Below are 57671 nucleotides of genomic sequence, written 5' to 3' on the forward strand. Positions count from 1 at the left end.
AGAATGTGTTCTAGTGCCTTGGAAAAGGGAAGTAAAATTGCATAACTCGACTTGTCTATTCCAACTCGATAGAATTGGCGGTATTCATTAGCTAAGCGTTTTGTAATTTTCAACTTGGTTTCCATCTCCGTATCTCCTTCAGCCCAGATGTGTGCATAACTCCAATAACGGTTGATTTCGTTTTTAGTTGGTTTTCTCTTGTCTTTAGAGCTACTACGGCGTAACCCCTCCTTTGCTAGTGAAAAAACATTTAAGACACTGGCTACTATCTGCTGAATAGTGTCATTCAATTTCCTCCAGCGTTCATCTGGCGGATTTGTACCTCCTAGCCCGCTGTGTTTATTTGCAAAATCTGTGTCATTCAATTTCCTCCAGCATGCATCTGGCGGATTACTGCGACTATCCAAATGTAAACAATAGGCAACCATCAAACGATTCAAGTTATCTGCTAGATTTTGAACACGCCCCCCAATCCAATCCTGAAGATGCAAGGAAGTGGGAAAGCCCAATGCGTACCAAAAATTTGCCGGGCCGTCAATTTTGACAGATTCTTTGAAGTCTTTATCACTATCATAAAGCGGAATCTGGCTACTTGTGGCAACCACTTTCACCCCCAATAACAAGGGTAATGCTAGAGCTAAAAAAGCCGGTTCAATCCAAGCTTCAGTTACAGTTTTACCTCTAGTTGTGGTGTAGTGCATTGCCATAAAAGGCAAGTCTTCACGGGAGTATTTGGATGGAGCAGAGTTACCCGCATCGCCGTCATCATTAGTTAACCAGGAGAACGAGCGCAATGCTTGGGCATCCATGCCATGTTCCAGCCAGTATTTGCGGACATCCCAAAAATTGATACGTTTGAGTTCATTCATCATTAATCTGATAGCGGCGGCAACCTGCGGCGAGTAAACGTATGCTGGAAAGATGTAAAGAAAAACGGGCTGTTGATCCTCTAATTTACCTGCGGGTACAGACCAAAATATCTGTCTAAGCAACATTTCCAGTGCCCATATTTTGGAAATTCCTCGTTTGATCTGCGTTCCACCAAGGGGATTTTTATTACTATATTGTTGAGGCTTAAATAGGACAACTGAATCCATCTGATCTTCCGAAGCAAATTCACCTGAACTAAGCGAACAAATAGGGTGTTTAGCTTTGCTAGTCTTTGCGGAAATATAGCCTACCAGTTCACGTTGAAAAGATGATTCCGGTTGCTCCCACCCCTGCACTTCCAGGTATTGCGTCAGATAATCATAAAAAACTTCCCGGGTTGGGCTGTAATGTTCTGGTAACAATTTATTTTCTTCTGCCCAGGTAGCTAGTTGCTCGGCAATTTCTTGTAGTTTTTTATCAAGTTGCTCTAAATCAAGCGTGCTGTGACGAGCAATATAATAAGCGGCTACATAATACCAACCATAGTTCACCCCACCGGATTGAAACTGTGTTTGTTCAGGGGTGATTGCGTCTTGAACGCCGAGTTTTTCCAGCATCCAAGCAATAAATTCAGGTCTATCTGCAAAAAATTCTTTTTGCGCTAAAATAATAAACTCTGCAGTGCGATCCGCTCTTAAGTCTGCACTACTAGACAAAAATTCCCGCTCTATTTCGCTAGGTTCTAACCTTTCCAACCGCTTGGGAGTTGCCGGTGATTTGGCATTGGCAACATAGGATTTAACTACGCTAGGTAAATTCCGAATCAATTGAGCAGGTGAAAAGAGTTCCAGGGTTTGGGGAGCCACCTTCAGTCCCTTGCCATCCCGTTTGAAGCCTACTTGTCCATTCTCCATATTTGAGGCTAATAGCTTGCTAACCTGCTCCCAGAGGAATTCTTGAAGTTCTGAGCGATCAGGTACGCCAGTATCCTGGGGAGCAAGATAAACCACCCCCTGAGCAAAGAAAAGGAGGGGTTGCCAATCCAGTTCTCTGGCAAAGTGCATGACGGCATTATGAATCCCGCTGGTCAAAATACCTGTACAGTCGCGCAAACGGTGATAGGTCAACTTGCGGTGGATGCCCAGATGACGCAGATGATCACGCAGACGATTGCCCGCCGTTTTCGTCTCAATGTCTGATGGGTCACTGAGATGGACCGCAACATCGCCAAAAGCAAGGAGCCAGCGTAGCGGTGAGTCTAGGCGACGAGTATCTGGAATTTTGAAAGTGCCCCAATTCGCTTTGAACGGATTGATTCCCACTTTTCCCTGGGTGTTTTGAGCGAGGTAGCCAATCTCTGTCAAATACTCCCGCCACTCTGCCCAAAATGCGTCAAAATTCAGTCGTTCTCCTAAGGTTTGGCACAATTCTAAAATTTTAGGAATTTCAGAAGCATCAGGTACTTGTTGCTGTTCTCCATTGCACCACTTGTTGTAGTCATGTAGGGTTAATCCTAAACAAAGCAAACGTTTTTCTGCATCAGTGAGGATCAATTCAGGACTTAAAAATGGCAACAAGTTCCAAGCGGTTAATAAGGCATTGAGAACATGAACCAGCAGACTTTGGTCAGAGTATTCTGCATAGCGTTTCGCTTTTTCCATTGCAAATTCACTACCTCGCTGTAGGAGCAGATGGTACTGAGCCTCTTCGGAACCGCCAAGGGCTGGAATTAAGCCAAATTCCTGTTCCATTGCAGGTAAAACTGTTGCAAGATAAGCCCGCAGGATCGGATCGGTTTCCTCTGAGAGCGTCCGTAATAGCAGGGTTTGTAGTAAAGTCATGATCAAAACCTCCTAAAAGATCAATGATTGTGGTTGTAAACGGCAGAATTGAGCTAATCGCCCTTTCAAAGCTTCAAGCAGTAAAGCATCTTGATTAAACGCAACGGCATAGCTCTGTTTATTGGAAGCATCGGTAAGATAATACAGACCAAAAACGGGACTGAGTTTGAGAGTGTTCCTTACTTCCCAATGCGACTGGCGTATGCTCAATGGAACCAGAAATGCCAGGTGTTTGTGTTTAGAGAGGCACTTGCCCACCTCCGGCTGGGGATGACCGACCAGGCTTAAACGGCTCAGTAAAGTCAATTCACAACACTTCAAATCATTCGTATTCCAATTACAGTGCAAACGAACATCAAAGCGATCCTCCACCCACTTCTGTATGCGTAAATAAACCTGAATATAGTTTTCAGGGAAGGCTTCTTCTCCCAGTCCCGCATTGGTTACAGCCTCCAAAAAATCCTGCCTCGTTGTGATTTCAACTTGAGCGTAGGGTAATAATCTGAGCAGGTCATAGGTATAAAAACGATTCCCATCCCATACCGCCGCTTGTAAGGTTGAACCCCCCCGAAATCGGAGTAATTCTTTTTGTACCTCTTTGCCAATATCACTATTGCCTAATTCCCGCCAATTTCCCAACCAGAGTTTCAGTTTAGAACCATAAACCTGTTGCAGATCGGTGACCATACGTTCACGAATCGGTTGCATCACTTTTTGATTACCTTCACCCATTTTCCAAAGCATTCCCTGTGCCTGGATTGCCCCCCAACGGCTACGGTATTCCTGAAACTCCTGTGGGGCATCAAATGCGTTTGTAATCGCTTCCTGCAATTGACTGCGTTCAATCTCTTGGTCTGGTTCTAGGTATTCCTTCAACCGTGCCATGAACCAAGGAGTGCGTCCCGAAATTAAGATGAAAGCATAATAGATTGAGAAGCCTGGATGTCGTCCTAGCCTACCTAACCGTTGAATAATAGTTGCCGCATCACTACTTTCAAAGATCAGCAAATTAATTTTGAAATCAACGCCAACATCTACTGCTGAAGTACCAATAACCAGAACCGGTTGATGGGCATTTTGCAACTCTGAGTGAGTCTGCTCTCGCTCCCGTCGGTCAATTCGTCCGCTGATTTCTCGCACAAGAATATCTGGCAACAATTTAGCCAGTAATTGAGTTGCCCGTCCCGCTTGCGCCACTGAGTTTAGAATCACCAGCCCTCTACCCTGTTTTTCTGCCTCTAATATGGCTCGGATAGTGCTGGCTTTATTCTCCAACCACGTCAACGTATCCGCATCTTTCAAATCAACAAATTCCAGTTGAATAGGCTGTAAAACTTGACGATAGCCGGGTGTAGGTTCACTGGTGTAGCTACCAGCAATTTCGACAGTTCGCAACCCCGACTGCTTGAGTAATTGGATAAAGTCTGGTTTGGGAGTGGCTGAAGTAAACAGGAATCGTCTAGGACGCTGATCCGAGTGAACACGCCGAATCAAGGTCATACTGTTTAGTACGGCGGCTTCCTGATGGGGACCAAAAATATGAAACTCATCGAATACCCAGAGATCGGGAAACTCCGCCAGAACTAGTGGCAAAAGATCATTACTATAGGCTGGGTCACGGTACTGGAAGTGGGTAATTAAATGAAAAATATCAGGGTTAGTTAATATGATTTTCTTGTGCTCGATAGCTAGTAATAACTCTTGAAATTTATTACTTTTTTCTGCTTCTTGAATACGCCGGTCTAATTCCGCACCAAACAAGCAATCAATACGCTCATCCGCATTCAGCCCAAACATCAAGTGCCAACCCCGCTGGCTACGGCTCTGGTCTTCCACCAGTTCGATTGTTGGGTACAGCCCCATGATTCTGAAAACAACATCCAACAAACTAGCAATAAAAGCCGCTAGTGACTTACCATCACCTGTGGCAGCGGTATTGAAAATGACATCAGTATTTCCTCTAACCACCTCGGCCCAAGTCTTAGCCTGGTGGACAGAAAGAGGACAGGTGTACCCTGAAGGAGTCTGGAGACTGGGAGCCTTCTGCCGAACCTGACAAACATTCTGACACCCCAACGGACATTGACCTACCCCTGGGTTAAGCTCGGAATACAAAGGCTTTACAGAGATTTTCATGTTGTCCCTGCCAAGTTAGACAATGATATATTAGACCACCAGAGAAAATATATGTCATCAAAAAATGATAACAACTATAATCAAGTCGGTTTTGCACTAGAAATCCTGAGGTTGCTGGCCGAGAAGCCGCACAGCCGGGATGAGCTGGGTAGGCAACTTACGGAGTTCCTTGCCAAACACGGGAAACCCGTAGGGGATATTGACCAAAAAATCGTGCGTACCATTAAAAAACTCAGGGAATGTGGCTTTGAAATTGATAGTGCTCCCAATCGTCCTTATAAGCTGTCGTCCTCCTCATTTCCGGTCATTCTTTCAGCGGAACAAAGGCAGTCCCTTGCCTTAGCAGCCTATTTGCTATCAGAAATTGGGTTTTCTACCCAGGCAAGCCACGTACTAAAAATTGGCAAGTTAACAGATCAGGATTGGCCGCAGTACATACAGACTAGATTTAGTCCCCCAGCGGACTACAGTGCAGAGAGTATTCAGAAGGTCATCTCTGCATTAGAGGAACGTTTTCGTCAGAAACGGCGATATACCATTCGCTATCGTAATACTAAGGGAGATGAACAAATTTTTGACTGCGACTGCTCGGAATTACGGTTACATGATGGCGTGTTATACCTATTTGCTTGGGTTCCAGATAGCCCATTCAAAATCTTCCCAAAATCCCCGAATGTAGAGCAAAACTATACCTTTCGTGTTGACCGCATCATATCGGTAGGAGCACCATCTTTGACCCCCTGGAAAGAGAAAAACTTGCCAACGTTTGAAGTACGCTATCGGATGATTAAACAATTGAGCGATTACCAGCCACGCAGGTCTAACGAAAGGGTGCTACAGCGCGATCCTGATGGCAGATTTGTGGAGATTGTGGCGACCGAGGATAGTATTTTCTGGTGCCGTCAACGCTTTTTGCAATATGGTGCCAATGTTCTCCTATTAGAACCTAACTGGCTAGTTGACCAAATAATAGCAGAACTCCTCGATGCTACTAGAGAATATCACTTAGGACGCTTTTCGCCCTAAAGTAAAGGCATAAAACCATGTACCTTAGGACGAAAACCTTGTTAACCTAACCCCTGGTAACTTTAGAAATCGGCTTCACCGCTAGGTATCTTAAATGCCGCTGGACACATTAATCTAATCCTACAAAAAGCACACTCCTTGGCACTAGGTTTAGGTTCTGGGGGGGAAGTGGTAGTTGCAATTTTCGTGATATTTGTTACTGCCTCCCTCCAGGATTGATGATTAACTTGATCCGGCGGAATTGAAATGCGCTGAATTTCTGTATCCCCATTAAAATAAATCAGTTCACCCTGTGGTATCGACTTAATTTCATGCAAACCCACCTTCGGTGCACAGGACATGTATAGTCATTTCACAAGAAAGTGCAACACTTTTTAGGTATTTGCAATTGCTCTATCCCCTTCTAAGACAGGGTTTGTAGGTAAAGGCGAATGTTGCAAACTTATTTGAAATTACTATATATCTCTAATTGGGCTTGATCCTTAAGTTGGCTTTCCTCCGAAAGTTGCCCCGTTTTGACCTCTATAATTTTTGATTCTTGGCTGGAAAGCGCAACTAAATCGGGGGTTCCAGAGAGACTTGCCCCAATGGTGGTATTGATCCAAAACTGATTCGCATCTTCCACAAAAACCTCATATCCCTTGGATCGATATTCCTGTTCAACCTTAGCAACCGCTTTCCTATGAATTACATTGTACTGAAGTAATTCAGGGGAGCTTTCGCTAGGAACCTTAAAGTTCGCAAGGGTATATAGTGCCAGCCCACAAGTACTATTTCCAGAAAGGTACTTTGCCAGCCAACTCGTGTGAAAGAAGGGTTTATTGCGCTTCGGTAAATCAAAACAAAAAAGCGTGTTCATATTTATCTCCAAAAAGCTATGCTCTGATTGTAGCATATGTATATTACTCCTAGATTTTAGAATGTAGTCAATTTTTGATTATAATTTGGTTTTAGACTAGACCAACAGTCATGACATAAGGGGCAGATCGCAACTTACCCTTTACGGAAACTCCCTTGGTGTATCACTTATGGCAAGTTGACCATCACGCCTGAGCAAGGTCGTTCAGTAAGCAAGGCCAAGTTCTGTTAGGGGATGGGAAGCCGAATTGGGCGGCACTCAGCTCAGTGTCAAAGGGGAGCCTATCCTGGCAATAGGCTTGTCCGTGGCGAAGGCACAAAGTAACCCTAACTGAGGCCAGAACATGAGTTGCACAGGAGACACTGCCCCCTTTTAAGTATTTATGGGATACAGTTGAACCTCGTTTGCCGTAGGTCAATCATACTGAGGCTTTAGAATAATCAAGGCTTTTTGTATCCTTGTTGCTGGTGAAGGGGTGCTGGGGTCTGTGGGTAGCAGAGCCGATCGGTGCAAAAATTTACACAACATAACAAATCACTGCACCCGACCGTATGCTAAGTTATTCATATCATCCAAAGCCAGTGACCGCGGGTGAGTTCAGACGTTATCTCTACAAGAATGGGCAACAGTCTTCATCAATGCTATAGTTGTTAAAAAATTTGTATCCCCCCATGGCTCCCTTGGAAAACCTTCAGCAAACTTCAGTGGTACTTAATCGCTACCTAGTAAGACCTCTAGAGGAAAAAGATTTAACAATTCATGAGTATCAATGTCATTTCGCTCAACTCCCGCAACAAGGCGATGAACAAAGAGCAGTTTCCAGTATTTGTTACAAGCTAGGAGTCACTGCTGTTAGATTAGGCAGTCGAATCATCACTAGAGAAGAAGTCAGTCCCGCAAAAATGAGAAGTGATGATTGGGAGTTATTTAAGACAGCTACTAGAAAACTAGATTGTAGTAATACCTGCGAAAGAAAAGCCCTAGAAACCTTTGAGCGTAGAGTTTTAGAGCAAGGACTAAAAAAGTACTTTAACAAAACTGAGATTGAAAGAGCCTTGGAAGGTGGACTGATTTGGTGGATAACAGGTCATGAGGGGGCGGAGAAATGTGGAGATGCTTGGGAAGTACACAGAGGGAGAAGAATAGATGTCGTTATCGATTCAGATGGCAACCTCTACCTAGAAATCGATATACATCATCGCTTCTATACACCTTGGACACTGCATCAATGGCTAGAAGAGTATCCCGATGTACCTATCAGTTATGTTAGGAACACATATAAAGATAAAAACAATAATTACATTAGTTGGCAGTACGAAGGAATCTCTGACCAATTACCACAAAAAGTCGTGTTAGAAGGATTGGGTATTAGTCTAGCGGATTACCATCGTCAAAATGGGGCTACTAATGCAGAAATCAATAATTCTCTTGTTGTGCTTGTTAAAAGAGCTAATGACTGGAAAGCAAAGCCTGTAGCGCATTTGTCTCAAAGGCTATCACCAAGCTTAACAATGGAGATGCTGGCAAACATTGCTGATGCTGAAAGCGGAGAAGAAAGTCAACAAATCAAAGAAGTTTTTGAGTTCATCAGAAAAAGTTTAGATGTTCGCATAAAGAACTCCACAAAGACAGCACATACAATCCTTGAGAAGATTTATAGAATTTCTGGCGAAGCTGAAGCTATAAGGGTAGATGGATATATTTTGCCAACAGCTAAATTACTGGCATCTAATGATCAGCAAGTAGATAAGGTTGCTAAAGTCCGATATAAGGGATGTGCCAGAGTAGGTGAAACAAAGTTTGGCTGTCTTAATCTTTACAATGAAAAGCACCAATATCCTGAAGAAGTGCGTAAATGTTTGTTGGAAATCGCAAACAATAGCAACACGACGATAGAAATAGACTCCTATCGTACACAACAAGATATTCCTGAGAGTGAACTAGACCAACAAATGTTCTGGCAAAACTGGTCTGATGAAGACATTAAAACAGTTTTAGTGGTAATGCCATGGTCACCCAATGAGCGCAAACAAAAAATTCGGGTGCAAGCACTTCAAGCAGGAATAGCTACTCAGTTTATTGTGCCAATGCCAAAGGCAGACTCTTATAAAGCTCTGAATGTTGTTTTAGGAATTTTGTGTAAAGCTGGTTGGCAACCCATACGCCTAGAGCCTTTGGATCATCCTGAATGTGCTGATCTAATTATTGGTTTTGATACAGGAACCAATCGAGAGCTTTACTATGGCACTTCTGCATTTGCGGTTCTTGCGGACGGGCAAAGCTTAGGATGGGAGTTGCCTGATGTTCAACGAGGAGAAACCTTTTCTGGAAAAGCGATTTGGCAAACGGTATCAAAGTTAGTTCTTAAATTTCATCACAGTTGCAAGCGTTACCCCAAAAAACTACTTTTGATGAGAGATGGATTAGTTCAGGAAGGAGAATTTCAGCAAACGATAGAAGAGCTTGCAAAGAAAAATATAGCTGTTGATGTTGTTGGAGTACGCAAAAGCGGTGCTGGAAGAATGGGAAAAGAGGATATTCATGCAAATGGGGAAGTGGTATACCGTGATGCCAAAATTGGTACTGTCATTTTTACTCCAAAAGAAAAGTCATTCACTTTAGTAACGAGTCAACCAATCAACCAGAATATTGGCAGTGTAAGACCCCTTCGGGTAGTTCATGAGTACGGCAATACATCTCTGGAAATGATTGCTTTGCAAACTTATCATCTATCTCAGTTGCACCCTGCTAGCGGGTTTCGCTCTTGTCGATTACCTTGGGTATTGCATCTTGCAGACAGAAGTAGTAAAGAGTTTCAACGCATAGGGCAAATTAGTATTTTGCAAAATATCAGTCGTGAAAAATTGATTGCTGTCTGACAATTGCAAGCAGTAGAGATAACAAATCACTGCACCCGTCCATATGTTAGACTATTCATATCATCCAAAACCTCTGGTGGCGGGTGAGTTCAGCCGTTATCTCTGCTAACTTTAGATTAAGTCACTTTGGGCTAAGGTTACTAACATGGCTATGACTAATTACACTGACTGGAATACAGCGATTGCCCACTACTTCACCCAAAATGTACCCAAAGGCACAAAAATCTACTTGAGTTTAGATGATGACACTTTGGTGAAAATCGGCAGTAACTTTGCAGAAGAATGCACAGCCAGCTCGTGGGTCGAGAATTTTTGCAGTGTTGTTAGGCGAAAGGTAGTCCAAGATAAAAGAGTAGAACTGGGTGCTATCTCGGGGTTCGATAGCTCAGGTTATCCACGAGGAGTGGCATTTTTAGGGATTATGGTCTTGGCGGCGAACCGAATGGAAGAAGATGAAGAAGTGAGCCAAACAAATTATTTCACAAGGTTACGCCAGATACTAGATTTACCCGAAGATGGACAATCCAGACCACGCGGATTGAGAACAGTTGATGGAAGCGCTCCAGAAGTTGAATTATGGACAACATGGAATCGCTGGCTAATTAAACAAGGCTACATCCCAACCGCCCAAGAAGGCGCTAGCGCACCAACAAAATATACCAAATATTCAATATCACAGTCTTTACTTCGTAATGCAGATAAAGATCGACTTAGAAAAGTCTTCTCTGAAAATCAATGGCAAACAAGATGGGATGAGCAGACATTATTTACCAAAGTGGCTAATGAATACTCAAGGTTTCCGCAACATCTTAGAAATTTGATAGACGATCGCTCACGCTATGAACCACTTGCTCAGGCAATCCATGAAACCTATGAAGAATGGTTAGAAGAGGGATCATCAATCTCCTTATCTGGTCAATCAAGACATAGGGAGTGGAGCCGCCAACTTTACGCAGGAATATACCGCACAGAGGATTTTCTGGGAAACATTGAATATTACCTATATCCAAAACAACAAAGAGGGCGATCGCTAAGCTCGTTAGCAGTTCAGTGCAAGGGCAACTCATACCCTTTACGAGAAGACAGAGCAGGATGGTATCTGCCAGTTGGAGAATCATTGTCTGCACAAGAAATATCCGAAGGTGGAATATACCAGATAAATCCCAGTACTCAAATCGAGAAACTTATTTTACCTAAGCGAGACTTTTGGATATTAGTACCCGATCCAGACAAACCAGAATCAAGTGTATATGCCAGCTGGAGCAGTCCCAAACTTGGGGAGCAATTCATTATCCTTTTTAGAGAATCTTTATTCACGGATTTACAGAGATTGAGAGATGAGAATTTAATTGAGTGGGAGGGCAATCGTGAGAATAAGTGCCAAGTTTTTGGTGATAAATCCAGCTGGTACGAGATATATCAGTGTCAAGTATTATCGCAGGCATGGGATGGAGTATTTTTGCAATCTCAAGAGTTAAAAGATGCTCTGCAACCGACCACAAAATTATCAATTAGCCTGTCAGGAGGTCTTAGAGTACCAAGTAGTAATGCTTGGATATTTGATCACCCACCTCAAGTAACAGCTTTTGCCTTTCATCCTTCAGTTCAGATAGAAGTTAGCGATATTCATGGTAAGTCTATTATTTATCAAGATTCCTGTTCTAGTAACACTCCAATGAGTTTCAAGTTTCCTTCGGTAGGGGAATTTATGATTAGGACTAATTGTCTGGGAGAAACCAGCCAAAGGCTAATTAAGCTGATTAACTGGGATGATGTCGATATAACTTTACAAAATCAATTGGAGGCATAAAATGCAAGGCAGAAGAACACGAAGAAATGTAGAAGGTAGATCAAGAATAAAGCGATGGTATAAAGGTTTTTCTTACAGAGGCAATCCAAGAGAATTAGTTGAGCAGATTTCTAAGCAGATACAACAGTTTGTATTAGCAGAATTTTTACCTCTATTACGCATTGAAAAAGGAGCAAAGTCAAATAAAGTCTTCTATTTTTTTATTGCAATAGAGAGTGAACAAATAGGTGTAATTCCTCCCCAAGTAGAAAATATATTTAGACTACGATTTTTCAGGACACCAGCAGTAAAGGGGTGTACCCATTTCACTTTCGAGCAAATAAAGTCTATGGTTGGTAATGCACACGATGTAACTGATTACACTAATCCAATTCCTTACAGGGCACAACTTAGAACTATTTCTGAAAGTTCACTGACTTTATCCGACAGTAATCAAACCCAACCTATAGATCGAGACAGAATAAATAGCCTATCCCAAACCCATGAGCATTTTCTGTACTGGTTGTCTTCTTTGGGGAGTGGCACATGGGAGTCATTCAAGAAAACTTGTGAAATACTTGGGTTGGAGGAGCCAAGGCGCATCATTAGAAGGCTCAAACTGTTGGGACACATTACTACCTCTGATAATGGTTCTAAATGGCAAGTTGCTCCTCCTTCATTACAGAAAATTGAATCTGAAAATGATGATCGCACTTTTATTTTGCATGGTCAACGTAGTGTAAAGTTCTTAGATACTCTTAGAACTTTTGGTTTGCTGGAAACTTGTAATCAACCTAGAGGAGAAGCCCCGCCCCGCATTCGTTTTAGATTACCCAGTCAAATTAGTTATGAAACATTAACTCAAAAAATGCAAGAGAAGGCATACCCTATAACCTTTACTCCCGTCAGAAATATTCCAGATATTGCTACTTGGTACAACAATTTATCAGTAGTTCAAGGTCTTCTTCCCTACAACTTCAGGCTGAAGAGATTTAATGGACAGGATTTTATTGATTGTACTTTCCAGAAAGAAACAGGCTTTTATGAATTTTATCGTCAAGATGAAAATAAGCATCCACAATACACTTTTTTTTATGACCAAGATAGAGATCAGTGGGTGCAGGGCGATTGGTATGGATTAAGATTTTGGGCAATTTACCAAATGAAACAAGAAAATCTATGTGTGTCTTACAGTGAATCGGCAAAAATGTTATTAATCCCATTTTCACAAAGATGGCCTGAAGCCTATGAAACCCATCTTGTTATGTCGTCAGGGTTACTACCAAGTTATGAAAACGGTAAACTTATCTATCAAGGAGTATCTGAAGAACTTGCCACTACCATTTGTCAGAAGTTAAGTATCTCAGAACCCATAACTTTCAAAGGAGGATTATCATGCACGATCTAGTTGGCACTTACCAGAGGCTTGACCACATTTATCAACTCTACATCAAGAGTGCTTTCCCCTTACGCTATCCTGCACTAGCAGAAGAACGCGATCGCCGATTGCAATTCCTTCGTGATCCCCATAATCCAGTTCTCAGTATTCCGCCATTAGTAGAGCCTGTGCCGATTTATCCTTCCTCTGGGAGGAACCTGTCTGAGGCTACGAGAAATTTACCAACCGATTATCAAGATTTAGCCCAACTGGGACAAGCTCTATTTGATGATAGTATTCAGCTTTATCAACATCAATGGCAAAGTTTACAAGAAGCGATCGTCAATCAAAAAGATATTGTCGTTACGACAGGCACAGGTTCGGGTAAAACAGAATGTTTTCTGTTGCCTCTTCTAGCTCAGTTAGCCAAAGACTCTAAAAATTGGACAGTTCCCAATTCTCAATCTGCAACTCAACGCTGGTGGGATGAGACAGCAAATCCCAATAAAAACTGGGTTGCTCAAAGAAGCCACGAAACTCGTCCTGCCGCTGTGCGGGCTTTGATTCTCTATCCCCTAAATGCCCTAGTAGAAGACCAATTACGCCGATTACGCAAAGTTTTAGATAGCCCCACTGTTCATCAATGGCTTGATCAAAATAGGAATGGAAATCGCATTACCTTTGGGCGCTATACAGGTCTTACTCCCATTGCTGGCAAGAAAACTAGACTCAATTCTAAGGGTGAGCTAGTAGCTAACTCAGTCAAGCTCAATGAGTTACAGACTATCATGCAAGAAATGGAGCAGGAATATCGCAACCTTCAGGATGGCATTTCAAATAATTCCGACTTGTTAAGTGAAATACCAGACTTACCATTTTACTTTCCGAGATTAGACGGTGCTGAAATGCGATCGCGCTGGGATATGCAAGATCATCCGCCTGATATTTTAATTACCAACTACTCAATGCTCAATATCATGATGATGCGAAGTATTGAAAATAATATATTTGACTCTACAAAGAAATGGTTGGAAAGTGATCCAGAGAATAAATTCTTTCTTATCATTGACGAACTTCATGCCTATCGAGGTACACCAGGGACAGAAGTTGCCTACATTCTTAGATTGCTATATCACCGTCTCGGCTTAACGGCTGATTCTCCCCAATTAAGAATTTTGACCACTACAGCCAGTTTAGAGGAAGGACAAACGGGAAATCAGTTTCTGAGACAGTTTTTTGGGCGGGGGGACTTTAGCTTTATTACAGGAGCGCAAACATCACCTAGGGCTGGGGCAAGATTGACTATCAATCAACACCGCAATGCCTTTGCCGAATTTGCCCGCTCAGTTCAGCCTGACCCTTTTCATCCCATGCAGCCCCCTGATCGTGAATTATCTCGCCCATTCATGACTACTTTAGCTGAGAGTTTAGGGCTTGTGAACGAGGAATCTAATCCGTCCAGACAACTTGGGGATGCTTTGGAGGACATAGAAGCGTCAGATGCGCTTAGAGATGCCTGTCAAGCGGTTAATGGTAGTGTTCGAGCTACCGATGTAAGAGATTTGGATGACCAACTTTTTCCTAATGCAAGAGAACCTGAGCAACTGATTTCTGATTCCATGCGGGGATTTTTATTAGCTTTGGGAATGAGTACGTTGGCTAATGGGAGGTCTCCCCAACCCGTGAGAGGTCATTTATTCTTTCACAACCTGCAAAATCTCTGGGCTTGTACTAATCCTAACTGTACCGACCCTGCTGTGGATCAAGAGTTGCGAAATAGTCAAACAAATAAACCAACCGTAGGTGCAGTGCATAGTAGTCACAGCTTATCTTGTTCTTGTGGTTCTCGTGTTTTGGATTTGATTGTTTGCGAAGTCTGTGGAGAAGTCTTTGTAGGTGGATATAAAGCGACGAGAAAGGTAGGCAATACAACTGTAGAAATCCTAACTCCTGACCAACCCGACTTAGAGGGAATACCCGATAGAGTAATCCTGAGCCAAAAGTTCGAGAACTACCGCATTTTTTGGCCCCTACCTCATGATGCTCAACCTTGGGAAACCCAGCCTCAAGATATGGAATGGACTCACAATGGTATTAGGCGAAGATGGATTAAATCCAAGCTGAATTATGTAACTGGAATGCTTAACCAAACTAACACACAGCCAAACGGGCATGAAGTGGCAGGTTGGCTATATCAAGTAGTAGGAAATAACTCAGATGGAGCATCAGCATTTCCTAGTAAATGTCCCCGATGTGATGCAGACTACGGCAGACGAGAAATATTTCCAACTCCATTGCGTACCCACCGCACAGGTTTTCAGAAGGCGTGTCAGGTAATTGCTGGGGGCTTACTCAGAGAGATGCCTACACCTGACCCTGATAAAATTCGTTCTCCCCGTAAATTGGTTATCTTTTCTGATAGTCGGCAAGACGCGGCGAAACTGGCGGCGGGTATGGAGCGAGACCACTACCGAGATATGGTGCGATTACTACTAATTCAATCTTTTAAGGACTACTGGGGAGATTTATTAGCATTTGTGCGGCAAACTTGCACAACCCAAGATGCCATTGATAGATTAAGAAGTCTCAATCTACGACTGGTTACTGATATTAATTCATCTATTTCTCCAAATGAGATGGAGCGGCGTAATCAATTCGCTAATTCCTATCCTGCACTCACCACAGAAGCACTTTTGTGGACTATGAACCAGCCTTCTGCCAATGAATCTGCTAGAGATGAGTGGCTGAGAATGCTTCAAGGCTACCCAAATCGAGTACCACTTTTAGATTTAAGACGCAAACTGCGAGATTCTTTACTGCAGTATGGGATTTGTCCAGGTGGCACAGATTTCAGTGCTCTTAACTATTCAGTAGGGCAAAATAGTGGAAGAGAATGGCATTCTTGGTTTGAGTGTTACAACTGGGGAGCCTCAGTAGTTCCAGTATCTCCCATCACTCCTGAGCAAACTAATCACCTCGATCGTTTAGAGGCAAAATTAGCCGATGAAATGATGTATGCCATATTTATCCATGTGGCTAGGGTGTTAGAAAATATTGGTCAAGGGTGGGTTAGCTATTCGCCCATCGGTAATCCCTCTGATGTTCTGATTCAAGTGGTAGATGCTGTCATTCGCCAAATAGGTATCCGCCGACTTCATAAATTCTCCAGTTATTTCCACATAGGCAATAGGCAAAACTTACCAAGCTATTCTGAAAGGTATATCAACCGTATCGCTAATGTTTCTGCAGATGATGTTATAGAACAACTTATTGGTTCTAAGGCGGGTATAGCCAGTAGTAGTAGTATCGCTCTTGACCCCGATAAACTTTATCTTGCCCCTCCTCCTGCGTTGAATAACAACGGCTCTCACCTCGGTTATCGTTGCCCTCAATGTAATGCTTTTTACCTGCATCCTGCGGGTGGTATTTGTCCTGAATGCAATAGTGGTAGGAGTGAAAATGCGCCAATTATAAGACTTGAATCCAGTCAGAGCAGATCGGATTTTGATTATTATACATATCTCTCCGAGCAATCGGGTCAACCTTTTCGGATGAATGCGGCGGAGCTGACAGGACAAACGGATAAAGATGATCGTCCAAAACGCCAACGCTGGTTTCAGGATGTATTCATCAATCAAGAAATCCCCAAAGTACAAGGTATCGATCTTTTAAGTGTTACGACCACAATGGAGGCTGGGGTCGATATTGGCGCATTATTGGCGGTGATGATGTCCAATATGCCCCCCCGCAGGTTTAACTATCAACAACGAGTAGGACGGGCAGGACGGCGTGGTGCAGGGGTGTCTCTGGCGGTTACTTTCTGTAGAGGTAGAAGTCATGATGATTTCTATTTTCAGCGTCCTGAGAGCATTACAGGTGATGCACCTCCTCCGCCATATGTGGATATGCGTAGTGAAGAGATTTTTAGGCGGGTGTTGATCAAAGAGGTTTTGCGACAGGCATTTGCAGAAACTGGGATAAGTAGCTCTTTGGAACTAACCGATAATGTGCATGGTGAGTTTGGCAACGTTGCAGATTGGAATAGTTACAGGAATCAGGTTGATACTTGGTTACGGGACACTTCCAATGAGTCAAAAATAATATCTATTTTGGATGCACTGAAAATCGAAGCCAGTTTAAGTATAGAAGATTCCCGATTTCTAATTTATCTTCGCAATAATCTCATTGTGGATATAGATTGTATCGTGGCGGATACTACCTACACTCAAGATACTTTGAGCGAGAGATTGGCTAATGCAGGATATTTACCAATGTTTGGCTTTCCAACCAGAGTGCGTTTGCTTTACACCAAGTGGTCATCAACTCAAGGAGCGATTGATCGTGATTTAGATGTGGCGATCGCTCAGTTTGCACCAGGTTCACAAACTGTAAGAGATAGGGCAGTGCATACTGCTTGTGGGGTAGTAGATTTAGTTCCTGCCAATAACGGGAATCACACCCTTTCTCGACCTGGATTTTCACCTGCTTTACCAGAGTCTAACCAAGTACTAGGCTTGTGCGGTAATTGCCAAGCCGTAGTTTATCCCTTTCAACCTGAGCAACCTATACTTGGCAGTGAATCTCAACCTACTGAATGTCCTGTATGTCATCAGCAAACCATGAGGCGTGTAGATGCCAGAGAACCAAAGGGATTTTTTACGGATTTGAAACCAGATGATTATGATGGTCAGTTTGAGTGGCAACCTCGTTCTACCCGTCCCACTATCAGTATCAATTCTCCTGCTGGGCATCCAATCTCAGTTTTGAATGCAAATGTTTCGTCCGTGAGCGATCATATTATTTCTATCAATGATAATGGCGGTAGAGGAGGGTTTAACTTTCAAAATGCCATAGTGGATCGTAATCTTAGATCAGGGGCTTATGTAGTTGCAGATTCTATTGATGGAAGTAATTCTCGTGTTACTGGATCAGGACAGACATTTAAGATTGCCCTCTTATCACGCCGTAAAACCGACATTCTCTTGATAAACATTGCCCAATGGAGCGAGGGTGTATTTGCCGACCCGATGACGGTGGAGGGGAGAGCGGCTTGGTATTCCTTTGCTTTTTGGTTAAGGATTACTGCATCCGCCTATTTAGATGTTGACCCGCAGGAATTGCAAGCAGGATTTCGTACACTGGCTCAAAACGGTAGGGTTGTTGGCGAAGGTTTTCTGTGCGACAGTCTGGAAAATGGAGCAGGTTATTGTAATTTTTTGGCTAATCCTGATCAGTTTGAAGCGGTTATGACCCAAGCAGATATTGATAATGATCAGACTATTGCCCACCGTTGGCTAAATCCCCAAGCTCATGGAAGAAACTGCGATACCTCTTGTAATGACTGTTTGCGGGATTATCGTAATCTTGCCTATCATGGTCTCCTAGACTGGCGCTTAGCTTTAGATATGGCTCGCTTGGTCAAAGACCCATCCGCTACAATTGACCTTCACTCTAATTGGGGAAATTTCCCTAATCCTTGGCAAAGTCTAGTAACTGGTGCGATTTCTGGAGTTTTTCAGCGACTTGGTTATGGCGCTCCCGTTCAGTTTGGCAGTTTGACTGGTTTTGTCAAAACTTCTAGGAATAATAATGAACATAGAGTTATTAGAATTATGCGCCACCCACTTTGGCAAAATAGTCATCCAGAGTGGCAAAGGGCAGTAGAGATCACTAGAGAGCAATATCCAAATTACACGATTGAAGTGGCTAATCCATTGATTGCGTTGAGGCGACCAGGAGACTATGTTTAGATGAACGCTGGTCAATCAGTTAATATAATCAGAGATAACAAATCACTGCACCCGACTTGGAGTTATACTTTCAGCATTACCAAAAACTACTAGTGGCGGGTGAATTCAACCGTTAAGCAGAAAAGACCAACGAAATGTGGAAGATGATCCTACTCGTAATCCTCAGGTTGTTGGTAATCATTACCGTTGCACTCCTATACGGCATTAGCCGCTGGCAATCTTCCACGAGAGAAATGCATGAAAAGCTGGAGGCAGCACGCCTCCCCATCGAACCCAGAGTATACGACTCTACTGAATTGAACGGATTGCCCGCGCCCGTCCAGCGTTACTTTCGCGCCGTACTCAAGGACGGACAACCTATGGTCTTGGCCGTCAGCGTGGAGCACACTGGCACTTTCAACATGAGCGAAACCGGAGAACAATGGAGGTCATTTACCTCGACTCAGCGAGTCATCACCCGTCGGCCGGGCTTTGACTGGGAAGCTCGCGTCGCGATGATGCCGGGTCTGACGGTGCGCGTGCATGATGCCTATATTGCCGGTGAAGGGATTCTTCATGCGTCGTTATTCGGACTGGTGTCCTTGGTGAATCTGCGCGGGACGCCTGAGGTTGCGCAGGGTGAATTGATGCGCTTCTTTGCCGAAACTGCTTGGTATCCGACGGCACTGTTGCCAAGCCAGGGTGTGCAATGGGAACCAGTGAACGATGCCTCAGCCAAGGCAACTCTGAAGGATGGCGAAACTACACTGACGATGCTGTTCCGCTTCAATGAAGACGGCTTAATTGCATCGATGCGTGCCGAGGCGCGCGGACGCACCGTAGCAGGTGCGGTGATTCCGACACCGTGGGAAGGCCGATGGAGCAACTACAAACTGCGTGACGGGATGCTCATTCCCCTTGAAGGCGAGGTGGCATGGATTCTTCCCGAAGGTCCGAAACCCTACTGGCGTGGGGGCATCACAAGACTCAGTTATGAGTTCACACAATGACTAAACCAAGCTGTATCCCTGCCTAGCAACCGGTTGCAACGGACGACGTTACGCCGCCGCACAACTTCACCGTTAGCCCGCTAGTCCTTGGTTGGGGTAGTAGTTTGAACCTTATCTGTAAGTCCTTTAGGGCACCTCTATCAATGCAAAATTAGCGGTTCCCTCGCCCTTGGTTCTGGGTAATATGGGTATGCCAACGATGCAATTTATGGCTACGCTACGCAGGCTATGGGTAGGCTCAAATAAATAGAGATGCCCTTAATTGCTTCAATAAACCGTTTACATCCTGCTTCTTTCCCAATATTGACTCTGTCTTCTGTCTGTAAAAAAGCCAGTATCTTCTGCCATTTATTTTCATCTAAAACCACAACACTCATTTTTTGCCCTCCATAAATAATTCTCTCTATTTTACATAAGATCAACACAACCTAGTAAAGTGAAACTCTCATTTTTTGTTATTATACAATAATTACAAATAACACAATATAGCAATCCTACTTGATTAGTGAACAGAGATTTCCCAGAACTAAGGACGGGAGCGGTGCCCCTGCGACCCCTGTTCCGTTCTCATTTAGAACTGCTATAGATCGCCAACGAAGTCAGTGCCGTTAACTCTCTGGGCAAATTAAAAGTGGGCAATTCCCAAAAAACTTTATCTCATGGGCATTGGAGCAATCCATCATCCCACGTTGCGTTCCCGCTGGCTCCTTGTTGGTTCCCTTGAATGCAACACAACGCATCCCCCTAAAATCCCTGTGACTCTTTTTGAGCATTACAAAGATAGCACTACGCCATTTATTATTTATTTTTTATAGAAATGTCCTGCAATTGCGATATGATGCTTATGATTTTATGAGGCGGATATGATTAACTGTAAAAACTGTGGAGCCGTGGTCGCCCGTCGAGATGAAACCTGTTCCTATTGTGGGACTCCCAATCATGCCTATATCCCCATTTCCGCCGACCAGGATGCACTGATGGCAGGAGCGATGGGGGCGTGGCAAAATGGTAATTATGGGGCGGCTATAAAACTTTATCGCCAGATTATTAACGATGACCCTGAACTATTTTTAGCCTATTTTTATCTCGCCCATTGTCTCAACACCACCGGACAATCGGGGGAAGCCATTGCCGTCATGACACAGGCGAGCCAACTCCGTCCTGGTAACGCTTCCATTTATTACAACATCGCCCTCATGCAACAAGCGCGGGGGCAATATTCAGAAGCCATGACTAACTTACAAAAAGCCCTGAAATTAACTGACACGGACCCGCAACTCACGGATCGGCAGGATTTTCAGAGACGGGTGCAAAAAGCAATGGGACAGGTGGGATGATCCTTAAAGAACCAATGATCAGAGCGAGGGCATCCCTGTACTCTCGTTCCAAGTAACTTTTTTATTCACAGTTATTCCCCGTAGGCGACAATTTTACCCCGGAAAACAATGTAATTGTAAATGTTATAACCCAAAACAATCGGAATCAAAAACCCCACAAACGTCAACATAAACACCAAGGAACTAGGAGCCGCCGCCGCTTGATAGATCGTTACACTGGGGGGAATAATGTTAGGAAAAATCAGAAATCCTAACCCAATAAACGACAGGGAAAAGATTAAAAACGTATAGATAATCGGAGCATTTTCCTGCCGCAGTTTCAGGCTTCGTAATAAAGCCACAATCAACGTCAAACCCAGCACCGGAATCGCCGCAAAAACATACACCAAAGGCGGGCTAAACAGTAAATCCCGGGCATGGTCCCAGAGAATTGGCGTGGTGACAGTAATAAAAACTGCCCCAGCTAAAGTCGTCCACGTCGCAATCGTTGCCGTGCGGTAATGGGTCTTCTGCAATTCCCCCGTCGTTTTCAAAATTAAATAGGTAGAACCAATTAACACATAACCCTGAATTAAGGTTAATGCCACCACCACCGAATGCCAGGTCAACCAATCCCAAATACCCCCCGCAAAGTGACCCAATTCATCCACCTTAATCCCTTCAAAAACCGTCCCCAAAGCAAATCCCTGCCCCAGAGCGGCCAAAAAACTCCCAGCACCAAACGTGAGATTCCAAATGGTTTTGTTCTCCGCATTTTCCCGGAATTCAAACGAAACCGCCCGCAAAATCAATCCCACCACCATCAACACTAGGGGTAAATAAAGGGCATTCAAAATCGTAGCGTAGGCTAATGGAAACGCCCCAAATAAAGAACCGCCCATCAGCACCAACCAGGTTTCATTTGCGTCCCACACATTCCCTAAACTGGTCATCAAAATACTGCGACGTTCTTCCCCCCCAGCAGTCAAAGAGAGAATCCCTACCCCTAGGTCAAATCCATCCAGCAAGACATACAAAAACAGGAAAAGGCCGAGGATAAAAAACCAGACTTGGGGCAGAAAATGTTGCAGGGGTTCTAACGGTTGCATACAAACTCCTTCGTGCAGGTAATAGGCAGATCAAATACTAGGATTGGCTCGCTTCCACAGGCCGCTGATCCGGGATATGCTGAGCCGGTTCCGTAACCAGGGTGGGTTGTACCACAGTGCGGGGCGCAGGCAGGGTTAAATTGGGACCTTTCGCAATAATTTTCCTACCAAAGTATAGGGTAACCACAAAGAAAACGGCATACATCACCATCAACCCCGATAGGGAGAATAAAATCACTCCTGGGGGTAAATTCGATGCGGATTCCACCGTGCGTAATTCCCCATAAACAATCCAGGGTTGGCGACCCACACATCGCACGATCCAACCGCATTCTACAGCGATATAACCCAAGGGCCCCGCAAACACCCAGGACAGGAGTAACCACTTGTGTTGTTCGATCATTTCTGGAGTTAATTTACCCCGCCACCATTGGAAAACTGTAATGCCCATCAAGGCGGCAAAAAACATCCCAATAGCGATCATAATTCGGAAGGAATAATACACCATCCCCACCATTTTCGGGCGGTCATTGGGTGCCCATTCCTTCAAACCTTGAATAGGGCTATCAAGGGTGGGTTTTAGCTCCAGTAAGTAACTTAGAACCCCGGGAACTTTTAACTCCCAGGTATTTTTTTCTAACTGATTATTAGGCAAGGCCAACACACTCCAATCCGCTGGAGTATTCGCCGGAACCGTTTCCCATAGGGCTTCCATCGCCGCCAACTTTGTCGGTTGGTAATGATAGACCTGCTCCGCACTCAAATGCCCCAGGAAAATTTGCAGGGGAGCGACAGCAATCAAAGCCACCAAGGCTACTTTGAATGAGCGGCCAAAAAATTCTGTCTCCCGTTTTTTGAGCAGATACCAAGCACTGATGCCCCCAATCACAAACAATGCGGTTTCCAGAGTCGCTAAAAACATATGCAGGAAACTGTTGAGCATGAAGGGATTGGCAATGGCTTGGAAGTAATCTTGTACGATGAATTTCCCATTGGCAAAAATGCCACCCGCAGGGGTTTGTAACCAAGAATTTGCTGTCAAAATCCAAAAGGTAGATAGATTGGCACCAATGGCGACCAAAATCGTAGATATAAAATGAATTAAGGGCGGCACCCGCTCCCACCCAAAAACCATAATCCCTAAAAAACTGGCTTCCAACATAAAAGCCATTGTGCCCTCAAATCCTAGCAGGGTTCCTAAAAAATCGCCCACGGATTCGGAAAAGGGTGCCCAATTCAAGCCAAATTGAAAGGCCATCGGTAAGCCACTCGCTACCCCGATCCCAAAATTCAACACATATAGTTTTGTCCAGAAACGAGCATGATGGTAGTAAGTGATATTCCGGGTTTTTAACCAGAGGGCTTCCATAATCACTAGATAAATGGCCATGCCCGTGGTCAAAACCGGCCAAAGCATATGAAAAATGGCAGTTAGGGCAAATTGTAAACGGGAAAGGGTCACCGTATCCGATAGGACATTCAGCATAAATGCTCAGGTGTTCAAGGAACATCCCTGTTATACCAAGTAGATCGTGGGGACATGGGGCAAATTGCAGATTTTCTTTAGGATGTTTGGGAAATAGTTAAGAATTGCTACCCTTCACCCTGGTGTGGTGGTAAGGGATAGGAATAATAATTATGAACAATAATTTGAGGCAAAAATATGTCTGAGAATTAGGGCAAATGTATTTTGGGAATCAATTTTTCGGAGAATTGTGAGTAGGAATACTATCTAAGTGCCCGTTTGATAAACTTCACTGGGTACTCATAATATAGAGGTGCCCTAGAATCTGCTAAGGTAAATTAAAACTATTGGGAGGGCAACGTTTTGAAACTGTTGTGGCTGGTGATGGCAGTGGGGGTCGTCGGATGTACCACGGTTAATAATAGTGCTAACAATAATGCTTCTGAAATTGAAGTGGACTTCACCTGTACGGGCGGTGAGTCCCTAGCGGTACGTTTTTTCCCGAACCAAGAGAAGGCCATGCTGATCCGCAACGGGGAAACTATCGAACTCCAACAGGAACGGGCGGCTTCGGGATTTCGGTACAGCAATAGTAATAAAAGTACTACCATTAGCGGCAAAGGCAAAGACCTCACGGTCACGATTGGGCGCATGACTCCCCTGGAATGTCAAGCCAAGAGTTAAAGACAGCCCCCGGCTCATGGTACATTAGCACTGCTGTTGGGAACTCGCCGATGACTGCGGAAATTATTGCGATTGGTACGGAATTGCTACTCGGAGAAATTACCAATACCAATGCCCAGTTTTTGGCGCAGGAATTGGCCATTTTGGGCATCAGCCATCACTTCCAGACGGTGGTGGGGGACAATATCGAGCGCATCCATCAGGTGTTGGACCAGGCGACCCGGCGTTCCCAATTGATTCTCTGTACGGGTGGGTTGGGGCCGACCCCGGATGACCTGACGACTGAGGCGATTGCCCGTTATTTCCAAACGCCCTTGGTGGAACACCCGGAGATTTTTGCCGACATTCAGGCTAAGTATGCCCACCGGGGGTTACCCACGCCGGAAAATAACCGCAAACAAGCCCTTTTGCCCCAGGGTGCTACGGTTCTTCCCAACCCTAGGGGTACCGCACCGGGGATGATTTGGTCGCCCCGCCCCAACCTGACCTTCCTGACTTTTCCGGGGGTGCCGAGCGAGTTGCAGGCCATGTGGCGGGAAACGGCGGTGCCCTATCTGCGGGCGCAAGGGTGGGTGACGGGGGTGATTGTCAGCCGGAATCTGCGGTTTTGGGGGATTTCCGAGGCGGCGTTGGCGCAAAAGGTGCAGGAGTTTTTTGCCCTGACCAATCCCACGGTGGCTCCCTATGCGGGCAAGGGGGAAACCCGCCTGCGGGTCACGGCTCGGGCGACGGATCGGGAAGCGGCACTGGCGTTGATTGCTCCAGTGGAAGCGCAATTGCGAGCCAGGACGGGGGCGGATTGCTACGGGGCGGATGAGGATTCCCTGGCCAGGGTGGTGGGGCAGGGGTTGCAACGGCGGGGGGAAACCCTGGGGGTGGCCGAATCCTGTACGGGGGGGTTGCTGGGGGCGATGATCACGGCGGTGCCGGGCAGTTCTCGCTATTTCCAGGGCGGGGTGGTGAGCTATGCCAATGCGGTTAAGGAAAAGTTATTGGGTGTGCCAGGGGAATTGTTAGCCAGCCAGGGGGCGGTGAGTGCGGCGGTGGCCCAGGCGATGGCGGTAGGGGTGCGGGAACGGTTGGGGAGTACCTGGGGCGTGAGCATTACGGGGATCGCCGGGCCGGGCGGGGGGAGTGAGGCCAAACCCGTGGGGCTGGTGTACGTGGGGTTAGCCGGGGCAGAGGGGACGGTGACGGCTTGGGAACATCGGTTTAGCCCGGAGCGGGGCCGGGAATGGATTCGCCATTTGAGTGCCTGTCAAGCCCTAGACCACCTGCGCCGCCGCCTGTTGGACGCTGGCTAAAAACCGTTGCACTTGGGTCGGGTGGCCCCCCCAATGGCAGTGAATATAGGAGCCATGCACCTGCGCCTGGGCATAGAGGGGCTGGGGTTCGCCGCCCACCACCTGGGAATAGTGAAATTCATGGCCGGTGAGGGTGTGCCCTTTTTGAACAAAACAGGTATCCTGGGTCGCTACAACTTGCCGATAGCCCAGGGTCAACCGTTGGGTCATGCGGGTCACCAGCGGCAATGCCCCTACCAGGGGCCAAGGGGTGCCATCGGCGGTAATTAAGGTTTCGCCCAAAACCATCAACCCGCCACATTCCGCATAGACCGGCAACCCCCGGCTGATCCGCTGGCGCACGTTCTGTAAAATTTCTTGCCGTTCACTCAAGTGGGCCGCCCACAATTCCGGGTAGCCGCCCCCCAGGATCACCCCCCCCACTTCCGGTGGCAAAGGCCCATCCCGCAGAGGACTCCAGAAGTACAATTCCACCCCGGCGCACCGCAGGAGAGCCAAGTGGTCATCGTAATAAAAACAAAACGCCTCATCCCAGGCGACGGCAATGGTAAGGGGTTGGGGCACCCGCAGGGGCAACCAGGGGGGAACCGGCTGACCCTGAGACTGCACCTGTAATAACGGCCGCAGGACATCCCAGGCAAAACTGCTCTGCCCCAGGGTAGTTAATCCTTGCCGCCATGGGTGCAAATCCCCCCGTTCCGCCGGTGGTATTAAGCCCAGATGCCGTTCCGGGTAGTGCAACTCCGCCTGCCGCCGACATTCCCCCACCACCGGGATGTCCAGTCCAGCCAACGCCGCCCGCAGGAGTTCGCTGTGCCGGTCACCCGCCACCCGATTCAAAATCACCCCCACCACCCGCACCTGGGGGTCAAACCGGGCATACCCATGCACCAAGGCCGCCACCGAACCCGCCAACCGCCCGCAATCCACCACCAACACCACCGGCAACCCCAACAGCTTCGCCACCTCTGCCGTACTATTGGGGCCGTCAAACAACCCCATCACCCCTTCCACCAGGGCGTAGGCCATCCCATGCGTGTAGTAGGCATAACAGTCCCGCACATATGCCGGCGACGTGAGTACCGTATCCAAATTGGGACAGGGCCGCCCCGTCACCCAGCGATGCCACTGCGGGTCAAGGTAATCCGGCCCCACCTTGAAGGATTGCACCCGTTCCCCCCAGTCCACCAGCGTCGCCAGTAAGGCTAAGGTAATAGTCGTTTTGCCAGCCCCACTCCGTTCCCCCGCCAAAATCAGCCCCATGCCTAATCCACCAACACCCTGGGCGGGAGTAACCAGAGCAACTGCCCTGCCCCCACCGGGTCGCCCTGATCCGGCAATTCCACCAGGATGACCCCGGCTTTTTTCAGCGCCAATTTTTCCCGCACCGCTCCCCAGACCAGCCGTTCCGCCCAGTGGCTCAAATCCGGTTGGTGCCCGACCAATGCCACCGCGCCCCCCCCTTGGGTTTGCCATTCCTGCCACCAGGTCAGCCAATCCTGCCAATTTCCCCCCGGTTGGAGCGACTCATGGATCACCGGCGTGGGGCCCAACCCCTGTTCATGGCAAATCACCGCCGTTTGGCTCGCCCGCAGATAGGGACTGGTCAACAACGCCTGCACCTGCACCCCCAACGCCACCAACCTCTGCGCCACCAGGCGGGTTTTTTTGTACCCCTCCTTGGTCAATAGCCGTTGACTATCCGGTTGCTCCGGCTGGGGGTCGTGCGCCAAACCATGACGGATCAAATACAGTTTCATCGCTCCATAGGGCGGACAGATTGGGACTTGGGACAGATAGACAGGTTAAATTAAAGTTACGTCATCCTATGATATAGTGTCCCTAGGGTCTGTAGAATAATTGCAGACAATTTAGGAGCAAACGCAATGGCAGTGCGGGTATTGATTCCCACCCCCCTCCAGAAATTGACCCAGGAGCGGGACATGGTGGAATGCGAAGCGGATTCCGTATCCCAACTGGTCGAGTCCCTTGAGCAGCAATGGCCCGGCATGAAAAATCGTCTCTGTGACGAATCCGGGCAAATTCGCCGCTTTGTGAATGTTTTTGTCAATAGCGAAGATATTCGTTTTCTCCAGGGGCGGGATACCCCCTTGCGGGACGGCGATGAAGTCAGCATTGTCCCCGCCATTGCCGGAGGTTAACCATGGCCGACCCTACCCCAGCACCGGAAACTGCCCCCAAGCCTGCGGCGGAGAAAAAAGCCCCCCCAGCCAAGGCTCCCCCGATTGAAGCCAAGCCCCTCCCCGCCTTTATCGAGGAACATTTTTTCCCGGCTCTGCGCCAAGCCCTGGCGAATATCAATATCTCTGACGTGAGTTTGGTGTGGGTGCCGGAACTCAATCAGGTGCGGGGTTCCTGGGCAGGAGGGCAACACGAATTTATCATCACCTTTACCCAGGGGGATTTGAAGGGCTTAAAAACCTTCGCCTACAGCAGTTACGGCGCCCCCCCCAGCACCCTCGAATCCTTCATGATTGACGAGCGGAAAATTACCCTCGAACTCCTTGTTTTCTACACGGTGCAACGGCTCACGGCTCAAAAGATTTTAGTCTTGAATTAAGGGAACCTCTATTTATTTGAACCAATCATCAATCCCATCGTGGCAATGCCATATTCCCCAGAAACAAGGGCGTTGCGACCGCTAACTTTGAATTGATAGAGGTAGATTACTCAATCCAAACAAAGTTATTATGACTTGTTTTCAGAAGCGGGAATTACCTGGAAGAGGTCTCAGAAAGTAAACCCCAAAACCGAGCTAGAAGTCGTAAAAAAAACCAGAAGAAATTCAAGAATTTATACGAGTCAATCAGCGTGAAATCGAGCCAGAGCAATTAATACTCCTATTTTTAGATGAGTGTCATTTGTGTTGGGGCGATGTTTGTGGTTATGTGTGGGGGTGGTCAGATATTAGGATAGAAATTCCTATCGTAAACGAACGAAATAGACAAACTTATTTTGGAGCTTTAAACTATAGCAGTCCTAAATGAGAATAGAATAGGGGTCGCAGGGGCACCGCCCCCGTCCTTGGTTCTGGGAAATTTCTGTTCACTAATCAAGTAGGATTGCTATATCAGACAAAAGAATTTATCCTCCGGGAATATGATGGTGCGAATGGAGCAAGTACTATCGCCTTTATGAAGTACCTGAGAAGTATAGTCGTTTCGATTTAGAATGCAACACTAACTTGTGCAATAATTACGAACGACTTCATCAATGGTGGTGCCAGGGGGAGCGTACATCCTCAATTTTTTTAATGCGCTAAAGTCATGCTCAATATCATTGAGGTCTGGGGAATAAGTTGGCAAAAATAATACGATATGCCCCGCCGCTTCCACTAATTCTCGAATGCGTTTCTTACGATGAATCGGTGCGTTGTCCAAAATTAACACCGATAGTCTCGTCAATGCTGGTAATAAATGCACCTCTAACCATCGCTCAAAAGTCACCGCATCTAAACTGCCGTCAAATAGCATGGGAGCAATTAAATCCTTGCTATGTTTGCGCCGACCCGCTACGAGATTCTCTCGTTTATACCGCCGTCCCTGACGCTCTCCATAAATCTTTTTTCCCCGTTTAGCCCAACCATAAATCAGACTGACGAACCTCTCAAAGCCCGTCTCATCAATAAATAGCAGACTTTCTATCCCATACTTCTTGATTAATTCTCTCAATGTCCGGTAGTGTAATATTCTATCGGAATGATTTCTTTCTCGATAGCGAAACTGTTTTTTTTCTCGTGATATTTAGCCGCTTCAATTGATAATATATTGAGCTTGGCACTACCCCAAACTCTTGTGCTCTTTGCTGAAGAGTCTTATCGGGGTATTTCTCCACATCTTGATTCAGTCTGGCAATATCGATTTTCCTCTTCCTTCTCACTACTCTCGTGCGCTCCAGATTGGGTCTGTCTAGCCACCGGTACACGGTTGCTCGGTTGATGCCGAAGATTCGCGCCGCTTTCGTGATACTATTCCCGTTCTCAATGAAACTTATCACCTTTTTCCGTAAATCCAGACTGTAACACATCCTGATTCTTCTCCTTAATTCCTACTTCTCTTCTATCTTACACCCTCTTCTCATAAAATGTTGCATTTTTATTAAAAATGACTATAAAAGAATTTCTTGTCTCAGTAAACCAAGGCAAAGCAGAAAATGAGTGGGAGTTGATTTGTACAGTCTTTTAAGTGCTTATGGGATACAGTTGAACCCCACTTGCCGTGAGTCAATTATTCTGAGCCTTGAGAATGATGGAGGCTTTTTATATCCTTTAATTGATAAATAGACTGTATTTTACTTGCACCAAATTGTCCTGAGCAAAGCCCTGTTGAAGATGTGTGGTTACATGGCAAGAATTTTTTGAGAAGTTTTTGGTACCAACTCCAATCTTTTTCCACTGTCAAATGGCTATTTAATTTTGCTTTAAGTCATCAGAAATTTGCTTTCCCTAAAATAGACAAAATAGACAAATACTCACCTCGTTCCATTCTCATTTAGGATTGCCATATTAGGACAACCTTACCCTGTTTGACTATAAAAACCAAAACGGGGCGGTGCCCCTGCGACCCATGTTCTCATAGCGACAGCGTGGCGTAGCCATACTGAGTTAGGATTACTCAAACATCACCATTGGTCCAGTGGGATTGCCGCTCATAAATTGGGTGATGTAGGGGTCATCGGTGGTATCCAATTCCTGGGTGCTTCCCTGCCATTGAATTTTGCCGTTATAGAGCAAAAAAATCCGGTCAGTGGTGCGGCGAATCGTGCTTTCCTGGTGGGTGACGACCACATAGGTAGCGGAATGTTGGACTTCCTTTTGTAAACTCCGCATCAAGTCCTCAATCACCCGGGAAGCCACCGGGTCCAAGCCCGCTGTTGGTTCATCGTACAGCAAAATATCCAGGTCATCCTGTTCAGCGTCCGGGTCCTCAATAATCGCCCGGGCGAGGGCTACCCGCCGCCGCATCCCCCCCGATAATTCCGCTGGATACCGGTCGCCAATGCCTTTTAATCCCACCCGTTCCAAACTCAATTCCACTAAATCCCGCACCCGCTGTGGGGGCAAATGGCTGTGTTCCGAGAGCAAAAAACCCACATTTTCCGCCACCGTCAGGGAATCAAACAGCGCCGAACCCTGAAAAACCATGCCAATATGGGCTTTGCTCACCCCCCCTTCCCCGACCAGCACCTGGGGTTTGCCCTGCACCCAGACTTCCCCCCGATCGGGAGCCAGCAACCCCGCAATCAGGCGCAACGTCGTGGATTTCCCGGCACCGGAAGGTCCAATAATGCCCACCGCTTCCCCCGGATAAATGGCAAAATTTACCCCATCCAGGATCGTTCGCCCACCTAATTGCTTATAAACATCCCGAAATTCAATGATCGGTTGTTGCATTGGTGCGTGAATGGGAGGGCATTGTTACACACTATAATCCCTTAGGGTTCATCCCGCCAAAGGGCAATACCGCCGAGTAAACCCGCCACATTCGGCACTGTTTTCACCTGGGGAGGGAGGTCAAAACTGATATGTTTGGCGTTACCCCCACCCAAGTAAAGATGGTCGTAATGAAACAATTCTTGCCACTGGGCGAGGGCTTTTTCGAGCCGCTGGTTCCATTTGCGTACCCCATCCCGCTTCAGGGCAATATGACCAAGGCATTCTTCGTAGGTGGCGTTTTTGCGAAAGGGATGATGTCCCAATTCCAAATTGGGCACCAAATGCCCCTGGGTAAATAAAGCCGAACCCACCCCCGTCCCCAGGGTAATCACCAATTCCACCCCCGTGCCTTGGATCGCACCATAGCCCTGCATATCCGCATCGTTAATCACCCGCACCGGCACCCCCAAGCGTTCCTGGAGGATGTGTTGCAGATTCACCCCCAACCAGTCGGGATGCAGATTGGCGGCTGTGATGGTGACACCCTGGCAGACTACGCCCGGAAATCCTACCGATACCCGGTCATAGGTTTTGCCTTGAGCCAAAGCGCAGATAATCGCCAGCATAGGCTCCGGTTGAGCCGGGTGGGGGGTTGCCTGCCGTTCCCGGGGGGTTACTGTCTCTCCTGCCGCATTCAAGACTAGAGCTTTGATGCCACTGCCCCCAATGTCAATGGCGAGGGTATAGGGAGACATAAAACTTTCCTGTATTTGGATGAAATCATTATCCCTTGAATGGGGAGCTAATTTTAGCTTGATTTTTAACCGCTGGGATTTTTTGATAATTCAGAATCTAACTCAGAATATGCGGTTCCCCCATCCCTGATATGACAATCGCACTTAAATTAACTTGAATGATGAGTAGAAATTTGATACTTAGAATTTTTTTGTACTTAAAACACCAAGGGTCACAGGGCACCGCCCCATACTTGGTTCTGACCACTTTGTTATTCCCATATATTGTTAGATTATCAGAGATTTTTACGGAAAGAAATTTTGCTATTTTAGGTTGGTGGCGTGCCCCGCCGACGAAACCGTTTCATTTGCTCCGTGAGCATATCCAATTGCAAATCCCCCAACCCCCTGAGCATGGCTTCCGCCGAGGCAAACCGATCCTTAGGATAGGGTTCTAAAGCCTTGTCCAACGTCTCCACCAAACTACTGGGCAAATCGGGAAACTGATCCCGCCAGAGAATTTTGCCACTTTGGGGGTCGGAATTGAACTCCTGGGGTTCTTTGCCGCTCAAAAGATAGAGAGCCGTCATCGCCAAGCTATACAAATCACTGCTAAAAATCGGTCGCCCCATCCCTTGCTCCATCGGCATATACCCTAGGGAACCAATCACCATACTCGCCGCACTGGTGCCATGCCCCAAGACTTCTTTCACCGCCCCAAAATCAATTAAAACTGGCTTATTATCTGCCTTACGTAGCATGATATTCGGCGGTTTTATATCCCGGTGAATGATACCTTTTTTATGGATATATTGCAAAATTCCTAATACATCAATCAAAATCTGCACCACCTCCGAAGGGGGTAATATCCCTTCCCGTTGTACCTTCTGTTCTAAATTAATCCCCTCAATGAGTTCTTGCACTAGATAAAATTTATTCTCCTCGGTGAAATAAGCGTAGAGTTTGGGAATGAAATTCGTCCCATTGCTCAAATCCTCCAAAATAGCCGCTTCCCGTTCAAACCGGCGTTTTATTTGTTCATATACTTCGGGATTTTGGGTGGCGGGGCGCAACTGCTTGATCACACAGGGACGGCGGGAGGGGAGGAACGTATCCTCAGCCATGAACGTGATCCCAAATCCCCCTTTCCCCAAGGGAGCGGTCATCTGGTAGCGGTTGTTGAGTAATTTGCTCATGGGTTAAACACGGGGTTCCTGATTCAGTTTAACGGGATATGCAGGTCAAGCAAATAAAATCGTGGTATGTCCCGCCCGGGGTTTGACCGTGGTGGCTAGGGTGGGCAGGGTGGGCACCGTTGGTCGCAGGCTGTTGAGTTCCGCCAGGAGAATGGCACTGCTGTTGATCATCACCGCCAGCACCGGGTCAAGGGCGAAAAACACCCCCCCCAGCACAATACTCAGGTTGGGCACCACCACCAGCCCCAGGTTTTGATAAATCACCGTCATGGTTTCCCGGGCGATCTGAATGCCATAGACCAAACTCCGCAGGTCATCCTGGGTCAAGATCACATCCGCCGTATCGGTAGCCAGAGCAGTCCCCCCCTGGAGTGCGATAGAAACGCTGGCATAGGCCAAAACAGGGGCATCGTTGATCCCCTCCCCCACATAGGCCACCCGTTGCCCCTGGTGTTCAAATTGCTTGAGGACTTCCACCTTCTGGTCAGGCAACAGTTCCGCATACACCCGCTCCGGGGGAATCCCCAGGCGTTCGGCGGTGATCTGGGCGGCTGGGAGCAAATCCCCGGTTAACACATAGGCAGTCAGTCCCATGTCCTGCAAGGCTTGCACGGCCAATTCGGCTTCGGGACGCAGGGGATTGGTCAACGCCACCACCCCCAACAGCCGTTCCCCCCGAGCCACATAGACCCGAGAATAGCCCGCTTCCCGCAGGTGGGGGTACATCTGGTGGACTATTTCCGTATCAATTCCCTCCTCCCGCAACCACCGACCACTGCCAACCCGCACCACCGCCTCCCCCAAGGTCGCCCGCATCCCCTGCCCCGGCAACACCTCCACCGTGCCCACCGCCGCCGGTTCAATGCCAAAATCCTCCCCGTACTGCACAATCGCCAGGGAAGCCGGATGGAGCGAAGCCTTGCACAATGCGGTTGCCAACTCCAGCAGGGTAAACGTGTCGGTCTCCGGATCGATCAGGAACACATCAAACACCTGCGCCTGCCCCTGGGTGAGCGTACCGGTTTTGTCAAAGACGATGCCATCTACCTGCGCCAGCATTTCCAACGCCCGCCCGGAACGGATATACAAACCGTACTGCGCCGCCTGCCGTACCGCTGTCAAAATCGCCGTCGCCGAAGCCAACTTGACCCCCGTGCCGAAGTCCAACTGCAACAGTGCCAGGGCTTGGTGCCAGTTCCCCGTCAGGACAAACAATACCCCACTGAGAAAAAGAATCGGTGTAATCGTCCATTCCCCCACCCGCTCCGCATAGTCCGACACCCGCGAATCCGGTTCTGGAGCCGCCTGCAAAAGCTCCAAAGCCTGACCCATGCGCGTATCCTTGCCCGTTTCCTCCGCCCGCACCCACAATTGCCCCCGCACCACCAACCCCGACGCATACACCCGGGTTCCCGGTTGGCAGGGCTGTAAACGCACCTCCCCGCTGAGATTTTGGTTGTCCACCAAGCCTTCCCCCCGTACCACCGTGCCATCCACCGGAATCCGCTCCCCGTAGGTCAACACCACCACATCCCCCTGTTCCACCCTCACCAAGGGCACCAGCATCTCCTCCCCCTGGCGTTCCACCCGCACCTGTACTGATGACACATCCATCAACACCGCATGGCGGCGACTGGTTTGCCGTGCTGTCGCATCCCGTACCAGCTCCGTTGCCTCCCCAATCGTCAACTGCAAGGTAGGCGGCACATACTGCCCCTCCAAGGCATGGATCACCGTCCACAGACTATCCAAAACATCCAGGTTTAACTTACGCTCATGGCTCAGGGCGTGCCAACTGGAAATAAATACCGGTCTCGCCGCCCACAACACCACCCCCGCCATCAACCAAGCCGGAATCGGCACCTGGAACCCCGTTGTCGCTATCCCCAACCCCAAAGCCAACAACGGCCAACCAAATTGTTCCGTCCAATTCTCTAGCGCATCCGCTCCCCAAGCCCCATCCTCCTCCCCACACGCCTGCGCCGCCTCCCTGATGCAAGCCAGCACCGCCTGCCGTTCCCCGCCCTCCACCACCACACAGGCCGCCCAGGTGGAACACCGCAGTCCCACCACCCCCGGCACCCGCTCCAACAACCAAAGCAAATATTCCCGATAGGCCGGGTCAACCGCCAGCAAGGGCACCCGCACCCGCACCCGCCCCGGCACCTCATGCACTACCCGATAGACGACCCGAGGAACCGGAGCAACGGCCAAGGACATCCATTCATCCCCAAAACAATTACCCCTAGCCTATCACCCCGGTTCCCGATCTATCTAACAGGGACAACCCTCATGCCCACAACCCGGCCCCTGGGGATGCCCCTGGGCACAGGCCTCACTGCAATACACCTTGTCCCCCACCCGCAGCGCCGTCGCCGGATCAACTTGGCAAACGCACCGCTCACAATCACATTTCACCATCACCGAACCTCCATAAAACCGAATAACCCAATCATATATGAACATTTATTCATGTGTCAAGGGGTGGGGGAAACCTATAGTTGGTCTTAAGTCTGGGGGGGATAGCCAAGGGCTTGGGGACAATAGGGTTACAGTCTGCCCAGGAGGGAAATGTATGAATGCGCCCAATCCCCTGTTAGAGATTCCCCAGTACGGCCAGAGCATTTGGATGGACAATTTGAGCCGGAATTTGATCGTCTCCGGTGAATTACAGCGGTTGATCAGCACCCGGGGCATTTGTGGGATTACCTCCAACCCGGCCATTTTTGAAAAAGCCATTGCCGGGAATGCCATTTACGATGCGGACATTATTGCCGGTGCCAAGGCGGGTTTGTCCGTGCCCCAGATTTACGAATCCCTGGTCTTCAAGGACATTCAGGATGCCTGCGATATTTTTCGGCCCATTTATGATGCCACCCAAGGGTTAGATGGGTATGTGAGTTTGGAAGTCGCCCCGGAATTGGCGCGGGACACGGCCGGAACGGTGCGGGAAGCCCTGCGGTATGCCGAGGCCATCAACCGTCCCAACGTGATGATCAAAATTCCGGGCACCCCGGAGGGTCTGGCCGCTGTGGAGCAGGTGATCGCCGCCGGGATTAATGTGAATATCACCCTGCTGTTCAGTGTGCAAAGCTATGTGGACACCGCCTGGGCGTACATCCGGGGGCTAGAGGCACGGGTCGCCAAGGGGGAACCCATTGACCGGATTGCCTCCGTCGCCAGCTTTTTCCTGAGCCGGATTGACAGCAAGGTGGACAAGCTCCTCATGGACATCGGCACCGATGCGGCCAAGGCGTTGTTGGGGAAAGTGGCCATTGCCAATGCCAAGGTGGCCTACGAGCGGTTCCAAGAAATTCTCCAAGACCCCCGCTGGCAAGCCCTCGCCGCCCAGGGAGCCAAGGTGCAACGCCTGCTGTGGGCGAGTACCAGCACCAAAAACCCCCAGTACAGCGATGTGATGTACGTGGAGGAACTGGTGGGTGCCAACACGGTGAACACCCTGCCCCCGGAGACCATCGAGGCGTGTGCCGACCATTGCCACATCAGCGACCATCTGCGGGATGGGTTTGACCAGGCGGAGCAGGTGCTGGCCCAGGTGCAGGCCCTGGGAATTGACCTGGACCAAGTGATGGCGGAATTGCTGGCGGAGGGGATTCAAAAATTCATTGACCCCTTTACCGCTTTGATGCGTTCCCTCAGCGATAAGGTGGCGCAACTCACCCCCGCTTAGGTGACTCCGGCCAGCCACACAGACTGGATGCGGTTGGCTCTGGCCTTGGCGGAGCGGGCGGGGCAAGCCGGGGATGTCCCCGTTGGTGCGGTAATTGTCAATGGGCAGGGGCAATGTATCGCCCAAGCGGAAAATCAACGCCAGCGCACCCATGACCCCACCGCCCATGCGGAGATTTTGGCTCTGCGGCAGGCGGGCATGGCCCTGGGAACCTGGTACCTCACCGAATGTACCTTGTATGTCACCTTGGAACCCTGTCCCATGTGTGCGGGGGCCCTGGTGAATGCTCGGATTGGTGCCCTGGTGTATGGTGCCAGTGACCCGAAAGCGGGAGCCATCGCCAGTGTGATTCAGATTCCCACCAGTCCGGCTTCCAACCATCGCTTCCCAGTGACGAGTGGCATTCTTGGCGAGGAATGTCGAGAACTTTTACAAAATTGGTTTCGCCAGCGGCGGCACAGCCCCTAGCAGGGCATTCCCTGTGCCATAATAGAAAACGCATCATTACGGGGCTATAGCTCAGTTGGTAGAGCACCTCAATGGCATTGAGGGGGTCAGCGGTTCGAGTCCGCTTAGCTCCATAGACATTTCAGCCACCAGTAAGGGGATTTCAGGATTTTTAGTGCAGTACGGGTTGGGTATAGTTAGGGCTGGTTAGGGCAATTTAGAGCCGAAATTGGGCTACATAAATTTGGGGCAGAATCCATGCCTCGTGAATGGGTCAAGCTGGAGGCAGAGTGTGCCAAGAAGGGAAGCGTCTCCCTCTGGATGGTTGAATTAACTCTGGCTCTGTTTGCCAATTCAAGGGTTAACGAAACCATTAATTCAATGAGGGATTCGATGCTAGCATTACTTACTTGAAACTCTCTTACTTTCTAGCAAAACGGATACTGTAGGAAACAACAAAAACCAAGAGCAAAGGGGACTTGTTAGTTGAGTTAGTACAGTGTTTCCAACAAATCCAATTAACGCATTGGAAGCGAGGCTTGTACGAGGAGTTTAAAGATACTCCTATGTTTCTGGTTTCCAACTAATCCAATTAACGCATTGGAAGCGAGTCCTTACTACCAAATAAAGCTGCCCCAAGGACGCCGCTTGTTTCCAACTAATCCAATTAACGCATTGGAAGCGAGTACCATCCTGCCTGGTCTTCTGGGTCGAGAAGCTGCCGTTTCCAACTAATCCAATTAACGCATTGGAAGCGAGTATGGACTGAGAAGTATTTAGTTTTGTCTTTTTGAGGACATGTTTCCAACTAATCCAATTAACGCATTGGAAGCGAGAGATGTTCAGAAATCCCTCGCTGAGATGATTAAAGTTTGTTTCCAACTAATCCAATTAACGCATTGGAAGCGAGAGATGGAAATGAAGGCCGCGGCTGCCTTCAAAAAGTTGTTTCCAACTAATCCAATTAACGCATTGGAAGCGAGAAACACCTGCCCTCCAGATTGCCGCGAAGAAGCTGGTGTTTCCAACTAATCCAATTAACGCATTGGAAGCGAGTTGCTCGGCGAATGGCTTCTTAACAACGCCCAGGACGGGTTTCCAACTAATCCAATTAACGCATTGGAAGCGAGAAGACGGAGTCGCTCGACAATTTTGCCAATTTGCAAGTGTTTCCAACTAATCCAATTAACGCATTGGAAGCGAGCTAAAAAACTGAAACCAGGAGTATGCCCCGCTCCTGTTTCCAACTAATCCAATTAACGCATTGGAAGCGAGTAAATGTGACCCACGTGCCTCATTGTCCTTTTGAAGTTTCCAACTAATCCAATTAACGCATTGGAAGCGAGTCTATTATCACAAAGTTCCCCCGCTTCCGGAGGGGGGGTTTCCAACTAATCCAATTAACGCATTGGAAGCGAGTAACGGTGTTCGGTGGGCTACGACCGAGCATTTTTACCAGGTTTCCAACTAATCCAATTAACGCATTGGAAGCGAGATGAAAAAGGGGGGAAGAGCGACCTTGCTCGTCATCAATCGTTTCCAACTAATCCAATTAACGCATTGGAAGCGAGTGGGATGACGTTATTTCCCAGAAAGTACCAACCTGGTTTCCAACTAATCCAATTAACGCATTGGAAGCGAGGATTGGGAAGATTTGTCTTTCCCTGAGCAAATTCAAAGGGAGTTTCCAACTAATCCAATTAACGCATTGGAAGCGAGGGGAAAAACTGGAAGCCTGGTATATCGCCAACAACTAGTTTCCAACAAATCCAATTAACGCATTGGAAGCGAGAAAGCGTAACTCTCTACGTTGATGACTGCGTCGCCCCCCTGTTGTTTCCAACAAATCCAATTAACGCATTGGAAGCGAGTTAGCGGATGGAGACAAGTTCGTTGTGGACCGTAAGGGGGTTTCCAACAAATCCAATTAACGCATTGGAAGCGAGGTTATAGGCAAGGATTCTATTTGGCGGATTGCTTCAGTTTCCAACAAATCCAATTAACGCATTGGAAGCGAGTGCTTGGTACATGATGTCCTCCAGCGCTACCGGGGCGAGGTTTCCAACAAATCCAATTAACGCATTGGAAGCGAGACTCTGAGGCTGAAGTGGCCGGGCACCGTGTTGAGCTGTTTCCAACAAATCCAATTAACGCATTGGAAGCGAGCGTGTATTATCACCAAATTCCCCCGGTACCCACCGGGTTTCCAACAAATCCAATTAACGCATTGGAAGCGAGTCTCTGGTTGGATGCCGAAGTCGAGGGTCACCTTGTGGTTTCCAACAAATCCAATTAACGCATTGGAAGCGAGAAAATTTCTCGTTGGAGGTTTGATATGAAAAAAACTGTTTCCAACAAATCCAATTAACGCATTGGAAGCGAGCCGCGCGCAGAAGTATAAAACTTTTGAATAACCCAGTTTCCAACAAATCCAATTAACGCATTGGAAGCGAGAAGGAGAAGGGGGCAAGGCGGGGTGGTCACTCCCAGTTTCCAACAAATCCAATTAACGCATTGGAAGCGAGCAGGCTGATAAATTTACTCTCGAAGCCCTTGGCTTGTTTCCAACAAATCCAATTAACGCATTGGAAGCGAGGACACGCCGATGACCCTGTTGGTCACCCCCGCCCCCAGTTTCCAACAAATCCAATTAACGCATTGGAAGCGAGAAGCTCCGGATTGCCTTAGCCGCCCGGCGGCTTTGGTTTCCAACAAATCCAATTAACGCATTGGAAGCGAGAACCTCAAACCTGGGGTGAAGGCTGCGAAAGCTGTGTTTCCAACAAATCCAATTAACGCATTGGAAGCGAGCGTAGACCCAGAGACTGGTACCACCTGCGGGTGGTAGTTTCCAACAAATCCAATTAACGCATTGGAAGCGAGTAAATGAACCCGATTTCTTCCATCATTTTGGCGACGGTTTCCAACAAATCCAATTAACGCATTGGAAGCGAGTTGACTACCTGCGCCTAAGATGGATTCGCAGCGAGCCGCCCAGGTTTCCAACAAATCCAATTAACGCATTGGAAGCGAGCGTATGTGGAAGAAGTTTATCCAAAACCAGCCTACGGGTTTCCAACTAATCCAATTAACGCATTGGAAGCGAGTCTTCTGTGGTCGGGGCACAGAAATATGTGCCAAAAGGTTTCCAACTAATCCAATTAACGCATTGGAAGCGAGGATAAATCTCCTTTCAGAGTGTATACATCCCTTCGCGTTTCCAACTAATCCAATTAACGCATTGGAAGCGAGTGCCTTATCTGGAACTGGCTTCTAACTTACCATTCCGGGTGCGTTTCCGCCAACCCTCCACAGGCGTTAGTACATTTCGTCTAAAATCGCCCATGCAAAACCTGCAAATCTCGTCTGGGAGCCATTCCGCCGACCTCCACGATAGAATCGGCTTTTCCCGGTTTGGCTGACCCTGGCGGTAGCCGCTGTGAACCATTTTTCCTAAAATCCTCCCCCACCCCCAAATAAAATTCCTAACAACACAACCGCCCCCGCCGCCCGGAGAAAATTGGCAAATTCCTTATTCTGTTCCTCCTGTTGGGCTTCTTCCGCTTTTTGTTGCAACGCTTTCAGCAGTAATAATCGCTCACAACTCGACAGACCAGACACATATTCACTGGTTAAATGGCTCGGACTTAAATTCTTGAAATATTGAATTTTCTCCTTCCTCTTTCCAGTTAATTCCCGGATTTGATTACTCAGCTTTTTCCGTGCTTCTCTCACTTCATTCACATAATCAGTAGGATATAGATTAGTAAAAAATTTATAGGCTCTGAAATTGGCTCCAAAATCTTCCGTTTGCTTCCAGTAAACATGAATACTTTGCGAAAAGATAGCTTCCCGCTTTTCCTGTTGGCGGCGTGTTTCCTCCGTTACCGTATCATCCGTGAAAATGCCTGTTAAAATTATCCCAAAATAAACCAGCACTAACAACGGTAAAAAAACATAGAAATACAAAAGAATAACCAGATTACCCAAGGGAAATAGGAAGACATTGATGGCAAAGGCGACAATAAAAGCAACCACTCCAGCCACTACACCAAACAATATCATAGCCAGCGCCATGCCAATCAAACCACTAAAAACAAGCGAAAATATCCTAAAAAATTTCATGCCCAAATCATCAGGAAAGAGATTCACAGACGGATTAGAGCTTTCTGGAATGCCATATTTCCTGCGAATCCGTTTTAATTCCCCAAGAAAATTTTGCCAAAGAGCCTCTTCCTCTTGGACAAATATCTGAAATCCTTCATCCAAAATGGCTGATGCAAGTAAATCATCTAAAGTCGGGTTGGTCGCCTGATTACCGTGGGATATGCCCTGATCGTTGCCAGCTTTTTGAGTCCGCAATTCTTCATCATATTTTGCCCGCAGTTCCTTATCCTTGAGGGTTTCATAGGCTTGATTCACTAGCTTGAGTTGCTCTTCAGCTAACTTCCGTAAATTCTCGTTCAAATCCCCCAATTTATCCGGGTGCAAATCCTTACACAAAGCGATATATGCTGACCGGATTTCCTCCTCAGTTGCCGTCGGAGCTACCCCGAGAATCTCGTAATAGTTCATCAATACCTACACCCCCGCATTACGCCCTCATCCGTACCTCCATCCTATATCCTTAGTAGAAGGGTTCACTTCTAAAACGGTAACATATCTCACCTTTTCAACAAAATTTTAGGTAGATTCAGCAAACTCTCAAAATTTCAAATCACTGTTGAACCTTGTGGTTCTGATAAGGGTCTGCCACCCCAAACGATAATTTGCTCCAGCGCATAGGTGGGAATGGGATAAAATCGTACACTATCTTCTTCAATTTTTATGCGTCTTTTTAATCTTTTTTGCAATTCGGTTAATTTTTCTGCTGATAACCAGCATTCAAAGACACTATATTGCACCCTTTGACCATATCCTTCTAATAGCTCAGCCACCTTACGCCGCCGCCGATTGGAAGGAATATCATAGCTCACAACCATCAGCCGTTCCATGATCAATCAATTTGATAGGGCGTATAAACATAATCCATATCCAAAACCGCTTGCCGATATTTTTTTACCTGTTGTGCTAATAATTCCCAACGCAGACCCGACTCCACTTTGGTTTCCATCCGCCGAATCCAGGCTTTGAGGAAAATGCGTTTACCACTGTCATTCAAAAAACAACCCCCATTGCGATATTCAAAATCCCGTTCCGCTCGAATTTCTTTCGTATTAATTAAACTTAAAACCAAACTATCAACCAAGGGCGCACGAAACTCCTCAATCAAATCCGAAACCAAACCCAAATGCCCATGATGATCCGTGTGCAAAGTCCCTACTCTGGGGTCAAGCCCTCGCAACTCCACCAAAAGCAGGACATGATTCCACAATATCTGATAGCCAAAACTCAGCAGAGCATTCACCGGATTCGCTGGGGGTTGCCGGGAACGCCCCATCAACACAAACCCCTCCCCCCGCAAACATTCCCCCAACGCCGGGAAATAGATAGCTGCCGCCGCCCCCTCAATGCCCCGCACTTGGTCGAGGGTCTGACATCGCCCCACCCGTTCCGCCAGCCATTGCAGGGAATCAATCACCCGTTCTGTCCCCGTGATCCCATAGCGCCGGTAATGACGTAATAATACTGTACGACTATTGCGGATTTTGGCACGCACGATCACTGCCGCCATTCGCACCTGCCAAGCCTGGGAAGTTTGCCTTTGCGCCAGATAGCAGACCCAAGACCCCCACCCCACCGGCAACGTCCGCCCATAACACCAACCACTGCGGGACAGATAGGCTAAGGGAATGTGGTGACCCAAACACGCCCGTACCGCCTGGGTGGTCATTTGCACCATACCCAAGAGCATGACGGCTTCCAACAGAGGCAGTTGCCCGACACACCAGCGTTGTTCCCCCCGTTTCAGGTACAGTTGCTCTGCGGATACACCTAAGACTGCTCCCTGCTCGACCACGTACAATGTCCGCATCTACAACCAGGGATCACGCTGGCGCAGGGATTCCGAAACCCGCTCGATGTCGGAGCTAACGGGTTGCTGTTGTCCTGACGGTATAGCAGAAGAACGTGGCATCAACCAAAAACACACCCCGTCCATCACCGTTGCCGTCAGCCACGTTGCCCCCGTGACCAGCAATGTATTGGTCAGCACCGCCGCCAACCCCAACGGGGCAATCAGCAAAACAATCAGGGTAATGGTGCCATTGACCACCGCCAATACCAAATTTCGCACCTGCAACTGCCGGATATGCAAAATCAACCAAGTCCCCTTGCGAGCCATAGCCGTCCATCTCAAGCCACTTGCCCCAGTATGACTCGCCCTGGAATCGCTCCCTTCTAAGGGTTGCCTTTACCCAAGGATGAGGACAGCGGAATTGTTTCACCATATGAAGGACTAAGTCCCCAAATCTAAAACCTCTCTGAAATTCCAGTGCCCTTTCCCGGTCAATGAATTATGCTCTTCCAACAAGTCTTTATACTCAAAACATTCCTTATCCATCCTGTCTATGACCTTCACGGTGATGACCTTTGCTCCCGTCCAGGGCTTCATCGAACGTTCCCGCAAACTGCGTGACTTGTACGGTAGCTCGTTCATTTTGTCCCACCTTGCCCGTGCCCTCTGCGAAGCGGGACAACAGGCACTGGGGGAAAATGCTCTAGTTTCACCTGCTTTAATCAACGTCACCCAGGGGACTCCTAACCAAATCATCCTGGCCGGAGATTTCCCGGAAGCCGAAGGACGGCAGGCACTATTAGACGCTTGGAAAGAAATTGTCAATCAATGTCGCACCTGGATCGAACAGCAAATTCCTGCCGAATATACCTGGAAACGACACTGGGATTTGTGGGGAAACCACGCCTGGGAATTTTTCTGTGGACATGGGGAAACGATCACGGAAGCAAGGAAAGCGGTTAACCGAGCGAAACGCAGTCGGGATTGGGTGGGCATCAACTGGCAGGGAGAAAGTTCGACCCTATCGGGAGCCGATGCCATTGCCTGGCCGGGGCTAGGGCGCAAACGAGACAGCCGCAATATCCGCATGAGTGATGATGATGCAGAAATCAAAGACTTTTATAAAAAATTACAATCCCTAACCGCCTTGGGGGAAGCCTTTGTGGATGAAACGGAACAGTTGAGTATTCCCGAACTAATCAAACGCCTTGTTACCTATCATGTGGTTGCCAAACGGATTGGCATCCAAAGCGAAGTTCCGGCAAGTTTTCGGGATATTAGCCGAGAACAACGAACCTTTTGGTTTGCTGGCGATGGGGATAGAATTGGTGAGCATTTTCGGCAACTCAAAGAAAACGGCCAAAATGAAGGCAAAGTCCTCCATGAATTCAGCCAAGCCATGTTGGAATGGGGAGAAAACACCTTAAAACCCGCCGTAGATGGCAAACTTGGCCGGATTGTTTATGCCGGTGGGGATGATTTTCTGGGGGTTTTATACGAAGCAGATACCCACAAGTTTTCCCCCCAAGCCTCCCTAGAGTGGTTTTCTAAGCATTTCGATCCACTTTGGAAGCAGCATAAACAAAACATTACCGTGAGCGTGGGTGCAGTCTTAGCGGGCAAACAAGTGCCCCAGCGGGACATTTTACAACAGGCGCGGGAAGCGGAACAATCAGCCAAAAAACAAGGCCGTGACCGTCTCGCTCTGCGGGTTTTGTTTAACGGGGGCAATCACATTGAATGGGTATGTCCCTGGAAGTTTTTAGAACCCATATTTACCAATTATCGTGACCGGGATAAGGGGCAAAATTGGACGCATATTTACAATGACGTGGCGGTTTTAGAATCTCGGCGGGGGTTATCCAGTCCCGATGTGGCTCTCGCTCTTTTTGAAGTTTATTTTGGCACCCAAAACCGGCAAACACTAGAGCAAAATCCTGGTTATTACATCGGTACAGCCAGCATTTCTGATTGGGTCAGCAACTTAGCAAAAGTAGGGTTTCAACTATGTTCCAATACCTAATCACCCTAGAGCCGTTGGGCTTTTTGTACGGGAGTGCCGGACGCTTCCTCTCCCCCGATAATTTGGTAGGTCGAGCCGGGGTCAACTTTCCCCCCAGTGCCGCCACCTTGTCCGGTCTTTTTGCCGCCCATTACGGTACAGAAGCCATGACCATTGATACGGGCTGGATGTTCGCCGGACCCTTTTGGAGCATGGTTCAAGACCCCCAGAATTTCTATGTACCAACCCCGATGAATTGTTTAGTAAAAGATGGTCGCATTGAGCAGATTTTGCACTGGAATGGCGAAACCTGGGAACCAGAAATTGGTGGTAAATTTGACAAACGAGGTTGGCTACCCATTAGCCGGTGGCTGGAGATAAATTCAGGGCAAAAAATTGAGCCTGATCCCTGGGAATTTGCCCCGCATTTACACCCCCGTTTGGAAATAGACCAACGCCGGGTGCAAGCCAATGAAACCCAAGGCAGTTTGTTCCTAGAAAATGCAGTTCTGCTCAAACCCGGAGTCTGTTTAACCTACCTGAGCAGTCACCCGTTACCCGCCGGTTGGTATCGTTTTGGGGGCGAAGGACACCTTGTAGATGTGCAATGCCATGACCTGCACACCAACACCCGAGAACTTTTGCAAAAACCAGCGGGTAAAAACTTTGCCACCGTTACCCCTGGACTATGGGGTTCCAACCGGCTGTCCTACCGCTGGCCGATGCAGGAGCAGGATCAACCGATTTGGCCTGATCCAGTGGTGCTCACCGAGCGTCCTCAACCCTATCGCTATCGCCTGGGGGGAACCGGCACTGGTCGCCGTTTATCCCGAGGTCGCTATGCTGTCCCGGCTGGAACCGTTTATGTCCTGAAAGAACCCCTTGACCCTTGGCACACTTGGCCGGAGGCGTGGTTCCCCAGGGAGGGCTATTCCCTCAAACGTTGGGGCTGTGGACTGTCATTACCTTTACCAGACTTGAATTAACTTGAATTAGGAGGATGTATGTATCACAAAGCCTACGGCATCATTGAAACCCTGGCACCGCTTCATGTGGGAGCCAGCGCTGGGGAAGAAACGGGCAATTTGAATTTGATTTTTCGGGATCAATTTACCCAAACGGGCATCATTCCTGGTAGCTCGATTCGGGGGCGATTTCGAGCCGATATGCGCTCTGGGGAAAACAAGGGCGATGTGAATAAATGGTATGGACATGAAGCTGTAGCAGGGCAAACTGATGGTGGGACTACGGAAGCCTTGGTAAAATTTGAGTATGCTTCGCTGGTGTGGTTCCCAGTATTTTGTCCAGGGCAACCCGTCGTTTGGGTTTCTTGCCCCCGTTTACTCCAACGTTATCAGATGATTACGGGTCTCAAGGAAAAAATTCCCCAACCCTATACGGCGGATAATAGCCTGCAAGCCAAGCAATTTAATGACCAAAGAACGACACGCAAAATTTTATTTTTCAACCTGGGTTTTATGGAAATTGAACACACCCAAGATATGCAACCTTGGATTCCGGTCGGCACCCATTTGCAGAAAAATAGCCTGGTGGTGGTGGGGGATAATGATATTGCCATGTTGCACGATATGGGACTCTATCGGCAGAGTCGGGTTAAACTCCAAGATGATATGAAAAAAGTGGCTGGAGGAGCGTTTTTTAATGTGGAAGCCATCCCGGAAGGGAGCATCTTTATTTTCCCCATTGGGCTGAAACAAACGGGGTGGGATCCCTTTGCGGGGGCATCAGAACAGGAAATGTACTTTGGCGGTTTAGAATCCGTTGGTTTTGGTCGGTGTCGGGTGACGTTAGTAGGAGAATACAAATAATGGCTTGGCACACTTACGGTCTCGATCAGGAAGCCCAAAAACTGGTTTTGTCGGCAAAACGTCGGAATCCAGACTCCCTCAATCAGGGCTACAAAATGCGGATGGCAGTGGCTTACGGTTTGGAACGTTTTTGGGGTGAACATTTGCGATTGCAGGAACGGGAAGCTGATAAATCTCGCTACTGGAAAGAGACCTGGGATACGCTGGTTCGCATTGCCGGACAAGCTCATATCACCATTCCCAATGATGCCGTTCATCACAACAACGTCCAACAAATTCATGCTATGTCGCAAAGGTTGTGGAGCTTAAGTTTGGAAGACCAACGGATTGCCCTGGCGGTACTCACCCAACTGTGTGACTGCATTGTTTGGTGGACACAACGGTACAAGTAATTAACGCTTTATTTACCCTTAACTTTGGAGCCAATCATGCCCCCTATTCCTGATGTGATCAACAAAGTCCCAATGATGTACCGGGCGCAGGTTGATGGCAGGTGCCAATTACAGCGTTTGGTACCCAAAGCTGATGAGCAACACGCCCAACGGTGGACGAAAGAATGGACAGAGCGCACCTACCCCCACGCACCGCAGTTCGGCAAAGAAGTTCAAACTCGTACTTATCAAATCAGTTGGCGATTTGTGACCAATGCGGGTCAAGATGATGGAATTATCCGCCCAGTTGTCGGGGCAAAGGGATGGCCTTTTTATCCGGGCAGTAGTATGAAAGGCTTGTTTCGTAGTGCCTGCAATTCCCAACAAAAAAGACGCTACTGTGGTTACGAATTAGCGAATGGGGACATGGCTCCCGGAATTTTGCGCTTTCACGGGGGCTATCCAACCAATAAAAAATGGGTGGAAAAACTTCTGGATTTAGTTCATCCCCAACAGGATTATCAAGTCAAACAAGGGACTGCCCATCATGCCGCATTTATGATGATCTCTTTATACCAGCCAGAATTAGTGTTTGGCATTTCCAGCACTGAGGATTTATCGGATCAAGAGTGGGCAGAAATTTGGCAGATTTGGGAAAAAGCGATGGCGAAAGGACTCGGTAGCCGGGTCTGTGCCGGATATGGACATCCTAGTAATATCAGTGGTGATGAACTTTATCCCCCGCACCGGATTCATGGACGGGGTATGGCTTCCAAAACCCTCAGTGGAGCAGAATTTCGCCCTAATATGTTCCGAGCCGCCATCCGGGGTCATGCCCTGCGAATTTTTGGTGGTTTAGTCCCTGCCAATATCGCTGAACGGGAAGTAGATAAACTCTTTGGCGGGCTAGGGCACAGAGAACCCATTGTTGGTTTAATTGGGATGAAATTTGTTGCTGATAATTTAACACCTGGCAAACATGGTCATGGTCATTTTGAAGTCCGCACCTATGATGTCACCGGGCAACTCAGTTGGTTATTGACTCGCCCTTTACCAGATGCTCACCGAGAAGCCCTGAAAAATTTGATTTTGAGATTAAATCAATTTGCCATGATTTTGGGGGGATTTGGCAAGTCTTGGCGGCGCATTGACCATCCTTTGTTTTTCCCAGAATACTACAATAAACCTAATAAATCCTACATCGGCTGTCATTGGGAATGGATTGATAAATTCCAACGGGATGTACAAATTGCCGCACCGAAACATTTACAACAATTTATGGATACCCGCTTGCTCCCAGTAGCCAAAGAGTGGCTAAAACTCCAAGGGGTTACTCTAAACAACCAATATGCCCAGGAGTGGCGAGAAACCTGGCATCCAACTAAAGTTCAAGTATGGGGGCGAATTGCTCAAGATGAAGAAGATTCGATTGCCGTCCACTGGTTTCATCAATCCTATAGCGATGGTCAGAGCATCAAAAACACTTCTTTGACTGGAAGATTAGGAACTATTGGCCGCATCTGGCATCGGATGTACCCCAAATTCAACTTTTCTCAAGGGGATACCCCAAAAAGAACAAAGGGATATGTTGAATTGATCACGATCTTCCCAGACCAATCGCCTGAGTGCAGACAGTTTTTAACCTTTTTGCAACGGGAACAACAGGACTTCCAAAAAGTTTGGCCTGTAAATAAAAACTATTAAAAACTATTTTTCTAGCCCAGTTTTACCCTGGGAAATGTAGGCTAAAATAGCATTACGTTGAGGTTGACTTCTCCTATGGTGGCTCCCGAATTGCTCCAGATTGCCCAGCAGGCTCGTCAGGCGGCGCAACGGTTGGTGAGGCTGGATACGGCTACGAAAAATCAGGCTTTGTTGGCGATTACGGAGGCATTGCAGGCGCATCAGGAGGAAATTTTGGCGGCTAATCGGGAGGACATGGAGCGTTCCCAAGGGGAGGGGTTGGCACCGGCGTTGTTGCAACGGCTGAAATTGTCCCCGGATAAATTAGCGAGCAATATCCAAGGGGTGCGGGATGTGCGGGATTTACCTGACCCGGTGGGGCAACGGCAACTGCATCGGGAATTGGATGCGGGTTTGATCCTGGAACGGGTCACCTGTCCCTTGGGTGTGTTGGGGGTGATTTTCGAGGCACGGCCGGAGGCGGTGATCCAAATTACGGCGTTGGCACTCAAGTCGGGTAATGCGGTGATCCTCAAGGGGGGGCAGGAGGCGACCCATTCCTGTCAGGTGTTGGTCCGGGCGATTCACGCTGGGTTAGAGGGAACGGCCATTCCCCCGCAAGCGGTGCAATTGCTCACGACCCGGGCGGAAATTCAACAGTTGTTGGCCTTGGATGACTATGTGAACCTGTTGATCCCCAGGGGTTCTAATGCCTTTGTGCGTTATATTCAGGAACATTCTCGGATTCCGGTCTTGGGTCATGCGGACGGGTTGTGCCATCTGTACATTGACCAGCAGGTGGATATTCCCCAGGCGATTGCCTTGGCGGTGGACAGCAAGACCCAATACCCGGCGGCCTGTAATGCGATTGAGACCCTGTTGGTACATCAGGGCATTGCGGCGGAATTTTTGCCCCCCTGTGCGGCGGCGCTGGTGGCGAAGGGGGTGAAGTTGCGGGGGGATGAGGCCACGCAAAAAATTATCCCGGTGGCTCCGGCCACGGAAGCGGATTGGCGCACGGAATATCTGGATTTAATTCTGGCGATCAAGGTGGTGGATTCCCTGGCGGCGGCTATTGCCCACATCAATACCTATGGGTCGGGGCATACGGAGGCGATTGCTACTACCGACCCCCAGGCGGCGGCGCAGTTTATGGCGGAGGTGGATGCGGCGGGGGTGTATCACAACTGTTCCACCCGGTTTGCGGATGGGTTTCGCTATGGGTTTGGGGCGGAGGTGGGGATCAGTACCCAACGTTTGCCACCCCGGGGCCCGGTGGGGTTGGAGGGCTTGGTGACCTACAAATATCGGTTGTGGGGCCAGGGGCAGGTGGTGGCGACCTACAGTGGTGCCCAGGCGAAACGGTTTACCCATCGCAATTTGCCGCTCTAGGGCTGAAATACTTCGGTAACATCCTGGAGGGCTTGTGCCAGACTGCCCGCATCCGGGTAACGTTCGGAGGGCTTTTTCGCCAGACAGGCCATGACCACTTTGGCGAGACCCTCGGGGATATGGGCACCAAAGGGTTGGCTCCGAATGGGAATCGGTTCCATCTGGATATGGCACCTTAGCCACTGCTGACGGGGGCTGTTGTCAGCGATGCCAAAGGGGTTGGCGGCGGTCAGCATTTCGTAGGCAATCAACCCCAGGCTGTAGATGTCCGCCCGTTGGTCGGCGAGGCGGGCCCGGCCATCACACTGTTCTGGGGAGGCGTAGCGGTAGGTGCCCAAAAAACTGCCCACGGCGGTGAGTTGGGTGGCGGATTCCGTCTCCTGGATCACCCGGGCGATGCCAAAATCCAAAATTTTCACCAGTTCTTCCCCCAGGGGGCCGGGGAGGACGAAGATATTATCCGGTTTCAAATCCCGATGGACAATGTTATGACTATGGGCCGCCTGTAAGCCCGCACACACCTGGGTTAGGAGGGCAATGGTACGGGACACAGAGAGGGGTGCTTCCTGGCGGATCAGACTGCCCAAACTCTGCCCCCGCAGGTATTCCATGACGTAGAAGGGCACCTCATTCTGAATCACCCCGCTGTCACTGACCTGGACGATGTGGATGCTGTTGATTTTGGCGGTCACGGTAATTTCCCGTTGGAAGCGACGAATGCTCTGCTCCCCGTGGGTTGCTTCCTTGGGCAGACGGGTGAGGATTTTCACCGCCACTGGTTTGCGTAAATGCTGGTCGAGGGCGAGAAATACATCCCCCATCCCTCCACCCCCCAAATGCCGTTGCAGGAGATAGCGGCCGCCTTCCCCCACCGCCACTCCCTCCCACTGTTGCCCACAATCGGCAAAATTTCCCCTGGGGATGCTCGGCTGGGTCGTGCCCTCCGGGATGGGCGGGGTCGGACGGGGCGGTTGCCGGTGGTGGGTATGCCAAGGGATGCTCCCCAGGATCAACCCCCAGACCAGCAGGGGAGCGGCCAGGGGTATCCAGGTGGCACTGCTCAACCCCCAGACCAGGACGATCACGCCAGTGCCCCCAACCCCCAGCCAGAGGAGGTGGCGGCCATACCCCAGCAGTCCCACCCCCAGCAGTCCCCAAAGCCCAATCCACAGGGATTCCCAGGGTTCCGGCCAATAGTTCACTCCCCCCTGCCCACTGAGGGCCTGATCCAGGATTTGCGCCACCGCCTGGGCATGGAAGCGGATTTGGGGTTGTCGCTGTCCTTTGGGGGTTGACAACCAGGGTTGCCCGTTGGCCTGGAGTTGCTCCCCCACCAGTACCACCCGTCCCTGCACCTGGTCGGGGGTGAGGGTGTGCAACGCTTGCCACAGGCTGACTTCCTCCAGGGGTATTGGGTTGGGACGCAACAGCATTTGCCAGCCCCGCACCCGCAGTCCTTGGTACGGGCCACTGTGGGGCCGGAGGGGTCGCCACTGCCCCCGTCCCAGATACAGGGTGCGCCCGTCTGACCAGGGGGTGATGTCCCGCAGGGCGAGATAATGGGCCGCCACCAACAGCCCCAGGGAATGGTTGGGTTGACACGCCGAGGTGGCTGTGGCCGGAACCATCCCCCCCAGCGGATAACGCCGCACCACCCCATTGGGGCCCTCCGCCGGTAGGGAGGTACTGGCGGTTTGGGTCAGCCCCCGGCGCATCACCACGGTGGGAAACGCCCCCAAGGGTTCCCAGGATGCTGAAGGCGCACAACCCACCACCACCGGCACCTGCGCCGCCATCAACGCCGATGCCACCGTCTGCCCCTGGGGTAGCGTGAATGCCGTGTCCAGGGCAAACCCCACCACCCGGGGGCGCAGTTCCGCCAGCCGAAACAAGAGCTTTTGCAGGGTGGGTAGGGTGAGCTGATCCTGCCCCAGGCGCACCAAATCCTCATCCGTGACCAGCACCACCAGAAATCGCTCATCCAGACCAGGTGCCGGTTGCCCCCGCAACCACAGGTCATAGCTCCACAAATCCACCGCCTCTAAGCCGCCCCCACTCCGCACCAGCAAAACCAATGTGGTGCTGAGCAAACCCACCAATCCCGCCCTCAGCCAATGTCGTCGCTCCCGCCGTTTCACCCCCAAGCCGCCCCCTCCACCCCTTGGCGGCCCAATCCTACACCTGACCAGGTCGCCGGTGCCGATACCACAGCCAACCCAGCACCCCCGCCCCCACCAAACCGTAGGCGAGAAACGCCTGCCCCGCCAGGGTAACGTCCAACTCCGGTGCCCAACCCATCCCCTTCACCGCCAGGGAAAACGCCGCCACCGCCGGTACCAAAGTCAACCAGAGGGGCCACAGGCTCACCAAAGCCGTCAGGGGCATCCAACCGGAACTCCCCGTCAGCACCTCCTCCGACCCCACCGCCAAAGCCATCCCCGCCAAAACCAACAGCCCCAACACCCAATACCGGCGGGTACGAAAAATGTAATTGAATACCGGCGGTTTGACCATACATTTCCCCAGACCGAGCGTGGCAAAAAGGATTGTTACACTTAAACCTATCTTGAATTCAGCCCAATTAAGTCTTAATATAGCTTTTCTGGCGCAATCCGGGCAGGATTTCTTGCAAATGATTGACCACCTGTTGAATTTCCGCCTCGGTGGTTCCCCGCCCCAAGCCAAACCGCACCGAACTGGCCGCCTGCGCCGCCGACCGCCCCAACGCCCGTAGGACATGGGAGGGTTGCCCCGTACTGCACGCTGACCCGGAGGATACCGCCACCACCGGTTGTAACTGCCGATGCAGTTCCGCCCCGTTCACTCCCAGAAATGTCACATTCAGATTCCCCGCCAACCGGGGTGACCAAGCCCCATTGAGTAAGACATCCTCTAGCTTTTGTAATTCCTGCCAGAGATGGGTACGCAGGGCCAACAACCGGGCCTGTTCCCGCTCCCGTTCCGCCATCGCCAACGTTAAAGCCGCCCCCAACCCCACCACTAGGGGCACCGCTAAGGTTCCCGCCCGCCATCCCTGTTCTTGACCGCCCCCGTGCAGTTGGGGCACCAGTGGGACAGACCGCCGGACAAAGAGGGCACCCACCCCCTTGGGACCCCCGATTTTGTGCGCCGTCAGGGATAGCAGATCAATGGGCAGTGCCTGCAGATCCAAGGGAATTTTCCCCACCGCCTGTGCCGCATCCGTGTGAAATAGAATGCCCCGCTCCCGGCAGACTGCCCCAATCGCCGCCAAGGGTTGCTGCACGCCGATTTCATTATTCGCCGCCATCACCGACACCAAAATCGTATCCGGTTGCAACGCCGCCCGCAGATGTTCCACATCCACCAACCCATCGGCCGCCACCGGCAGATAGGTGACCCGAAACCCCAGGGATTCCAGGTAGGCACAGGGTTCCAGCACCGCCCGGTGTTCCGTTTGCACCGTCAGGATATGCCGCCCGTGACCGTAGAGCGCCGCCGCCACCCCCTTGATGGCGAGATTATTGGCCTCTGTCGCCCCGCTGGTGAAAATAATGCGTTCCGGCGTGGTATTGAGACTGGCGGCCACCTGTTCCCGGGCCAATTCCACCGCCGCCTGGGCCTCCCAACCATAGGAATGCCCCCGGCTGGCCGGATTCCCAAACATCTCCCGCCAATAGGGCATCATCGCCTGCCAAACCCGCTCATCCACCGGCGACGTGGCATGGTAATCCAGATAAATTGGGCGCATGGGCAAAGCATTAAATTGGGTTAATTTTTAGTGTAACCATTACCCCAAAAATACTGCTTCCGGAAGGCAATATGGCAATCCTATTTGATTAACGAAGAGAAATTCCCCAGAACCAAATACGGGGGCGGTGCCCCTGCAACCCCTGTTCTATTCTCATTTAGGACTGCTATAGAAATCCCTAATTCCAAGGTGTGTTAAGGTATGCCTATCCCTCACCCATCCGGCACGATGAAACCCGATTACACCCACATTACCGTAATTCTTGACCGTTCCGGCTCCATGCAGCGGATTGCCGACGATATTATTGGTGGATTTAATGATTTTGTGCATCAGCAAAAAGAAGGCACCGGCACCGCCACCCTGACCCTGGTGCAGTTTGACACCCAAGACCCCTACGAAGTCATCCATTGGTTCAAACCGATTGGGGAAATCCCCCCCTTAACCAACGAAACGTTTATTCCCCGTGCCAGTACCCCCCTATGGGATGCGGTGGGACGGGGCATTGAGGATTTAGAACGGAGTCTCAGCCTCCTCCCGCCCGAAGCCCAACCCGAACAGGTCGTCATGGTCGTGGTCACCGATGGGATGGAAAATGCCAGTCGCCAATTTCGGGGGGGTCAAATCCGGCGGATGATCACCGAAAAAAGCGAAAAATATCAATGGCAGTTTGTCTATCTCAGTGCCGATTTGAATGCGGTCAATGAAGCGGAAAAAACTGGATTTTCCAAGACTTCGAGCATGAGTTATGACCCCAATGCCGCCGGGGTGAAATCTGCCTGGCACTCCACCGCCGATACGATTAGAAAATACCGCAATAAATCCCAAGCTTCCGTACATTTTTCAGAAGAAGACCGCAAGCGTCAACAGTCGGAAACAAGGCGGCAACAGCAAACCCCAGAGCCGCCAGAGGAACATTCCTGATTTGTATTCCCTAAAAGTTCCATCAAATTGGGGCGGGCTGAGCAGGTTCTCATTTCGTTTGGGATGAAAGGATACCAATGCCACCCCTTTGACCCAGGTATCAGTCAGACGGTTGGCGGCGGGTTAACCACCAGCCGATAGCCCAGGCGATGGACGGTTTTAATCTGCACCGCAGGCGGTAGTTTTTTGCGTAGGCTGAGGATATGGGTGTCCAGACTCCGCCCGCAGGCACCCCCCCACACCTGCATCTGTAATATGTGCCGGGGCACCACCTCCCCCTGCGCCTGGAGCAAGCGTGCCAGCAGATGGAACTCATGGGGGGTGAGGGACAATTCCTGACCCTGGTAATCCCCCCGCCGGGTCAGCAAATCCAAACGTAAATCCCCAGCCTGTAACACCGTTTGCCCCTTGTGCCACCGCCGGGTCAATGCCTGCACCCGTGCCACAAACTGCGCCAATCCAAAGGGTTTCACCAAATAATCATCCGCTCCCGCCCCCAACCCCGCCACAATGTCGGCTTCCTGACTACGGGCAGAAATGATCAACAGCACCCCCAACGACCGTTGGCTAAACCAGGTCGCCAACTGTAACCCCTCATCCCAGGTCTGCGGCCAATCCAAATCCAACACCAGCATGATCCCATTCGCCGTCAGGGTATATCCTTGCGCCAATTCCCCCAGCAAGGTGACCCGATACCCCACCTGCTGTAAATGCCAGCCCAACAAGAGCCGCAACTGTTGATTGGGAATCAGCAGGACAACCGGCAAGATTACCAGTCACACAAAGTACGAATTTGTTGCCGACAATTGCTGGTCGCCACCCGCAGGGTTTCCTGGGTGCGTTGGTACTCCACAGGATTGCCCTGCTGGAGATACAAATCCGCCGCCCGCCGCAGGTCCTCAATCCCCTCCCGGATTTTCCCCACGTTATACAACAGCACCCCCCGGTTGTACCAGGCTTCCGCATAGGTAGGACGCAGTTCCACCGCCTGGGAATAGTCCCCAATCGCCCCCATCCGATCCCCCAGGGCCGAGCGCGCCAACCCCCGTCCCACATAGGGTTCCGCATAGCTAGGGTCGAGCCGAATCGCCTGGTCAAAATCCTGGATCGCCCCCTGTTGATCCCGTTGAATGTAACGGATCACCCCCCGGGTGGCAAAAGCGGCGGCATAGTTGGGATTGGCCCGCACCGCCTGGGAAAGCTGATTCATCGCCCCGGCAATATCCCCCTGCCGATAACGGTCACTGGCTAACAGGTAAAAATCATCCGCTCGACCCGGATTGGCGGCTACTGGTGCGGATTTGGGGGTTACCGGGCGAGGCGGGGTAGGGGTCGTCGGTGCCACCGCCACCACCGTCGGACGGGGAGCCATGCTCAAGTAGGTATTGATGGGGATGCCCAGATTGAACCCGGTTTTCACATACACCGTTTCCGATTGCCGCTCCAACTGGCCGCCATCCGCCCGCCCATGTACCCCGATCAATTTAGCTTGCCGATCCAACACCGGCCCGCCGCTCATCCCCGGCAACGTACTATTGCTGTACACCAACCCATATCCATCCGCCAAAGGCTTGCTGGCATTGGCCGTTACCCGCCCCGTAGTGAAGTTGTACACCGGCTCCGTGATCGCCGCCCCCGGCTTGGGAAACCCCGCCACATACACCGGACTGCCTTCCGTTGCCTTAGTCGCATCCCCCAAATTCGCCACCGGATAGGTCTTATCACTCGTAAACTTGGCCGTTGCCATGTCCACACCGGCCATTTTTTGTACCGTACTGTACTTGAGAGGATATTTTTGTTTATCAGATGTGATAATATCGTACTCATCTTGTACAGGGAGAACGTGCGCCGCTGTTAATACGGTGTAGGTATTGCCTTCCCGCCCCACAATAATTCCAGAGCCAGGATTCACCCCATCAATCAATACCGTAATTCCTTTCGCAACCTTGGCGACCGCCGCCACATCATCCGCTGAGTCTAGGGGACGTTGCCAGAGCATGACCCCCCCTGTAGCCAATAGTGCCACGGTCACGCCGCAACTAATGCGTTTCATGTTAGCCGTCTCCCACTTTCGCTTGCATTTTATTATACCGAGAGTGAGGCAAAATTTCGGAGCAATTCCGAAAAATAGAGCCAGAAAGAGAATCACCGCTTACACTGAACTTGTGATCATTGGTACGGGCGAGGCGAATGGTGCAACCGGCGACCGAATTATATCTCGTGACGGGGGCAACGGGTCAAATTGGCCGGCGGGTGGTGCATCAACTGCGACACCAGGGCCAGCGGGTACGGGCATGGGTGCGGCTGGGATCAAACTATCAAGATTTAGCGGATGCGGGCGCAGAATTATATTTCGGGGATATTACCCAACGGGAAGATATTTGGACAGCCATGACCGGTGTCAATTATGTGATCAGCACCCACAATCACCCTCAGCAAATTCTTCAGATTCATCTCAAAAGTAATTTGCATCTCATCGAAGTTGCCCATAAATTTGGGGTGGAATGTTTCACTTATATTTCGGGTTTGGGTGTGGATCAATATGCCCGGAATGCACCCCTTTTGGAAGCTAAATTAGCCATTGAAAATGAATTGCTGAATCGTACATTAAACTATGTCATTTTACGCCCGCCCTTACTTAATCACTATCTGTTACCCTGGTTGCGGCAATTGCAGAAAACCGGAAGTTTAATTTTAACCGGGGATGGACATTTGCGCCATGCTTGGATTAGTTTGGATGACCTAGCCCATATTACCGTAAAAGCCACCCAAAATCCTGCATTCCGGCGACAGATTTTCCCCGTAGGTGGGTCGCCCCTCAGCCGTTGGGAGGTAATTCACCTGTATCAAAAACTCACCCAGTCCCAACCCATGATTATCCCAGTGCCATTGCCAATCTTAGATGGGGTACGGTGGGGTTTACAATGGT

The 57671-nt window shown here is 49.3% G+C and carries 43 protein-coding genes, 1 tRNA gene, 2 pseudogenes and 1 CRISPR repeat array (2 of these 47 running past the window's edge); of the genes and pseudogenes, 22 read left to right on the forward strand and 24 right to left on the reverse strand.

Annotated elements, in window-relative coordinates; genetic code table 11:
• A protein-coding gene (gene cas10d / locus MLD66_RS08505; protein WP_247216937.1) for a type I-D CRISPR-associated protein Cas10d/Csc3 crosses the window boundary here: on the reverse strand, positions 1 to 2711 show its 5' portion. 310 nt of this gene lie to the left of the window's left edge; 2711 of the gene's 3021 nt are visible here — the first part of the coding sequence; it begins with the start codon at positions 2709 to 2711; its stop codon lies beyond the left edge, outside the window.
• A gap of 12 nt (positions 2712 to 2723) precedes the next feature.
• Complete coding sequence (gene cas3, locus MLD66_RS08510) at positions 2724 to 4847, reverse strand: type I-D CRISPR-associated helicase Cas3' (RefSeq protein ID WP_281438441.1); 2124 nt, start codon at positions 4845 to 4847, stop codon at positions 2724 to 2726.
• On the opposite strand from cas3, the gene MLD66_RS08515 reads away from it, so the two are divergent.
• Entirely contained in the window at positions 4794 to 5873 is a 1080-nt protein-coding gene (locus MLD66_RS08515; protein ID WP_247216941.1) for a WYL domain-containing protein, read from the forward strand. The two genes, cas3 and MLD66_RS08515, sit on opposite strands and share 54 nt — an antisense overlap.
• Positions 5874 to 6315: 442 nt before the next feature.
• Here MLD66_RS08515 and MLD66_RS08520 read toward each other — a convergent pair whose 3' ends face one another.
• Positions 6316 to 6732: a hypothetical protein gene (locus MLD66_RS08520; RefSeq protein ID WP_247216943.1), complete on the reverse strand. Its 417-nt coding sequence runs from the start codon at positions 6730 to 6732 to the stop codon at positions 6316 to 6318.
• A 671-nt stretch (positions 6733 to 7403) separates the two neighbouring features.
• Between MLD66_RS08520 and MLD66_RS08525 the strand changes: the two genes are divergently transcribed.
• The 5 genes from MLD66_RS08525 to MLD66_RS08545 all read left to right on the forward strand — a co-directional run bounded on the left by MLD66_RS08525 (position 7404) and on the right by MLD66_RS08545 (position 19517).
• The gene (locus MLD66_RS08525) at positions 7404 to 9611 is read left to right on the forward strand and encodes an argonaute PAZ domain-containing protein (protein ID WP_247216944.1); all 2208 of its coding nucleotides are present in this window, start codon (positions 7404 to 7406) and stop codon (positions 9609 to 9611) included.
• Between the two features lie 145 nt (positions 9612 to 9756).
• Positions 9757 to 11421: a hypothetical protein gene (locus MLD66_RS08530; protein ID WP_247216945.1), complete on the forward strand. Its 1665-nt coding sequence runs from the start codon at positions 9757 to 9759 to the stop codon at positions 11419 to 11421.
• 1 nt (position 11422) lies between these two features.
• Positions 11423 to 12808: a hypothetical protein gene (locus MLD66_RS08535; protein WP_247216947.1), complete on the forward strand. Its 1386-nt coding sequence runs from the start codon at positions 11423 to 11425 to the stop codon at positions 12806 to 12808.
• Complete coding sequence (locus tag MLD66_RS08540) at positions 12796 to 18528, forward strand: DEAD/DEAH box helicase (protein WP_247216949.1); 5733 nt, start codon at positions 12796 to 12798, stop codon at positions 18526 to 18528. The genes MLD66_RS08535 and MLD66_RS08540 overlap by 13 nt, the downstream gene beginning before the upstream one ends.
• Positions 18529 to 18662: 134 nt before the next feature.
• A complete protein-coding gene (locus tag MLD66_RS08545; protein WP_247216950.1) occupies positions 18663 to 19517 on the forward strand; it encodes a DUF6544 family protein in 855 nt (284 codons plus the stop codon).
• A gap of 248 nt (positions 19518 to 19765) precedes the next feature.
• On the opposite strand, the pseudogene MLD66_RS08550 reads toward MLD66_RS08545, so the two are convergent.
• Positions 19766 to 19894 (reverse strand): annotated as a pseudogene (locus tag MLD66_RS08550) (IS5/IS1182 family transposase); the annotation flags it as partial.
• A gap of 486 nt (positions 19895 to 20380) precedes the next feature.
• On the opposite strand from MLD66_RS08550, the gene MLD66_RS08555 reads away from it, so the two are divergent.
• Entirely contained in the window at positions 20381 to 20854 is a 474-nt protein-coding gene (locus MLD66_RS08555) for a zinc ribbon domain-containing protein (RefSeq protein ID WP_247216952.1), read from the forward strand.
• Positions 20855 to 20925: 71 nt separating this feature from the next.
• On the opposite strand, the gene cydB is transcribed toward MLD66_RS08555, so the two are convergent.
• Both cydB and MLD66_RS08565 read right to left on the reverse strand, forming a co-directional pair.
• A complete protein-coding gene (gene cydB / locus MLD66_RS08560) occupies positions 20926 to 21942 on the reverse strand; it encodes a cytochrome d ubiquinol oxidase subunit II (protein WP_247216954.1) in 1017 nt (338 codons plus the stop codon).
• A gap of 37 nt (positions 21943 to 21979) precedes the next feature.
• The gene (locus MLD66_RS08565) at positions 21980 to 23428 is read right to left on the reverse strand and encodes a cytochrome ubiquinol oxidase subunit I (RefSeq protein WP_247216956.1); all 1449 of its coding nucleotides are present in this window, start codon (positions 23426 to 23428) and stop codon (positions 21980 to 21982) included.
• A 342-nt stretch (positions 23429 to 23770) separates the two neighbouring features.
• Here MLD66_RS08565 and MLD66_RS08570 point away from each other — a divergent pair, with 342 nt between their 5' ends.
• Both MLD66_RS08570 and MLD66_RS08575 read left to right on the forward strand, forming a co-directional pair.
• Positions 23771 to 24091 carry an MliC family protein gene (locus tag MLD66_RS08570; protein ID WP_247216958.1) on the forward strand — a complete coding sequence of 107 codons (321 nt, stop codon included), beginning with the start codon at positions 23771 to 23773 and terminating at the stop codon, positions 24089 to 24091.
• A 50-nt stretch (positions 24092 to 24141) separates the two neighbouring features.
• Positions 24142 to 25395: a competence/damage-inducible protein A gene (locus MLD66_RS08575; RefSeq protein WP_247216960.1), complete on the forward strand. Its 1254-nt coding sequence runs from the start codon at positions 24142 to 24144 to the stop codon at positions 25393 to 25395.
• On the opposite strand, the gene MLD66_RS08580 is transcribed toward MLD66_RS08575, so the two are convergent.
• Both MLD66_RS08580 and sixA read right to left on the reverse strand, forming a co-directional pair.
• Positions 25357 to 26658, reverse strand: coding sequence for a cobyrinate a,c-diamide synthase (locus MLD66_RS08580; RefSeq protein WP_247216962.1), 1302 nt, complete (start codon positions 26656 to 26658; stop codon positions 25357 to 25359). The genes MLD66_RS08575 and MLD66_RS08580 overlap by 39 nt on opposite strands.
• A 2-nt stretch (positions 26659 to 26660) precedes the next feature.
• On the reverse strand, positions 26661 to 27155 hold the full coding sequence (gene sixA, locus MLD66_RS08585; protein WP_247216963.1) for a phosphohistidine phosphatase SixA: 495 nt from the start codon (positions 27153 to 27155) through the stop codon (positions 26661 to 26663).
• Positions 27156 to 27281: 126 nt separating this feature from the next.
• Here sixA and MLD66_RS08590 point away from each other — a divergent pair, with 126 nt between their 5' ends.
• Both MLD66_RS08590 and MLD66_RS08595 read left to right on the forward strand, forming a co-directional pair.
• Positions 27282 to 27557, forward strand: coding sequence for a MoaD/ThiS family protein (locus tag MLD66_RS08590; RefSeq protein WP_247216965.1), 276 nt, complete (start codon positions 27282 to 27284; stop codon positions 27555 to 27557).
• A 2-nt stretch (positions 27558 to 27559) separates the two neighbouring features.
• The gene (locus MLD66_RS08595; protein ID WP_247216967.1) at positions 27560 to 27976 is read left to right on the forward strand and encodes a DUF2996 domain-containing protein; all 417 of its coding nucleotides are present in this window, start codon (positions 27560 to 27562) and stop codon (positions 27974 to 27976) included.
• 619 nt (positions 27977 to 28595) lie between these two features.
• Here MLD66_RS08595 and MLD66_RS08600 read toward each other — a convergent pair.
• The 7 genes and pseudogenes from MLD66_RS08600 to MLD66_RS08630 form a co-directional block, all read right to left on the reverse strand.
• Positions 28596 to 29442, reverse strand: a pseudogene (locus MLD66_RS08600) (IS630 family transposase).
• 583 nt (positions 29443 to 30025) lie between these two features.
• Positions 30026 to 30808: an ATP-binding cassette domain-containing protein gene (locus tag MLD66_RS08605; RefSeq protein ID WP_247216970.1), complete on the reverse strand. Its 783-nt coding sequence runs from the start codon at positions 30806 to 30808 to the stop codon at positions 30026 to 30028.
• A 41-nt stretch (positions 30809 to 30849) separates the two neighbouring features.
• Complete coding sequence (locus MLD66_RS08610; protein ID WP_247216972.1) at positions 30850 to 31545, reverse strand: ROK family protein; 696 nt, start codon at positions 31543 to 31545, stop codon at positions 30850 to 30852.
• A 97-nt stretch (positions 31546 to 31642) separates the two neighbouring features.
• Positions 31643 to 31792, reverse strand: a complete 150-nt coding sequence (locus MLD66_RS08615; RefSeq protein ID WP_247216974.1) for a hypothetical protein — start codon at positions 31790 to 31792, stop codon at positions 31643 to 31645.
• 61 nt (positions 31793 to 31853) lie between these two features.
• Positions 31854 to 32720, reverse strand: a complete 867-nt coding sequence (locus tag MLD66_RS08620; protein WP_247216975.1) for a serine/threonine-protein kinase — start codon at positions 32718 to 32720, stop codon at positions 31854 to 31856.
• A 45-nt stretch (positions 32721 to 32765) separates the two neighbouring features.
• Entirely contained in the window at positions 32766 to 34940 is a 2175-nt protein-coding gene (locus MLD66_RS08625; protein WP_247216977.1) for a heavy metal translocating P-type ATPase, read from the reverse strand.
• 54 nt (positions 34941 to 34994) lie between these two features.
• Positions 34995 to 35141 (reverse strand): metallothionein, encoded by a 147-nt coding sequence (locus tag MLD66_RS08630; RefSeq protein WP_247216979.1) that lies wholly within the window; start codon positions 35139 to 35141, stop codon positions 34995 to 34997.
• A gap of 154 nt (positions 35142 to 35295) precedes the next feature.
• On the opposite strand from MLD66_RS08630, the gene tal reads away from it, so the two are divergent.
• The 3 genes from tal (at position 35296) to MLD66_RS08645 (ending at position 36992) form a co-directional block, all read left to right on the forward strand.
• Positions 35296 to 36411: a transaldolase gene (gene tal / locus MLD66_RS08635; RefSeq protein ID WP_247216981.1), complete on the forward strand. Its 1116-nt coding sequence runs from the start codon at positions 35296 to 35298 to the stop codon at positions 36409 to 36411.
• Positions 36412 to 36879 carry a tRNA adenosine(34) deaminase TadA gene (gene tadA, locus MLD66_RS08640; protein ID WP_339396950.1) on the forward strand — a complete coding sequence of 156 codons (468 nt, stop codon included), beginning with the start codon at positions 36412 to 36414 and terminating at the stop codon, positions 36877 to 36879.
• 40 nt (positions 36880 to 36919) lie between these two features.
• Positions 36920 to 36992: transfer RNA gene (locus MLD66_RS08645), tRNA-Ala, on the forward strand.
• 367 nt (positions 36993 to 37359) lie between these two features.
• Positions 37360 to 40110: direct repeats of the CRISPR family, unit length 26 nt; unit sequence AATCCAATTAACGCATTGGAAGCGAG.
• Positions 40111 to 40311: 201 nt separating this feature from the next.
• Here MLD66_RS08645 and MLD66_RS08650 read toward each other — a convergent pair.
• The 4 genes from MLD66_RS08650 to csx18 form a co-directional block, all read right to left on the reverse strand.
• Positions 40312 to 41433: a DnaJ domain-containing protein gene (locus MLD66_RS08650; protein ID WP_247216983.1), complete on the reverse strand. Its 1122-nt coding sequence runs from the start codon at positions 41431 to 41433 to the stop codon at positions 40312 to 40314.
• Positions 41434 to 41570: 137 nt separating this feature from the next.
• The gene (gene cas2, locus MLD66_RS08655) at positions 41571 to 41852 is read right to left on the reverse strand and encodes a CRISPR-associated endonuclease Cas2 (RefSeq protein WP_247216985.1); all 282 of its coding nucleotides are present in this window, start codon (positions 41850 to 41852) and stop codon (positions 41571 to 41573) included.
• A gap of 2 nt (positions 41853 to 41854) precedes the next feature.
• Positions 41855 to 42832 carry a CRISPR-associated endonuclease Cas1 gene (cas1, locus tag MLD66_RS08660; RefSeq protein WP_247216987.1) on the reverse strand — a complete coding sequence of 326 codons (978 nt, stop codon included), beginning with the start codon at positions 42830 to 42832 and terminating at the stop codon, positions 41855 to 41857.
• Positions 42833 to 43156, reverse strand: coding sequence for a CRISPR-associated protein Csx18 (gene csx18, locus MLD66_RS08665; protein ID WP_247216989.1), 324 nt, complete (start codon positions 43154 to 43156; stop codon positions 42833 to 42835).
• Between the two features lie 211 nt (positions 43157 to 43367).
• On the opposite strand from csx18, the gene MLD66_RS08670 reads away from it, so the two are divergent.
• The 6 genes from MLD66_RS08670 to MLD66_RS08695 all read left to right on the forward strand — a co-directional run bounded on the left by MLD66_RS08670 (position 43368) and on the right by MLD66_RS08695 (position 50091).
• Positions 43368 to 44837 carry a type III-B CRISPR-associated protein Cas10/Cmr2 gene (locus MLD66_RS08670; RefSeq protein ID WP_247216991.1) on the forward strand — a complete coding sequence of 490 codons (1470 nt, stop codon included), beginning with the start codon at positions 43368 to 43370 and terminating at the stop codon, positions 44835 to 44837.
• Positions 44822 to 45802, forward strand: a complete 981-nt coding sequence (locus MLD66_RS08675; protein ID WP_247216993.1) for a type III-B CRISPR module-associated protein Cmr3 — start codon at positions 44822 to 44824, stop codon at positions 45800 to 45802. Before MLD66_RS08670 ends, MLD66_RS08675 begins: the two co-directional genes overlap by 16 nt.
• An 18-nt stretch (positions 45803 to 45820) precedes the next feature.
• Positions 45821 to 46645, forward strand: coding sequence for an RAMP superfamily CRISPR-associated protein (locus tag MLD66_RS08680; protein WP_247216995.1), 825 nt, complete (start codon positions 45821 to 45823; stop codon positions 46643 to 46645).
• Positions 46645 to 47037: a hypothetical protein gene (locus MLD66_RS08685; RefSeq protein ID WP_247216997.1), complete on the forward strand. Its 393-nt coding sequence runs from the start codon at positions 46645 to 46647 to the stop codon at positions 47035 to 47037. Before MLD66_RS08680 ends, MLD66_RS08685 begins: the two co-directional genes overlap by 1 nt.
• A gap of 36 nt (positions 47038 to 47073) precedes the next feature.
• A complete protein-coding gene (locus MLD66_RS08690) occupies positions 47074 to 48720 on the forward strand; it encodes a hypothetical protein (protein WP_247216999.1) in 1647 nt (548 codons plus the stop codon).
• Between the two features lie 75 nt (positions 48721 to 48795).
• Positions 48796 to 50091 (forward strand): glutamate-5-semialdehyde dehydrogenase, encoded by a 1296-nt coding sequence (locus tag MLD66_RS08695; protein ID WP_247217000.1) that lies wholly within the window; start codon positions 48796 to 48798, stop codon positions 50089 to 50091.
• Here MLD66_RS08695 and MLD66_RS08700 read toward each other — a convergent pair.
• The 3 genes from MLD66_RS08700 to MLD66_RS08710 form a co-directional block, all read right to left on the reverse strand.
• Positions 50088 to 52229: a CHASE2 domain-containing protein gene (locus tag MLD66_RS08700; protein ID WP_247217002.1), complete on the reverse strand. Its 2142-nt coding sequence runs from the start codon at positions 52227 to 52229 to the stop codon at positions 50088 to 50090. The two genes, MLD66_RS08695 and MLD66_RS08700, sit on opposite strands and share 4 nt — an antisense overlap.
• Positions 52230 to 52266: 37 nt before the next feature.
• Positions 52267 to 52605 (reverse strand): hypothetical protein, encoded by a 339-nt coding sequence (locus tag MLD66_RS14525; protein ID WP_281438442.1) that lies wholly within the window; start codon positions 52603 to 52605, stop codon positions 52267 to 52269.
• A gap of 67 nt (positions 52606 to 52672) precedes the next feature.
• Positions 52673 to 53821 (reverse strand): cysteine desulfurase family protein, encoded by a 1149-nt coding sequence (locus MLD66_RS08710; RefSeq protein WP_247217004.1) that lies wholly within the window; start codon positions 53819 to 53821, stop codon positions 52673 to 52675.
• A 228-nt stretch (positions 53822 to 54049) separates the two neighbouring features.
• On the opposite strand from MLD66_RS08710, the gene MLD66_RS08715 reads away from it, so the two are divergent.
• Positions 54050 to 54742: a hypothetical protein gene (locus MLD66_RS08715; protein WP_247217005.1), complete on the forward strand. Its 693-nt coding sequence runs from the start codon at positions 54050 to 54052 to the stop codon at positions 54740 to 54742.
• 104 nt (positions 54743 to 54846) lie between these two features.
• On the opposite strand, the gene MLD66_RS08720 is transcribed toward MLD66_RS08715, so the two are convergent.
• Together MLD66_RS08720 and MLD66_RS08725 are read right to left on the reverse strand one after the other, a co-directional pair.
• Positions 54847 to 55509, reverse strand: coding sequence for a response regulator transcription factor (locus MLD66_RS08720; RefSeq protein WP_247217006.1), 663 nt, complete (start codon positions 55507 to 55509; stop codon positions 54847 to 54849).
• Between the two features lie 2 nt (positions 55510 to 55511).
• The gene (locus MLD66_RS08725; RefSeq protein ID WP_247217007.1) at positions 55512 to 56795 is read right to left on the reverse strand and encodes a tetratricopeptide repeat-containing serine protease family protein; all 1284 of its coding nucleotides are present in this window, start codon (positions 56793 to 56795) and stop codon (positions 55512 to 55514) included.
• A gap of 137 nt (positions 56796 to 56932) precedes the next feature.
• Between MLD66_RS08725 and MLD66_RS08730 the strand changes: the two genes are divergently transcribed.
• A protein-coding gene (locus MLD66_RS08730) for an SDR family oxidoreductase (RefSeq protein ID WP_247217008.1) crosses the window boundary here: on the forward strand, positions 56933 to 57671 show its 5' portion. The gene runs 152 nt beyond the window's last position; the window shows 739 of its 891 coding nt (coding positions 1-739); it begins with the start codon at positions 56933 to 56935; its stop codon lies off the right edge, out of view.

Origin of the sequence: Synechococcus sp. C9, from assembly GCF_022984075.1 — a bacterium.
Lineage (GTDB): Bacteria > Cyanobacteriota > Cyanobacteriia > Gloeomargaritales > Gloeomargaritaceae > Gloeomargarita.

What these genes read in the sequence shown, in the direction of transcription:
- MLD66_RS08685 (WP_247216997.1), top strand. Translation starts at nt 46,645, where the DNA reads ATGGCTTGGCACACTTACGGTCTCGATCAGGAAGCCCAAAAACTGGTT.
- MLD66_RS08725 (WP_247217007.1), bottom strand. Translation starts at nt 56,795, where the DNA reads ATGAAACGCATTAGTTGCGGCGTGACCGTGGCACTATTGGCTACAGGG.
- MLD66_RS08565 (WP_247216956.1), bottom strand. Translation starts at nt 23,428, where the DNA reads ATGCTGAATGTCCTATCGGATACGGTGACCCTTTCCCGTTTACAATTT.
- MLD66_RS08715 (WP_247217005.1), top strand. Translation starts at nt 54,050, where the DNA reads ATGAAACCCGATTACACCCACATTACCGTAATTCTTGACCGTTCCGGC.
- MLD66_RS08625 (WP_247216977.1), bottom strand. Translation starts at nt 34,940, where the DNA reads ATGTCCTTGGCCGTTGCTCCGGTTCCTCGGGTCGTCTATCGGGTAGTG.
- MLD66_RS08525 (WP_247216944.1), top strand. Translation starts at nt 7,404, where the DNA reads ATGGCTCCCTTGGAAAACCTTCAGCAAACTTCAGTGGTACTTAATCGC.
- MLD66_RS08620 (WP_247216975.1), bottom strand. Translation starts at nt 32,720, where the DNA reads ATGAGCAAATTACTCAACAACCGCTACCAGATGACCGCTCCCTTGGGG.
- MLD66_RS08520 (WP_247216943.1), bottom strand. Translation starts at nt 6,732, where the DNA reads ATGAACACGCTTTTTTGTTTTGATTTACCGAAGCGCAATAAACCCTTC.
- MLD66_RS08670 (WP_247216991.1), top strand. Translation starts at nt 43,368, where the DNA reads ATGACCTTCACGGTGATGACCTTTGCTCCCGTCCAGGGCTTCATCGAA.
- MLD66_RS08540 (WP_247216949.1), top strand. Translation starts at nt 12,796, where the DNA reads ATGCACGATCTAGTTGGCACTTACCAGAGGCTTGACCACATTTATCAA.
- sixA (WP_247216963.1), bottom strand. Translation starts at nt 27,155, where the DNA reads ATGAAACTGTATTTGATCCGTCATGGTTTGGCGCACGACCCCCAGCCG.
- cas1 (WP_247216987.1), bottom strand. Translation starts at nt 42,832, where the DNA reads ATGCGGACATTGTACGTGGTCGAGCAGGGAGCAGTCTTAGGTGTATCC.
- MLD66_RS08595 (WP_247216967.1), top strand. Translation starts at nt 27,560, where the DNA reads ATGGCCGACCCTACCCCAGCACCGGAAACTGCCCCCAAGCCTGCGGCG.
- MLD66_RS14525 (WP_281438442.1), bottom strand. Translation starts at nt 52,605, where the DNA reads ATGGTCAAACCGCCGGTATTCAATTACATTTTTCGTACCCGCCGGTAT.
- MLD66_RS08710 (WP_247217004.1), bottom strand. Translation starts at nt 53,821, where the DNA reads ATGCGCCCAATTTATCTGGATTACCATGCCACGTCGCCGGTGGATGAG.
- MLD66_RS08535 (WP_247216947.1), top strand. Translation starts at nt 11,423, where the DNA reads ATGCAAGGCAGAAGAACACGAAGAAATGTAGAAGGTAGATCAAGAATA.
- cydB (WP_247216954.1), bottom strand. Translation starts at nt 21,942, where the DNA reads ATGCAACCGTTAGAACCCCTGCAACATTTTCTGCCCCAAGTCTGGTTT.
- MLD66_RS08610 (WP_247216972.1), bottom strand. Translation starts at nt 31,545, where the DNA reads ATGTCTCCCTATACCCTCGCCATTGACATTGGGGGCAGTGGCATCAAA.
- cas3 (WP_281438441.1), bottom strand. Translation starts at nt 4,847, where the DNA reads ATGAAAATCTCTGTAAAGCCTTTGTATTCCGAGCTTAACCCAGGGGTA.
- MLD66_RS08530 (WP_247216945.1), top strand. Translation starts at nt 9,757, where the DNA reads ATGGCTATGACTAATTACACTGACTGGAATACAGCGATTGCCCACTAC.
- MLD66_RS08695 (WP_247217000.1), top strand. Translation starts at nt 48,796, where the DNA reads ATGGTGGCTCCCGAATTGCTCCAGATTGCCCAGCAGGCTCGTCAGGCG.
- MLD66_RS08630 (WP_247216979.1), bottom strand. Translation starts at nt 35,141, where the DNA reads ATGGTGAAATGTGATTGTGAGCGGTGCGTTTGCCAAGTTGATCCGGCG.
- cas2 (WP_247216985.1), bottom strand. Translation starts at nt 41,852, where the DNA reads ATGGAACGGCTGATGGTTGTGAGCTATGATATTCCTTCCAATCGGCGG.
- MLD66_RS08590 (WP_247216965.1), top strand. Translation starts at nt 27,282, where the DNA reads ATGGCAGTGCGGGTATTGATTCCCACCCCCCTCCAGAAATTGACCCAG.
- MLD66_RS08580 (WP_247216962.1), bottom strand. Translation starts at nt 26,658, where the DNA reads ATGGGGCTGATTTTGGCGGGGGAACGGAGTGGGGCTGGCAAAACGACT.
- MLD66_RS08650 (WP_247216983.1), bottom strand. Translation starts at nt 41,433, where the DNA reads ATGAACTATTACGAGATTCTCGGGGTAGCTCCGACGGCAACTGAGGAG.
- MLD66_RS08575 (WP_247216960.1), top strand. Translation starts at nt 24,142, where the DNA reads ATGACTGCGGAAATTATTGCGATTGGTACGGAATTGCTACTCGGAGAA.
- MLD66_RS08545 (WP_247216950.1), top strand. Translation starts at nt 18,663, where the DNA reads ATGTGGAAGATGATCCTACTCGTAATCCTCAGGTTGTTGGTAATCATT.
- tal (WP_247216981.1), top strand. Translation starts at nt 35,296, where the DNA reads ATGAATGCGCCCAATCCCCTGTTAGAGATTCCCCAGTACGGCCAGAGC.
- MLD66_RS08675 (WP_247216993.1), top strand. Translation starts at nt 44,822, where the DNA reads ATGTTCCAATACCTAATCACCCTAGAGCCGTTGGGCTTTTTGTACGGG.
- MLD66_RS08555 (WP_247216952.1), top strand. Translation starts at nt 20,381, where the DNA reads ATGATTAACTGTAAAAACTGTGGAGCCGTGGTCGCCCGTCGAGATGAA.
- MLD66_RS08605 (WP_247216970.1), bottom strand. Translation starts at nt 30,808, where the DNA reads ATGCAACAACCGATCATTGAATTTCGGGATGTTTATAAGCAATTAGGT.
- MLD66_RS08680 (WP_247216995.1), top strand. Translation starts at nt 45,821, where the DNA reads ATGTATCACAAAGCCTACGGCATCATTGAAACCCTGGCACCGCTTCAT.
- MLD66_RS08690 (WP_247216999.1), top strand. Translation starts at nt 47,074, where the DNA reads ATGCCCCCTATTCCTGATGTGATCAACAAAGTCCCAATGATGTACCGG.